At 64.3% G+C, this 57,671-nt stretch carries 54 protein-coding genes and 1 tRNA gene (1 of these 55 running past the window's edge); 24 read left to right on the forward strand and 31 right to left on the reverse strand.

The window, feature by feature from the left end:
* The first annotated feature begins 36 nt into the window (after positions 1-36).
* From AX681_RS05970 to AX681_RS06000, 8 genes are all read left to right on the forward strand, one after another.
* Positions 37-112, forward strand: a tRNA-Glu gene (locus tag AX681_RS05970).
* A gap of 94 nt (positions 113-206) precedes the next feature.
* Positions 207-2,039, forward strand: a complete 1,833-nt coding sequence (locus AX681_RS05975) for a site-specific integrase (RefSeq protein ID WP_066681945.1) — start codon at positions 207-209, stop codon at positions 2,037-2,039.
* A 178-nt stretch (positions 2,040-2,217) separates the two neighbouring features.
* Positions 2,218-2,499 carry a hypothetical protein gene (locus AX681_RS21845; protein WP_156442902.1) on the forward strand — a complete coding sequence of 94 codons (282 nt, stop codon included), beginning with the start codon at positions 2,218-2,220 and terminating at the stop codon, positions 2,497-2,499.
* Positions 2,500-2,558: 59 nt separating this feature from the next.
* Positions 2,559-3,014: a hypothetical protein gene (locus tag AX681_RS05980; RefSeq protein WP_066663771.1), complete on the forward strand. Its 456-nt coding sequence runs from the start codon at positions 2,559-2,561 to the stop codon at positions 3,012-3,014.
* Positions 3,015-3,067: 53 nt separating this feature from the next.
* Positions 3,068-3,757, forward strand: coding sequence for a hypothetical protein (locus AX681_RS05985; RefSeq protein WP_066663773.1), 690 nt, complete (start codon positions 3,068-3,070; stop codon positions 3,755-3,757).
* A gap of 77 nt (positions 3,758-3,834) precedes the next feature.
* Positions 3,835-4,323 (forward strand): hypothetical protein, encoded by a 489-nt coding sequence (locus tag AX681_RS05990; protein WP_156442903.1) that lies wholly within the window; start codon positions 3,835-3,837, stop codon positions 4,321-4,323.
* An 11-nt stretch (positions 4,324-4,334) separates the two neighbouring features.
* Positions 4,335-4,907 carry a hypothetical protein gene (locus AX681_RS05995; protein WP_066663788.1) on the forward strand — a complete coding sequence of 191 codons (573 nt, stop codon included), beginning with the start codon at positions 4,335-4,337 and terminating at the stop codon, positions 4,905-4,907.
* An 11-nt stretch (positions 4,908-4,918) separates the two neighbouring features.
* Positions 4,919-5,521: a hypothetical protein gene (locus AX681_RS06000; protein ID WP_066663791.1), complete on the forward strand. Its 603-nt coding sequence runs from the start codon at positions 4,919-4,921 to the stop codon at positions 5,519-5,521.
* 205 nt (positions 5,522-5,726) lie between these two features.
* Here AX681_RS06000 and AX681_RS06005 read toward each other — a convergent pair whose 3' ends face one another.
* From AX681_RS06005 to AX681_RS06035, 7 genes are all read right to left on the reverse strand, one after another.
* The gene (locus tag AX681_RS06005; protein ID WP_066663793.1) at positions 5,727-8,228 is read right to left on the reverse strand and encodes a S8 family peptidase; all 2,502 of its coding nucleotides are present in this window, start codon (positions 8,226-8,228) and stop codon (positions 5,727-5,729) included.
* A gap of 5 nt (positions 8,229-8,233) precedes the next feature.
* Positions 8,234-9,229: an AAA family ATPase gene (locus AX681_RS06010; RefSeq protein ID WP_066663800.1), complete on the reverse strand. Its 996-nt coding sequence runs from the start codon at positions 9,227-9,229 to the stop codon at positions 8,234-8,236.
* 485 nt (positions 9,230-9,714) lie between these two features.
* On the reverse strand, positions 9,715-10,275 hold the full coding sequence (locus AX681_RS21850; RefSeq protein ID WP_156442904.1) for a hypothetical protein: 561 nt from the start codon (positions 10,273-10,275) through the stop codon (positions 9,715-9,717).
* A 1-nt stretch (position 10,276) separates the two neighbouring features.
* Positions 10,277-10,903, reverse strand: a complete 627-nt coding sequence (locus tag AX681_RS06020) for a MobA/MobL family protein (RefSeq protein WP_066663811.1) — start codon at positions 10,901-10,903, stop codon at positions 10,277-10,279.
* Positions 10,904-10,995: 92 nt separating this feature from the next.
* Complete coding sequence (locus AX681_RS06025; protein ID WP_082738104.1) at positions 10,996-11,874, reverse strand: 3'-5' exonuclease; 879 nt, start codon at positions 11,872-11,874, stop codon at positions 10,996-10,998.
* A 70-nt stretch (positions 11,875-11,944) separates the two neighbouring features.
* Positions 11,945-12,706, reverse strand: a complete 762-nt coding sequence (locus tag AX681_RS06030; protein ID WP_156442905.1) for a hypothetical protein — start codon at positions 12,704-12,706, stop codon at positions 11,945-11,947.
* Positions 12,707-12,889: 183 nt separating this feature from the next.
* A complete protein-coding gene (locus tag AX681_RS06035) occupies positions 12,890-15,688 on the reverse strand; it encodes a MobA/MobL family protein (protein WP_197424241.1) in 2,799 nt (932 codons plus the stop codon).
* 27 nt (positions 15,689-15,715) lie between these two features.
* Between AX681_RS06035 and AX681_RS22370 the strand changes: the two genes are divergently transcribed.
* From AX681_RS22370 to AX681_RS06055, 5 genes are all read left to right on the forward strand, one after another.
* Positions 15,716-16,036 carry a hypothetical protein gene (locus AX681_RS22370; RefSeq protein WP_197424242.1) on the forward strand — a complete coding sequence of 107 codons (321 nt, stop codon included), beginning with the start codon at positions 15,716-15,718 and terminating at the stop codon, positions 16,034-16,036.
* Between the two features lie 108 nt (positions 16,037-16,144).
* Positions 16,145-17,086: a hypothetical protein gene (locus AX681_RS06040; protein ID WP_156442906.1), complete on the forward strand. Its 942-nt coding sequence runs from the start codon at positions 16,145-16,147 to the stop codon at positions 17,084-17,086.
* 2 nt (positions 17,087-17,088) lie between these two features.
* Complete coding sequence (locus tag AX681_RS06045) at positions 17,089-17,385, forward strand: hypothetical protein (RefSeq protein ID WP_066663834.1); 297 nt, start codon at positions 17,089-17,091, stop codon at positions 17,383-17,385.
* Positions 17,382-19,265 carry a hypothetical protein gene (locus AX681_RS06050; protein ID WP_066663837.1) on the forward strand — a complete coding sequence of 628 codons (1,884 nt, stop codon included), beginning with the start codon at positions 17,382-17,384 and terminating at the stop codon, positions 19,263-19,265. Before AX681_RS06045 ends, AX681_RS06050 begins: the two co-directional genes overlap by 4 nt.
* 69 nt (positions 19,266-19,334) lie before the next feature.
* Positions 19,335-20,420: a ParB/RepB/Spo0J family partition protein gene (locus AX681_RS06055; RefSeq protein ID WP_066663839.1), complete on the forward strand. Its 1,086-nt coding sequence runs from the start codon at positions 19,335-19,337 to the stop codon at positions 20,418-20,420.
* A gap of 591 nt (positions 20,421-21,011) precedes the next feature.
* Here AX681_RS06055 and AX681_RS06060 read toward each other — a convergent pair.
* Positions 21,012-21,650 (reverse strand): helix-turn-helix transcriptional regulator, encoded by a 639-nt coding sequence (locus AX681_RS06060; RefSeq protein ID WP_066663841.1) that lies wholly within the window; start codon positions 21,648-21,650, stop codon positions 21,012-21,014.
* On the opposite strand from AX681_RS06060, the gene AX681_RS06065 reads away from it, so the two are divergent.
* Genes AX681_RS06065 through AX681_RS06075 form a run of 3 tightly spaced genes read left to right on the forward strand, consistent with a single transcriptional unit; the run spans position 21,642 to position 23,730 of the window.
* The gene (locus AX681_RS06065; protein ID WP_197424243.1) at positions 21,642-22,223 is read left to right on the forward strand and encodes a hypothetical protein; all 582 of its coding nucleotides are present in this window, start codon (positions 21,642-21,644) and stop codon (positions 22,221-22,223) included. The genes AX681_RS06060 and AX681_RS06065 overlap by 9 nt on opposite strands.
* 20 nt (positions 22,224-22,243) lie before the next feature.
* The gene (locus tag AX681_RS06070) at positions 22,244-23,083 is read left to right on the forward strand and encodes a hypothetical protein (protein WP_066663862.1); all 840 of its coding nucleotides are present in this window, start codon (positions 22,244-22,246) and stop codon (positions 23,081-23,083) included.
* Positions 23,083-23,730 carry a hypothetical protein gene (locus AX681_RS06075; protein ID WP_066663865.1) on the forward strand — a complete coding sequence of 216 codons (648 nt, stop codon included), beginning with the start codon at positions 23,083-23,085 and terminating at the stop codon, positions 23,728-23,730. The genes AX681_RS06070 and AX681_RS06075 overlap by 1 nt, the downstream gene beginning before the upstream one ends.
* Before the next feature lie 182 nt (positions 23,731-23,912).
* Here the strand turns inward: AX681_RS06075 and acs are convergent, their stop codons facing one another.
* From acs to AX681_RS06130, 11 genes are all read right to left on the reverse strand, one after another.
* Positions 23,913-25,850, reverse strand: coding sequence for an acetate--CoA ligase (acs, locus tag AX681_RS06080; protein WP_066663868.1), 1,938 nt, complete (start codon positions 25,848-25,850; stop codon positions 23,913-23,915).
* Between the two features lie 192 nt (positions 25,851-26,042).
* The gene (locus AX681_RS06085) at positions 26,043-26,822 is read right to left on the reverse strand and encodes an enoyl-CoA hydratase/isomerase family protein (RefSeq protein WP_066663870.1); all 780 of its coding nucleotides are present in this window, start codon (positions 26,820-26,822) and stop codon (positions 26,043-26,045) included.
* Positions 26,819-28,006, reverse strand: coding sequence for a beta-ketothiolase BktB (gene bktB / locus AX681_RS06090; protein ID WP_066663873.1), 1,188 nt, complete (start codon positions 28,004-28,006; stop codon positions 26,819-26,821). The genes AX681_RS06085 and bktB overlap by 4 nt, the downstream gene beginning before the upstream one ends.
* A gap of 10 nt (positions 28,007-28,016) precedes the next feature.
* Positions 28,017-28,757, reverse strand: a complete 741-nt coding sequence (locus AX681_RS06095) for an SDR family NAD(P)-dependent oxidoreductase (protein WP_066663882.1) — start codon at positions 28,755-28,757, stop codon at positions 28,017-28,019.
* A complete protein-coding gene (locus AX681_RS06100) occupies positions 28,757-29,173 on the reverse strand; it encodes a nuclear transport factor 2 family protein (RefSeq protein ID WP_066663884.1) in 417 nt (138 codons plus the stop codon). The genes AX681_RS06095 and AX681_RS06100 overlap by 1 nt, the downstream gene beginning before the upstream one ends.
* Before the next feature lie 17 nt (positions 29,174-29,190).
* Positions 29,191-30,828, reverse strand: a complete 1,638-nt coding sequence (locus AX681_RS06105; RefSeq protein ID WP_197422040.1) for a flavin-containing monooxygenase — start codon at positions 30,826-30,828, stop codon at positions 29,191-29,193.
* 13 nt (positions 30,829-30,841) lie between these two features.
* The gene (locus AX681_RS06110) at positions 30,842-31,780 is read right to left on the reverse strand and encodes an alpha/beta hydrolase (protein ID WP_197422041.1); all 939 of its coding nucleotides are present in this window, start codon (positions 31,778-31,780) and stop codon (positions 30,842-30,844) included.
* A gap of 51 nt (positions 31,781-31,831) precedes the next feature.
* Positions 31,832-34,252, reverse strand: a complete 2,421-nt coding sequence (locus tag AX681_RS06115; RefSeq protein WP_156442908.1) for a TonB-dependent receptor — start codon at positions 34,250-34,252, stop codon at positions 31,832-31,834.
* Between the two features lie 154 nt (positions 34,253-34,406).
* Positions 34,407-35,066, reverse strand: coding sequence for a TetR/AcrR family transcriptional regulator (locus tag AX681_RS06120; protein ID WP_066663891.1), 660 nt, complete (start codon positions 35,064-35,066; stop codon positions 34,407-34,409).
* Between the two features lie 64 nt (positions 35,067-35,130).
* Entirely contained in the window at positions 35,131-35,904 is a 774-nt protein-coding gene (fabG, locus tag AX681_RS06125) for a 3-oxoacyl-ACP reductase FabG (protein ID WP_066663896.1), read from the reverse strand.
* Entirely contained in the window at positions 35,901-37,592 is a 1,692-nt protein-coding gene (locus AX681_RS06130) for an AMP-binding protein (RefSeq protein ID WP_066663926.1), read from the reverse strand. Before AX681_RS06130 ends, fabG begins: the two co-directional genes overlap by 4 nt.
* A gap of 360 nt (positions 37,593-37,952) precedes the next feature.
* Here AX681_RS06130 and AX681_RS06135 point away from each other — a divergent pair, with 360 nt between their 5' ends.
* The 8 genes from AX681_RS06135 (at position 37,953) to AX681_RS06170 (ending at position 44,408) form a co-directional block, all read left to right on the forward strand.
* The gene (locus AX681_RS06135) at positions 37,953-39,569 is read left to right on the forward strand and encodes a flavin-containing monooxygenase (protein WP_066663897.1); all 1,617 of its coding nucleotides are present in this window, start codon (positions 37,953-37,955) and stop codon (positions 39,567-39,569) included.
* Positions 39,556-40,536 carry an alpha/beta hydrolase gene (locus AX681_RS06140; protein ID WP_197422042.1) on the forward strand — a complete coding sequence of 327 codons (981 nt, stop codon included), beginning with the start codon at positions 39,556-39,558 and terminating at the stop codon, positions 40,534-40,536. Before AX681_RS06135 ends, AX681_RS06140 begins: the two co-directional genes overlap by 14 nt.
* Before the next feature lie 97 nt (positions 40,537-40,633).
* A complete protein-coding gene (locus AX681_RS06145) occupies positions 40,634-40,921 on the forward strand; it encodes a DUF1330 domain-containing protein (RefSeq protein ID WP_066663905.1) in 288 nt (95 codons plus the stop codon).
* A 41-nt stretch (positions 40,922-40,962) separates the two neighbouring features.
* Positions 40,963-41,403, forward strand: coding sequence for a MaoC family dehydratase (locus AX681_RS06150; RefSeq protein ID WP_066663908.1), 441 nt, complete (start codon positions 40,963-40,965; stop codon positions 41,401-41,403).
* Positions 41,404-41,444: 41 nt separating this feature from the next.
* On the forward strand, positions 41,445-41,981 hold the full coding sequence (locus AX681_RS06155) for a MaoC family dehydratase (protein ID WP_066663909.1): 537 nt from the start codon (positions 41,445-41,447) through the stop codon (positions 41,979-41,981).
* A gap of 11 nt (positions 41,982-41,992) precedes the next feature.
* Positions 41,993-42,430, forward strand: a complete 438-nt coding sequence (locus tag AX681_RS06160; protein ID WP_066663910.1) for a Zn-ribbon domain-containing OB-fold protein — start codon at positions 41,993-41,995, stop codon at positions 42,428-42,430.
* Positions 42,427-43,623, forward strand: coding sequence for a lipid-transfer protein (locus tag AX681_RS06165; protein ID WP_066663915.1), 1,197 nt, complete (start codon positions 42,427-42,429; stop codon positions 43,621-43,623). The genes AX681_RS06160 and AX681_RS06165 overlap by 4 nt, the downstream gene beginning before the upstream one ends.
* A 23-nt stretch (positions 43,624-43,646) precedes the next feature.
* Positions 43,647-44,408, forward strand: a complete 762-nt coding sequence (locus AX681_RS06170) for an SDR family NAD(P)-dependent oxidoreductase (RefSeq protein WP_066681948.1) — start codon at positions 43,647-43,649, stop codon at positions 44,406-44,408.
* 270 nt (positions 44,409-44,678) lie between these two features.
* Here AX681_RS06170 and mobA read toward each other — a convergent pair whose 3' ends face one another.
* The 12 genes from mobA to AX681_RS06225 form a co-directional block, all read right to left on the reverse strand.
* Positions 44,679-45,227: a molybdenum cofactor guanylyltransferase gene (gene mobA / locus AX681_RS06175; RefSeq protein ID WP_066665226.1), complete on the reverse strand. Its 549-nt coding sequence runs from the start codon at positions 45,225-45,227 to the stop codon at positions 44,679-44,681.
* 1 nt (position 45,228) lies between these two features.
* Positions 45,229-46,458: a molybdopterin molybdotransferase MoeA gene (locus tag AX681_RS06180; RefSeq protein WP_066665224.1), complete on the reverse strand. Its 1,230-nt coding sequence runs from the start codon at positions 46,456-46,458 to the stop codon at positions 45,229-45,231.
* Complete coding sequence (locus AX681_RS21855) at positions 46,451-46,627, reverse strand: hypothetical protein (RefSeq protein WP_156442956.1); 177 nt, start codon at positions 46,625-46,627, stop codon at positions 46,451-46,453. The genes AX681_RS06180 and AX681_RS21855 overlap by 8 nt, the downstream gene beginning before the upstream one ends.
* A gap of 22 nt (positions 46,628-46,649) precedes the next feature.
* Positions 46,650-47,579, reverse strand: coding sequence for an electron transfer flavoprotein subunit alpha/FixB family protein (locus AX681_RS06185; RefSeq protein ID WP_066665219.1), 930 nt, complete (start codon positions 47,577-47,579; stop codon positions 46,650-46,652).
* Entirely contained in the window at positions 47,576-48,325 is a 750-nt protein-coding gene (locus AX681_RS06190; RefSeq protein WP_066665217.1) for an electron transfer flavoprotein subunit beta/FixA family protein, read from the reverse strand. Before AX681_RS06190 ends, AX681_RS06185 begins: the two co-directional genes overlap by 4 nt.
* A 44-nt stretch (positions 48,326-48,369) precedes the next feature.
* Complete coding sequence (locus AX681_RS06195; protein ID WP_082738183.1) at positions 48,370-50,673, reverse strand: molybdopterin-containing oxidoreductase family protein; 2,304 nt, start codon at positions 50,671-50,673, stop codon at positions 48,370-48,372.
* Entirely contained in the window at positions 50,559-52,229 is a 1,671-nt protein-coding gene (locus AX681_RS06200) for a 4Fe-4S binding protein (protein WP_066665210.1), read from the reverse strand. Before AX681_RS06200 ends, AX681_RS06195 begins: the two co-directional genes overlap by 115 nt.
* A 161-nt stretch (positions 52,230-52,390) precedes the next feature.
* Positions 52,391-53,653, reverse strand: a complete 1,263-nt coding sequence (locus tag AX681_RS06205; protein WP_197422082.1) for an enoyl-CoA hydratase-related protein — start codon at positions 53,651-53,653, stop codon at positions 52,391-52,393.
* On the reverse strand, positions 53,650-55,035 hold the full coding sequence (locus AX681_RS06210) for an AMP-binding protein (RefSeq protein ID WP_082738181.1): 1,386 nt from the start codon (positions 55,033-55,035) through the stop codon (positions 53,650-53,652). The genes AX681_RS06205 and AX681_RS06210 overlap by 4 nt, the downstream gene beginning before the upstream one ends.
* Positions 55,035-55,967: a 3-keto-5-aminohexanoate cleavage protein gene (locus tag AX681_RS06215; RefSeq protein WP_066665196.1), complete on the reverse strand. Its 933-nt coding sequence runs from the start codon at positions 55,965-55,967 to the stop codon at positions 55,035-55,037. The genes AX681_RS06210 and AX681_RS06215 overlap by 1 nt, the downstream gene beginning before the upstream one ends.
* 13 nt (positions 55,968-55,980) lie before the next feature.
* Entirely contained in the window at positions 55,981-57,210 is a 1,230-nt protein-coding gene (locus AX681_RS06220; protein ID WP_066665194.1) for an acetyl-CoA hydrolase/transferase family protein, read from the reverse strand.
* 8 nt (positions 57,211-57,218) lie between these two features.
* Positions 57,219-57,671, reverse strand: the 3' portion of a protein-coding gene (locus AX681_RS06225; RefSeq protein ID WP_231733870.1) for an enoyl-CoA hydratase-related protein. The gene runs 342 nt beyond the window's last position; the window shows 453 of its 795 coding nt (coding positions 343-795); its start codon lies off the right edge, out of view; it ends in the stop codon at positions 57,219-57,221.

Genomic DNA, 57,671 nt, shown 5'->3' on the forward strand with positions numbered 1-57,671 from the left:
CCCGCCCCCCGATAAAGGCCCCGCTTCCGCTCGCGCGGCCCCTTCGTCTAGCGGTCTAGGACGTCGCCCTCTCACGGCGAAAACACGGGTTCGAGTCCCGTAGGGGTCACCACTCAGGCATAAGTGCCTGAAAGTGCGGATTTTACGTCTCTTTTACCCGTCGTGTGTACAGAAGATGGGTACAGAACGACGTGAAAAAGACCAGCATGGCGACGCCTTTCGCGGATCCAAGGACCGGACAGCTCTATTTCCGCCGGGCGGTACCAGAGGCGCTGCGGGCTGCATTCGACGGGAAGGCGCAGGTCAAGGTGACGCTGCGAACCAAGGACCCGGCCGAGGCGAAGATCGCATTCGCGCGTGAGAACGCGAGGTTCGAGGAGCAGCTGGCCGATGCACGGCGCCGGATGGCCGAGGGTACGCTGTTGCCCACCCCTGCCGCGCTAGTGCGACGCTGGTGCGAGGGACCGGCCGGCGATACGGCGCTTACTGGCGCTCAGCGCCTGATCATGACCTTCATGGAGCTCGATGCGGCGGCGGGTAGCCGCTGCTCGGCCGGTGCTGACGACATCTTCCCGCCGGCTGTGCTCGGGCCTGCCGCGAACACCGACTGGACCGCAGTGCTAGGCGACCGGGCTCGCTTCGAGACGATCCTATCGCAGGCCTATGACGGCGACGCCGAGCGTACGGGCTCGAACTGGATACGCACGCGCTGGCACGACTCGCCCGAGAGCTGGCGGCATTGCCTGGACGGACCAGTAGCGCGCTTGCGCGCCTTCGACGACAGCGCCGAACGGTTTTCGGACGAGGCGCTCGCGACCGCGCTGCTGGGGGTCATCGATGCGAAGCGGTCCGGCGATGACGAAGTCAACCGCGCGCGTCTCGCCAACAAGCGGCCACGCGCGCCGCAGTCGCGGCTGCGGCCGACCATGCGGCTCAAGCAACTGTATCGCGAGTGGAAGGATGGCCGGGAGCCGCGGCCTCAAACTGCCTTGGAGTTCGAAGCCGCGGTCGATGATTTCATCGACTTTGCCGGCGACATTCCCGTTTCCACGATCGATGCCGATCTGCTCTACGATTATCGCGACGCGGCAGCGGGGCTGCCGGCGTCGATGCCCCGCCCCGACCGCGAGCTTCCTTTCAACGCGCGTTTGGAGAAACACGCCGATACCTACCCGAAGTGCTCGCCGCCGACGCTCAAGAAGCGGATCGGTGCGCTTCAGGCGTTGCTGACTTACGCCGTCGATCAGCGTTGGCTGGCGACCAATCCCGGGATTCGCATCAAGATCGAGGGCTATTCGAAAGGCAAGCGCACGCGGCGGGCGTTCGAGGATCATGAACTGGCCGCTCTCTTCGCCGCGCCGCTGTTCGTCGATCCGGCCGGCTGGAACTCGCGCTCGCGGATCAGCGACGTGACGATCTTCTGGCTGTTCCTGCTGGCGGGGACCACCGGCGCCCGGCTGGAGGAAGTCGGCCAGGTCGCACTCGCCGATGTGAAGCGGGACGGCCAGATCGTCTATCTCGACATCGACTCCTATTCGCTCGAGGCGGACGACGATGTCGGCAAGACGGTAAAAAATGAGGAATCGGTTCGCCTGGTACCGATCCATCGCAAGCTGATCGAACTCGGGTTCAACGATTATCTCAAGGCACTGACCGTGCACGGCCATACCCAGCTCTTCCCTGACCTCAAGGAGAACAGTTTGGGCAAGCGGACCAAGGAAGCGAGCCAGCGCGTCAATCGCATCGTGGATCGTCACGTGGCGCGCGATCGCCGCCTGGTGTTCTATTCGCTCAGACATGCGTTCAAGGCCAAGGGCAATGATGCCGGCATCACCGACAAAACGCTGGATCAGATCTGCGGGCATGCGCCGCTGACGACCGGCGGGCGATATGGCCTGACACCGCGGATCAGAACGCTCGACCGTGCGCTGCACCGGATCGACTTCTCCTGCATCGACTGGGAGCCGATTGTCGCGGCTTTGAAGCTGGTGGATTGGGAAGCTCTGCTTCGCGCCAAGCAGCCATCCGATTCGCCTTGATCAGTTCGAGCTGATCTTTACTGTCTTCTGAGCAACGACAAGCTGCCGATCATTCGCGCAAGCGACTATCCATGCGGTGCAGGTCGATCCAACCTCTGGCCCATCCCAGCTTGATCAACCGGGTTACGACGGCAAACTGTCGCCAAATCGATGGTTCACCATAGCTGGAGTGACCATCATGTCTGATCCCGATGTTGTCGTAGTGCTTGCCGAGCCTGAGGAGCCGTTCGAATATTTCAGCCCGACGCTTGCTCGCCTTCCGGCGGAGAGCCGGCCGAACCCCCTTCCCGCCTGTGCAAGCTGTCCGGCGTCCGGCTGGTATACCACGACGAGCGGCCTCGCGTGCTATTGCACGAGCTACGGCCGCACCGTCTGGTCGAAGGTCGCGCCGCCGGTGACCGCGTGCGACGGTCGTGAGAAGGCCTTGGCGAGATTGCCGAGCGCAGCGCCCCCCGGCTAATCCCCGAACGCCACGCGCGAATGCAAGGGAAGCGCACGAAGGGCCCAAGTGGAGCCAGAATGCAGAAGCTGTACCTCTCAGACCCACTGGCCGATTTGTTGGAGCGCTCGGGGCTGTCGCCCAAGCAGGTCAACATGTCGTTGGAGCGGCAAGCGCGCCTCCGGTATCCGACCGTCCTGGCTCCCGGGCACGTCTATCTGAGACAGATCCGCGAGCATACTGGCGTGAACGTGGTGATGATCTCGCGCCGATACAGGCGCCTGCTGGTTCAGATCGAGCAGATGAAGAACGGCAAATGGCAATGGATATATAAAGAGCGAAGCCAAACCGACATCGAGTTTGCCTGTCCAGCCGATATCCCTCACACGCTCGAGGCGGCCCTGCCCGGCCGACCGCTCAACAGCCTCATCGATCCGACCACACCGGCCTTGGGGTGTTTGATCATCGACGCATGTTCACGCGATCGGCACGGCTGGTTGAACCCTTCGATCAAGCCAGGCTGGCGGGCAATCTGATCGCGACGGACATCCCACTTCTCGGGCGCATCGCGACGGACTAGCGTCCTCCCATGACAGACCAAGCGCAACCCCGCCTCGGTGCCGGGCATCTCGACGAGTTGGCGATCATTGCCCTCATCACCGTCGCGGGCTCGACCGCCAAGACGCCCTGGCCAGAACTCGACGAGAATGAGCGCGCCCGGCTGCGTACACGCATGAAGCTCATCAGCCGCCATGATTGGCCCTCGAACTTGCGCGAGGACCCGCAACTGCGCCGCGGTTACACGTTGCGTCAGTGTTTCCGGCTGCTGTCGGCCTTGATGCTGCTCGATGCTCATATGCCGCCCAGCATCGCCATTCCCGTGGCGCGCAGCAATGAGATCGCGCTTCTTCGTCTTATCGCCAAGCGCTTGGCCGACCCTGATGCTGAGGTGAGCCCGACCGATGCGGTGGCGGTCATTTTACTAGGCCATTTTTGGGAATGGCTGGATCCAGCCGGATGGAAAGAGGCCGAGCCCTATCGTGCTCGCCTGATACAGCGTTCGCAGCTGACGAAGCTATGGTCCGACGAGCTCGGCCTTGGAACAGCTGGACAGCGGCTGGTGCTCGACATGGGTGGCTCGGCCCAGACGATGTGGCGATGGATTCGTACGCGCCGCCTTCTGCCAGATGATGCCCTTTCCGCGTTTCTGGCCGAGGTGGAGGGCCTACACCGGGAGCCCGATTATCGCCCTTTCGATGAGCTTTCCAGACGACGATAGCTGTTTCGGGGTCCCACGACCCCGACAACTTGACATCTCGTCTTACGGGCGGTATTCCGGTGCCAAGGAGGTAACCGATGTCGCACGAACTCACTCTGGCTCAGGTGCGCCCCTGGGGCAGCACGCTCCAGCCGGTCACGCTCGGACGATCCCACGTCATGCTGCAGGCGCCCGATGGTCATCTGTGGGACTCCGTGCGCGACGCGTTCTGGGGTCATCACCTCGATATGTGCATGTGCGAAGACCAGGCCGATCAGCTCGAACTGATGCGCGCGACCCTGCGCTGCGTTGCCGAGGAAATGCACCGGATCGATCCCGCCGCCATGATCGAGCACCTGTTCGACGGAAGCGAGCTGTTCTTCCGCCACTACATGCTCGACCTCTCGAACCGGGAGATGCTCGAGCATGTCGGCACCGTATTCAAGCATGCTCAACTCTCCGCGTTCGGCTGGTCGGTGCTCGCCATGCTCGAAGCGACCAAGCCAGTCATCGTCGACCATGACGACCCGGCTCAGCAGCGCTCTGCCTGCATCCAGCGCGGCGAGCTGCGCATCCTCTCGAACTAAGGAGATTGATCATGCCCGACAGCAACACGTTCAGGTTCAACAATGGCCCCTCCCCGGTCGCAGGCGGCACGCTGTTCGAGCGCATGCGGCGTGCGAGGCAAATGCCGGTCCACGATCTGCAGGATGATATTCCGCGCTTCCTGAGCGCGCCTGCGACCGGCACCCGCGACCTCGTTGTCGTGGAGCCGACCGCCCCCGCTGAGGACCGTGCTGTGCGCTTCACGCGCGGGGAAGTCGATGGGCAGCCTGCGGTCGTGATGCAGGAGCGCGGCGACAACGGTGCATGGGCCGACAGCTGGTCGCTTCCGACCGACTCGCTCGATGCTCGCGAAGGGATGATCGGCTGGCTCAACACCCAGAGCCATCGGTGGGATCGGTTCGCGCGCATGCTGCACCGGCGTGGGCCCGACGAACTGACGCATTGGATCTTCGAGCTGATGGTGGTGCCGAGTACGGTTCATGCCACCCCGCCCCGCTTCCAGCCGCAGCGCTGGACGACGATCAATCAGTACGCCCGTCCCGCGCGCATCGTGGACGACTGCGCTTGCCGGCCCGGTAGCGTCCAGAGCACGCGCGACTTCTGATCGAGGCCACCATGTTCCACGACAGGAATTGGTTCTTCACCGACGAGTCCACCATGATGTGGGGTCAGCAGCTCGAATATGTCGATGGCGAGCGCGATCCCGACTATGTGGTTACGCCCGATCGGCGGCGCTTCAGCACATTGCGGCACGCATTCGCGCTGTACCGGGTCGGCAGTGGTGAACGCGGTCCGGGTGACGAGCAGTTGGAGGTGATGCGCCGGACCATGGCGTGGCTGCACTGCGGGCGTTATGAGCAGCCGATATTCAAGGCCGGCGCTAAATGCGCGGCGTCGTCGCGTCACCCGAAGGTCGATGACCGCCGCGCAGTCTGCGACATCTTCGGCGGCTCGACTGCGCTGTACGAACACTATCTTCTTCATCTCGAAATGCTCGGTCTGGCGACGGTAATCGCCAAGCACGGCTATGTACTCACGCGTGAGGGGCAGGCTGCGCTCATCATGCTCGAGCTGACCAGACCGCAGTCGAGCATCGCCACCAGCGTTGGATGGCTCGAATATCTGCACAGCACCAATCGCTGGGTGACCGTGGAGCCGAATCTGTGGGCAAGCGGCATCATTGTCGCGTCGGACGGTGATGAAGACGAGGACGAGTGAGCGCGCTTGGCAACCCCTTTCGACAACTATCAATGAAACACGGTCAGTCGGCAAAGCGCCCTAATTTCAGTCGTTGCGGCTTGCCTGCCGATCGCATGAAAGCAGACATGGTCACAGTTGGAAAAGGCACATCGATTGCCCGACATTGCGTAGAAGCGTTGAATGACGCGGATCGAAGAGCTTCGGCGTCGGAATTGCTCGCGAGTTAAATCTCGATCGGAACCTCGACAAGCACGGGGACCAATGCAGAAATTGGCGTGTGAAGGTCGACTTCAACGCCCGGCGTTTCAAGGCTGATCACCAGCGCGTAGCGAGCCTGTTGGTCATATCTTCCAAGCGATTTGCGCTCTCGCCACCACCCTGAGATCGGATGGACATATAGAGCATTGCGAGCGGCAAGTTCGACGGCTGGCCCCTCCCAAATATCGACATGCAGCGAACCCGACGAGATTTGCTTTCCACCAAATAACCAGCCGTCATTCGTTTCATTGACCGCGCGCGGAGCGTCTTTGTCGTATCCTTCGGCGTTGTTGCGGCGATTGAAGTTCCCAATCGTCTCACGTGAGCGCTTTAGATCGAAACGCAGGCCGAAGGACTGGTAGCGTGCCGGATCCAGATTGGTGGCAAAGCTGGGGTTGGGTTCCACGAAATACGAGAGGGCGACTTTTAATCTCACCCGAGTGTTGTCGAGCGCCTCAAGCACGTCCTGGGGCCAGGGAAGCTGATAGATATGCGACTCGTTGAATCGCACGCTGCCGCCTTCCATGCGGAACGGACGTATCGTGTTTTGTGCCACCAGGGCGAGATCATCGATGGCTGACGCCATCGCACGCCCCAGATCGGGGATACCGTAACCGAACCGCCTGAGGCAGTCAGCCTTGTCTCGCTTTGTCGCGCACTGCGCGACGAGTTCATACATGTGCCCGGTCCAACGAGCACTATGCACCATCAGCGCACGGATCGTTTCCGGCCAGTACTGCGGATAGGCCGCGGTCAGCTGCGCTGCCATCCGGGCCGCCTGCGCGGTTGCGGCGCTTGTCGCCCAGAATGCGTCCAGCGGCTTCTGGGCGACAAGGCGGGAGGCCGTAAGGAGGGAAAGGGAATCGAGTCCCGCTACCGCTTCTGCACCGCAGGGGCTGAGCGCCCTGTTCCCGGCCTCGAAGACGAGTTCGGGTTTGAACGGAGATTGGCTGGTGTCCCAGAGGAAGGATGTCCGGCTGTAAGGACTGGCGGCACCAACCGGTGCCATCGTGGTCCAGCCGTCGTAGCCTACCTCGCCTATCCCGGCCTTGTCCGTATATCCGCCGATCGTAAGGGCGTTCCACGCCTGGGACGGGTCTTCTGCCGGGAAGGCATCAGCGTCCGCGATTTCGGCAGCAATGGAATTGTCGGGAATATTGCCAGCAGAGAGCAGTATTAGCCGCCGGGGCGACGGATTTTCAGCGTCCTCCGATTCCGCTCCGGCCGCCGCCTGGTCGATGGCCGCACTCCATGCCGTCGCGTCTGATCCGCTGCGTCCCTCGTTGGTGACCGCCATGCAGAAAACACGGTCACGATCCGGATTGTTGATCTCCGCGAGCAGAATGGCGCTCTGGGTGATCGGTCCGTAGGAATGGGGATCGTTGTCCGGCACGCCGAGAGGGGGCAGAACCTTGACTGATTCCAGACGGTGGTTGAGCTCGATTGGCTGATTGCTCGCGAGCGGACCGACAAGATCCCCATGCAAGGCAAGACCCGCCATGCCGGTCCCATGGCCAGCGCCGTGTTCGTGATCGTCCCCGCCCCAGGCGGTGTCGATCGCCATCAGATCTTCTGGCGACAGAGCGGGTTCTATCAGGGGATGCGCCCGATTGACCCCTGTGTCGAGCAGGCAGACCGCCGGCGCGTCATTGCCGGGCCAAGTTACACGCTCTGCGAGATCATCGATAAATGCCGGAACGTCGTCCTTCAGGTCCCGGGTAAACACCAGCGGGCTGTCGCTCGCGCGACGCAGCTCCGAAATGCCTGCGGTTGCAAACAGCAACATCTCAATTGATGCGCGCCGTCCGTATGCCGGGATCACCGTCGTCTCCGGAAAACGCAGAAAGGTGTCGGGGGTGCCGAGATGCAGCCCCAACACCGCGGCGCTGCCCAGAACTCTGTCGATGCGATCGTTGAAGCACCAGAGCGCCCACCACATCTGCGCCTGGGGGTCTTCCGGCAGTGCCTCGAGAGCATCGCGCCAGAAACTTTGCAGGCGCGCCGCGCGAATGTGCTCGATCGGTTCGACCCGGGTCTTCTTGGGCGGCGATCCCTTTTCGCTCAGTTCCCCGTTTGTGTAATCTTCAAACACCTGGGAAAAGGCGTCGCGCATGTTATCCGGGACGAAAAGGGCAATGCGGCGCACGCCGTTCTCGTCGATGATTTCGGCCGCTTGCCGTGTGCCTTCCCTTTGCCGTTCAAGGTTGGTGGCGCCTGCTCCCCGATTGAGTTCGACCTCAATGAAAACGCCGCCAGCAGGCTCAAGGTCCGCTGGCTGATCGGCCAAGCCGCGCTGTTCGGCCTCAGCCTCCGCAAAGGCATTGCCAATTTCCGCTATGAGGCGGAGGCCATGATCCCCGCGAACCCTGTTCAGCGCGCGCTGGCGCGCATTACTGCCTGGCGACTTGAAGGCACGGCGCTGGGCAAGCGGGGTGATGTCGATGTGGGGTCGGTTGTGTTCGCTCACAGGGCTCAGCGCTTCACCGCAAACGCCGTTCGCATGGCCTGGCGCTCAGTGAGCCTGGCGATGACCTCCTGGGTGGTCGTCTGCTTCCTCTGCTCGAGGATCGCAGTCTTGACGACTTCATCCGCAGCGCGGGCGACTTCAGCCTGACTCAATCCGTGTGCCGCCTGCTCGATTGCAGCCCAACCAGCGCGCTGAAACTTGAGGGGTTTGAGGTTGGCCTTGATGACGGCGCGAATCTGCGCGGCGGTCGGCATCTCAAATTCCAGCACGTCATCGAACCGGCGTAGAAGCGCCCGGTCCAGAAGCTCCGGATGGTTGGTCGCTGCGATTATCGGGCTGTCTGTCGATGTCTTTTCCTCCATGAACTGGAGGAAGCTGTTGAGCACCCGGCGCATTTCGGCGACGTCGTTGGTCGCGGTGCGATGACCGCCCACAGCGTCGAATTCATCGAACAGATAGACCCCGCGCCGACGCCGGGTTTCATCGAAAACCAGACGCAGTTTTGCGGCGGTCTCACCCATATAGCGGGTGATCAGCGTTTCGAGCCGAATGATGAAGAGCGGAAGCTTCAGCTCTCCGGCGATCGCCTCGGCCGTCATGGTCTTGCCCGATCCCGGAGGGCCAACGAACAGCAGGCTTCGTGAAGGAACCTTGCCATGTTCGCGCAGCCAATCGCGTCTCCGCTGCTGCAAGAGCGTCCCATTGAGCCGCTCGGACACTGACGCGCTCAGAATAACGTCCTGAAGATCAACCACAGGATCGCGGTAGTCGAGAAGTCCTTCGAGATCACCACGCGGGGCAGCAAAGGATACGGGAATAGATGCTTTAACCCCGCCCGCACCTCGCGCAGCATCGACTGCGGAACGAAGTTCATTCGCGGTTTCTCGATGGCCTTGTCGTGCTTCGGAGGCGGCAACTTGCAAGGCAATAGAATAGAACTGCGCGTCGTCGCCTTCGGCTCGACTGCGTAGCATCGCCAGTATTTGCTTGGCGTTTGACATCTATCCTACTTTCCATCCCCCCGCGTTGCCAACCTCGGACGCTACCAGCGATACGTTATGCTCCTTGAAAATTGAAGTGAGATCGTCGCCTTGGGCCATTCGATCACCCGAACTGGCTCAGGCCGTGAGTGCCGCTTTGCGAACGTCCTCGCTTGCCGTCGCGCCAGAAACCTAGGGCGCGATCGGTTGTCATGCGATGAACTCTTCAGCACATGTTGAGCACGTGCGGACAAATGCGGACGACGGGCTGCCGTATAGACAGACGTTAGGCGCCGACTGCGGAATGGCGGAAATTCGTCGGAAATTGCCTGTTGCGATCTAGCCTAGGAATGGCGGCTTTGCCGGATTGGCTATTTGGAACCTGCCGTTCAGCAACCGGCCCAACTTTGGTCATCAACTTGAAAAGATCGGCGGGTAGAACTTGAGCAGGTGGCGTCAGTCCGCCTCATTGCTCGCTGTCCTGCGCGCCAGGAAAGCGCGATCGTTTACCAATCATCTTCCTCGTCATCTTGCACTTTGACCAGGTGCTGATCGTTGGGGAAGTACAGGAGGGCGGCGGACTCGCCGGACGCATGCTGTACGATAAGTGTGACACCCAGTTCCTCCTCGCCATCAGAAGCGGGTTCGCCAAGCCAGAAACTTCGGGTCGTGTTATGGCGATCCTGCCCTGTAGGTGGGCCCCGATAAATATCGCAAACACTGAGCGGCTTGGCAAAGAATGACTCGGTCCCATCGGGGTCCGCCAAGGGATCGCCCGTAAGGATTATGCAATGTCGTTGAAAAACAGCGCTGAGCGGCACCATCGATAAAGCCATTAAAATTCTCCTTGCAGGGGGGAAGTATGGGAAGACAGGTAAAAATTTGTCCTCAAGCTTGGCTGCAGCCAGCCCAGAACCTTCCGCTTTAGGTGCATCTGACTTCCATTTCGCATCGGATTGGCTGCCACGAAATATGCGCCATGACCCGTCGTCGCTTGCGGGAACGGCGCCCGGCTCGGGAAGGCCGGGCGACGTCCGCAAGTACCTTGGGCCGCTGCGTTCGACCACGCTACGCCGCGATGGCATAGCTCCTTGGATAGAGGCCGGTGCGCGCCCACCACTTCTCGGCAAGGGCCTTTCTGGCCTTCTCGGTACGCAGCCAGTTCTGTCGGACGCGACCCACATCGGGATGCGAGCGGTCATAGGCTCGCATGGTGATCAGCATGTGCACGTGCGGGAGAATGGCGGGCTGGTCGCCCTCCCCGTCACGGTAATGAACCGCCCAGTCGACCACCATGCCTTGACTTACGAGGAAATCCTCGGCGAAGCCTTCGATGATCGTACGCCAGCCCGCGACATCGCCGCCGAGCGGCAACGATCCGACCACATGGGCGCAGACGGGTTCATCGGGACGGATTTCGGCGGCGTGAGCATCGGCTCGCTCCCACAGGGCGATAACATCCAAGGCGGGGTCGTTCGCACGAGCCGGCGCACAGCGCCCGAACGCGGCCAGGTCGGTGCGCTTCGACCAGTCTGGAGTCGGCCCGAACGTATCGATCCCGTGCTGGCGGCGGATGTAGAGCCAACTCGCTTTGGCGGTGCGGTGCGTACGGAGCAGTTCGGGCGTGTAGCGTTCGCTGCGCTGGTAAACCACGTAGCGCAGGTTGAACGGACGGTGGTGGTAGAAAGCATCCATGACTTTTTCCTTTCTGGATTGGTGACCGCAAGCGGTCGGGTCCGGCGGCGGCATGCCGCGACGGATTTCAGTGATCTGGGCGTGCGTGCGCGTCAGGCGCGGTGACGTTCGCGCCAGGTTATCGAGCGAGTGGCCGGTGCATGACAGGCGGCGTGATCGGCAAGCCAAGCGCGCTCTTCCTCCGCTGCATCGCCAGCGATTTCCTTCCACCAGCAGCGGAGCTTCGGATCCCAGCGGTACCCGTGCGCCTTGAGCCGATCCTTTGCGTCGTACGGCGCGCCTTGAGCGGTGACCCGGACCGTCGGATGCTGCGCGGAGAGGATCATCTCGCTGCACACCGTACGGCCCGACCGCAGCGGTGCGGCAAGCAGCGCGACAAGCGCAGCGACATCGGCGTCAGCCCGGTGGCGGGCGTTGAAGAACCCGCCCACCTCGCCAAGTAACGCGCCGAGCTGGCGTCCTTCATAGCCGTTGGCACGCCAGTCGATGTCCTTCAGCGTGCAAGCCCAGGGCTTCCCTACGATTGCTGGGTAGCGCTGCTCGATCCAGGCGGCGTCGAAACTCGCGTTATGCGCAACGATGAGGTCGGCGGCGGACAACAGACCTAGCGCCGCGGCATCGTCGATGCGTTTCCCGGCAAGGTCGCTATCGTTCAGCCCGGTCAACGTCACGATTTCGGGCGGCAGCGGATAGCCGGGGTCCTCCAACCAGTCATGTACCGGTCCGATGCCGACAAGGCGGCCGCGCGCATCGAACGACACGGGACAAATCGCCAGTTCGATGATGTGCCCGGTTGCTGGGTCGAGCGAGGTGGTTTCGGTATCCAGGATTGCTGCGGTGCGTATCCGGCCTTCAGGTTCGGGCAGCGGCAGCAGGTCGAGCGGCGGCAGCGAGCGCAGGATACGATAGTCGGGATGCGCTTCGAGCAAAGCTGCGGCGCGTTCGGTATCAGGTGAGAGCCATGGTCGCATGATCTCGTGTCCTCAAGCGACAAGGCCCCGCGCGAGCGGGGCCTTGTCGGCGTTGTGCAGGGAATGGAATTCAGACGTAGAAGAGCCCGTCTTCGAAGCTCATCCACCGGGCTGCCTCGTCGCCCGCGTCGCGCTTGCCGCGATAGTCATGATAATAGCTGGTGAACGAGGCTGCCCGCCCGAACGGCCGCGAAGCCAGGATCGCCTTCATCTCCGGGCGATCCGCTTCGAGATCCATGAGCTTCTCACGCAGCGGCAGCAGCGTTTCGAAGAAGGCATCCGGCAGTCCGCCGAGAAATGACGCGCCATGCGCCCATAGCATCAGCCGCGCCACGGCGATGGTCAGTGCCACCCCCTCGGCTGCGGCAGGTGCGTCCCGGCGCCACCATCGCGCGACATCCTGGTCGGTAGTTGGGCTCATCGTGATGCCGAGCCGGCGGCACAGCGGCACCTCGTCATGTCCGGCGCCGAACATCGCCGTCGGGTCGACCAGCCCCTGCCCCTTTGCCAATGCGCCAAGCTTCGGTTCGACGAAGAACCGCCGCGCCGCTGCTTCGATTGCCAGGACGTTGCAATCCAACCCGGTGATGATCGTCGGCACGCTGGGGACCAGTGCGTCTTCCACCAGCACCGGCAGCGGGAACTCAAGATCGCGCGCGTCCGACAAGCAGGTGGCGATCACATCGCGATGGCCGTCAGCGCGCTCACTGAGCGTCAGCACGGCGGCGGCGACCGGCTTACGCGCCAGCGTGGTGCAAGGCGGCATGTCATCGACGGGCACGCAGGCGATGCCAACCGCCTGGATCAGCGGCGGCATATATGGGGATTTCATGAGCTGTTCTCCTGGATGGAGAACCAGGAAGCCAAGAGCCAAATGTCAGCTCTTTTCCTCTACTTCCCAGTTCTCACTCACAAGCGCAGCGTTCCTCAAATCGCAGGTCGGCCGGAGCCGGATGCCTGCGATCACCCTGCCACCCCGCGACGTGCCGACCAGCCGATGGCGGTAATGGTCGTGCTAGCGGGAGCGCTCGCCGATATCGCGGCCCGGCGGACGCGCGTGTCCGTCAGAGCCGGCGAGCGCCTGCACCGCCGCGATGACTTGCGCGCGCATGGCAGGCGTCATGTATTGGCTGGCGCCAGGCGGGCCTGCATTGTCGATCATCAACCGCTGTGCGAGTTTGGGATCGTTCCATTGCATCCACTGCTCGCCAAACATGCGGGAAGTGTCCTTGCTGACGCCGACGCCGAGCTGAGGATGATGGACGATCCAGTCGGCATGCAGCCGCGCTTGTGCGAGGTGCTCGACCATGGCGGGCGCGAGGCGCGCGCCGTCAGCCGTGGTGACTGGCAGCTTCCCTCGAGCGCGCCGCAACGCGAACCCCGCCCGCCGGTGGTCAAGCCGCCGCGCAAGGTTCGGCTCGAGCGCTCCGGTAACGCCCTGGCCGTGGCGTGCAGCCGACGCGAGCAACGCAAGGAGTGCGCGCTCATGGCCATAGCGGGCGACGATCGCCACCAGCGCCGGCGGCGCATCCGCCGGCAACTTCATGAGGTCGCCGGATGCCGGCGCCCAGCGCGGTGTATCCGCGACCAGCGCCATGGCAAGCTCGGCGGCAGGCGCCAATCGTCCTTTCGCATCCCACAGCGGCGGCGGGGCGGGCAGCCGGCCCGACAACCCTTCGGCCTTGCGGGCGATATCCTGGGCTAGGTCTGCCGGCAGACGATGTACGCCGTCGAGCACCGCTTGCCGAACCTCGGCAACGGTACGCAGGCGCTCATGATCGTTCTGCCAGGACGCGTAGAGCTCGGCGACATTGGGCGGCGCATGCGGTGCGATCACAAGGCCGCGCTCGCCATCTGCCAGCCAATCGGCATTTAGGGCGATAAGCGCCAGGAAGCGGAGGTAACGGTCATGTTCGCGCACGCGCTGCGCTTCGGTCGCCTGCGCCGCTGCGGTATCGGCTTGCGCCTTGGCGTCCCGCTCGATCTCAGCCACACGTGCTTCGACCCAGCTGATCCACTCAGGCGAGAGGTCGGGCGATCGCGCGGGATCGATAATAGCGGGCGCGATCGCGAGCGGTTTGGTCGGCTCTCTCGCCTTCGCAGGTGCGGGGGACTCGACATCGACGATGGTCGATATGCCGGCCGTCGAAGCGTGGTCGCGATGCTGGGCTGGCACGGCCGCTGATGCCGAACGACATGCCACATCATCCCGTCCGACCGGCATAACGACGGTCGGACAAACAGCCCGGGGCGCTTGGCGCTGTCCGACCGATCCCGGCTGCGAGGGCCAAGTCGCGGGCACGAGCGATGTGGCGACGGGCGCCACTTGCGAGAGCTTCTTCGCAGGGGCGGCGGCCGGCAGCTGAGTGCCGGGCGTCGATGGCGAGCGGACGTGGGAGCGTTGACGCCGAACAGGCGGGATCGCGCTCGGACGCCGCGCGGAGGTCGCGACCAGTTCGGCGATCGTGATCCGCTCTGATGGTCGAGCAGCTACAGTGCGGTCGCGATCGACGTCACGTGGGATCGTGGGCCAGCGCACAGCATGTTCGGCTCGCCCGGGCGCGATGATCGCACGCGACGGCGAACGCAGTCTGTCCACTGGCGGCTCGACCGGGGCCCCCAACGAGGGCACACGCATGGCGGTGTCATCGAGCATCGCCGCATCGTGCAGGTTCGGTGCATCGATCAGCAACGTATCGCCCTCGGTTGGGGCACCCACGGCATCAGTCCGGTGCCGCAACCCATCCGCAACACGACTCGCCGCCGCAAGCATCGCGGTGGAGAGTTCCGGAAGCGATCGACTACCCATTGGCGTGCTCGGCCCCGCAGGCGCGGCCAGCCCATGGACCGGCTGCTCAGTGAGGACAGAAAGCGGCCGCGCAACCGTAGCCGCCAGCGCGGCGAGGCGCTCAACGCGGCGACGAAGGCGAGCATTGCGTTGGTCGATGCGCTCGACCGCTGCCAGCGCTTCATTCGTCGCGATCGTACGAGCATTGCGCGCGTTGGCCGTAACATGCTCGCCTTCGCGGGCCAGCCTTGTCTTGTGCGGCCCGAGCTTCTCGGTGGGCTTATGCTTGAGGCCGCGCGCAGCGTGACTGAGATGGGTGTAGATGCGATCCTTGCCGGCGATCTGGACAATCGCGGTCATGATCGTGGCGAAGTCGCGCCGAAACTCCTCGAACATCGCCGGATTATCGAGATCGGTGCGCAAGCCTCGCGCGACCCGCCAGGCATAGCGACCAGTCCTGTACGCAGGTCGGAAGCTGGTCACGACGTGGCCGTGATAGTTGCACTGATTGCCTTCCTTGCTCGGCTTGTGGAGCGCCGCGACATACGGCAGATCGTGAACGCCGAGCTTCTCTTCGCACCAGATGCGCAGGATCCTCAGCCGCTCCTTCGGCGTCACGTCATGCGGCAGCTGGACGATGAACGTAACCGCAACCTTGGCATTCGCGCGCGCGGCCCGGCTGGCGTCCTCGACCAACGTCATGCCTTGCGCGATCTCGTGCCGGGTCTCGCCCATGTTGGAGAAGTACGCCCCCTCCCCTGGGACTTGCTCGAGGCTGTCAGCCTTGGTGACGTAATAGGACAGCCGCCTCATGCAGCCGTAAGCGCTGGTCCTGGCCGAGAGGTAGGTCGATGACATGAACACGCCGACCCGCCCGCGGCGATCGAGGATCGGCCCTGAATAGGTAGCGAGCGCGAAAGGCGGCTTGGGCGTGCGGATGCCGGGAGCTGTCGGATTGCGGCCGGCGCCGCGGTCAGGCGCGGACTGGTCGCGCTGACCCCTGTCGACCTTCACCTTGCCATTCATCGACCGCCAGAATTCATCGATACCGCGTTGGCGCTCGGCTTCCTCGCGCTCGAGCTCGCGGCGGATGCGCCTGTCCGCGACGGCCTCGACCCTGTCGCGATGCGCCTCCAGCTGCGCGCGCCGCATGCGCTCGGCATCGTCCTTGCGCTGCACGAAATATGGACGGATCTCGGCAAAGCGGGCATGATCGGGCCCGGGCACGTTCGCCAGCGGCTCGGGCCGTGGCGCATCCTTCGGCCGGTAAGGGAACCGGCCCCTCTTCCGTTCTGGCTCGCCAGAACATTTCTCTCGCTGATCTTCCATTGGGGCATGGTGGCCCCGCCGTCCAATGCTATCCCGGTTGAATAGGCGCCTGCGTCCTAATGGGCGGCTGCGGCCCGAACATTGCGCAGGAGCTTAATCAACCGGGTTTTCCACGCTGGTCTCATGCTGATGCGTTTCCGAAAGGAGATGCCCATGTCCACGTCTCGCGCGCCCGCGAGCCACACAAGCGATGAGCGGGTCACACGCGCTCGGCGGGCCGATGCGCTCATCGCCAAGCTCGAAAGCACGATCGCGCTGACCGCTGCCCAGCGCAGGCAGGCCCTCGGCGTCCTTGCCGCTCCCGGGCTGGTCGAGCCGCATAGGGATCATCACGCCTATGCGCTCGGCGCCGACCAGGCCGATTGCGAGCTCGCAACTGGCGATGCCCGCCTGATGCGCGGCTTGATGAGTCTTGGCCCAACGCGACTTGCAGACATGCTCGAGACTGCAGCAGCGCTAGCGCCGTCGATCCTCGTGACGCGACTCTGGCGCGATCTGCTTGATGCGGATCCTGCCGACTTCGACCGGCGTGGCGCCGCCGTCGATGCAAAGCGTCTGCAGGCCGCAAATGCAGTCAGTCAGGATCAGCGCAGCGTCTTCGAAGCAGCGGTGGCCCGCTGCGGGATCGTCGAGGTTCATCGCGACCAGCGCGCCTTCACGCTCGGCGCCGATCTCTATTATTGCGGCCTCATCGCTGACGACGCGAACGCCATGCTTGGTCTGATGAGCATCGGCCCCGTGCGGCTCGCCGAACAGCTGCGCCGCGCGGGCGCCCTCCGTGGTGAGCTGTACGTTGCGCGGCTGTGGCCCGAACTGCTGGCGATACATCGGGACGACTATGAGGCGCGTGGCCGCTATGTCAGCTGGCAGCGGCGCTGGGCGAGATACTCGGTTGAAGTCGAGGCCTGGCGTGTGAGCTCGCGCCGCGAGCACGACGACTGGCGCAAGCGGGCGATGACCTCGCGTCAGCGCCACTTCGTGCGCGACACCGCAATCACCCTCGGCCTCGCCATCCCCGAGGAGATGGATCGAGGCGCCGCGCACGACTGGCTGTCGCGAAGCGGCGCCAACATTATCTTCAGAAAGGAAGCCTAGACATGGCCTGGTTCACGACGGTCGATCACGGTGGCAATGAGATCGAGATATCGAGCATCGACGACATGAATGCGGTGGTCGCTGCCTATGAGGCGCGTCTCGACGAGCTTGCGCTGCTGCTCGAGGGCAAGGACCGCGAGGTCCGCCGTGGCGCTGCCGAAGAGTACCGCGCCATGATGGCACGGCGCGACCGGATCGAAACCGACGCACGCAAGGCTGATGCGCGCGCCGAGCTCGACAACGAGGACCGCTACCACCGCGATCTGGCTCAAGCGATCCGCACGAGGACGCGGCCATGACGGATCTCTACGATGCGCCGGCGCGACCGTGGGCCTTCGGTCCGTTCGTCGGGACCGACATTGTAACCCGTCAGACCGAGGCGCTGATCCAGCGCTATGATCTGCTCGATGCGCTTGCGGCAGGCGGCGAGGAACGGCGCGACCTCGATCCGGACTCGGCAGCCGATCATCGGCTCGCCGAGGTGATCGCCCGGCAGCTCGTGCCATGGGTCGACTATATTCCCGATCGCACGAGTATGGCGGCCGGCGGCGACTCATCCTGCATAACGCAGGAGGGCTGGCCGATCCCGCAAGGCGTGCGTCTGGAGGCGCTGTGCTATTCGCCATGGCTCGACCGGCTCCGCGCGCCGGATGGTACGGTCGAGGGCAAGCGCGTGTTCCGGCTCCCGCACACCGCGCAGGAATTTGCCGAGCAGTTCCAGCTGCGGGCCGGAATCGCCATTAATTTGGATGCCGAACTGCGCGATGGGTTCCATCTGACGCCAAGCGCGGTCGGTACGGTGGCCATGGACATCCGCGGGCATGCCGAGCATCCGCCCCGCGCGTTTCTGCTGCTCCTGTCGCGACACTTCGAGGCGGCGCTCGCGGCTGACAACCGGCTGGGTCGTGCGCACCCCGCACTGGAGGCCTGTGGGTTCACCCGACCGGCGATCGTTGCGTTCGAACGCCTTGCCGAGCTCGAGCGTGCCGGCGCCATCGTCCGTGAGGTCGAGCTTCATGCTCATGCCGGCGCGGTGCTGCGTCCGCTGCTGGAGGCAGCGAACGATCCGGCGTTCATCGCGGCGGCGAACGGCCCTATTCCCGGTGTTGCCTGGTCGCAGGACATCGCCGATGCCCTTGCAGCCGACCCTGCCCTGCATACGCTCTGTGAGTATCTTGCGGTCGGCACTGACGTCCTGGCGAGCTGGTACAATGCCGCCGCTGCCAGGCGCGGCACGTTCCATATCGGGTTCCGGCCCGCGGCGGCGCTCGGTCATGGACTGATCGACTCCGACATATGCGCTGCCATGGCCACGATGGTCGATGTGCGCACCGCGTTCTTGTCGGTGTTCCGCGACGCGCCGGTCACCGGTCCGGGCAGCCGCCAGTCGGCGCTCAGGAACGACATCCTGTTCAAATGGTATGGCCTGACCGGCGCCAACGACAATCTCGGTGCCGCGCTTATTGCCGATTTCGGTGCTGTTCGACCGGTCGGCAGGCGGAGCAGCGCCGCGCCAAGCAAGATTATTGATCACGATGACGATGTTCGGCGCACGCTTGCGACTATCGTCGCGCGGCTGGGCCGCGGCGGTGCCGCACAACGCACCGCCGGCCCGGGACGCAAGTCGAACACCGCCAAGGACTCGCTAAATGCGGTGAGGAACGGTGCCTGGCTTTCGCGGCTCTACCTGCCAGCACGCGGCAAGCCTGGCGCCGCTGCCCGGGCGGATGAGAGCTTGTGGCGCGACCGCTACAAGGACATCGCCTTGTGGCGGTTCATGCAGTATCCCGATCCGGCCGCTCTCAGCGAGCTAGGGCTGCGCCCCACGGACGCAAAGCGGCTGCAACATGCGATGATCGAGTTCAAACGATTGGTCATCGATCCCCATTTTCACGCGCCGTCGGAACTGACTGCGCGCCTGATGTGCGATCTTGCGACCGCCGTCAGCCCGCTCTCAGTCAACCCGGCGTTCGCACAGGCGATCCTGCAGCTCGCCCTTGCCAATGCGAACTTCACGCGTGCGCATGGCGGCAAATCGCGCAACATGAGCGAGCGCCGCAAGCGCGTCCGCGCCGAGCTGGAACATCGCGGCCTCGCCGGTGATCTCGGGTTGCGCTATATTCCCGGGCTAGATGGCTTCACCAAAGGTTTGTTGAAGCGCAAGCGCCGGCCGAAGTAACGCTCTTCTGAACAACCGGGTTGGTAAGGCGGCGCATGGGTAAGCCGGGCTCCGAAAGGAGTTCCGGCAATGCACAACGACTTCGACGATGATGAGCCGAGACTGCCATGGACGGTGGACTCAAAACACGATGCTCGGCTCAACGACAATGAGGCGACCTTGTTCAAGCGCTCGTCGAGAAAGCGGTCTGAGCCGATGCTTGGGGATAATCCATCGGTTGCGAACTCGCAACCGGCCGAGACGTTGCCCCTCCAGCTTGAGGCGTTCGAACCGCCTGCAGCCTCGACACCAGAGACGGTGGTGGCAGACTGTCCGGTCGTGTCATCCGACAAGCCCGGCATCGTTCTGGTCGATCCCTTCGGGATCGAGCCCGAGCCATTCAACGGGCGCGGGATCGCCGTGTTCGATCCTGACCAGAACCGGGAGCTGATCGACGACATTCGCGCTCGTGGGAACACCGTGCCGGTGCGTCTGCGGCCCCGTCCCGATGGCTCGGGCTGGACCTGCCCATCCGGCAGCCGGCGCGTGAACGCAGGCCGGGTGATCGCAGCCGAGCAACCGGGGTTTCGGGTGCGTGCAATCATCGACGACACCATGACCGACGCTGAAGCCTACGCGCTTTGCTTGGCTGACAACCACGGCCGCAGCGAGGTCACACCCCTTCAGCGGGGCCGTGAGATCAGGTGGGCCATCGAGCATCTCCATGGCGGTAGCCGCAAAGCCTATATCGAGCAACATGGCGCCGATCCCAGCGTCGTGTCGCGCGCGCTCGACCTCGTCGGTCTGCCCGAATCGATTCTCGCCTGCGCAGAGGATCGCGAAACCTTGCCGACGGTATTCGCCGAAAAGCTCTCGCCAAGAATGAAGGATAAGAACGAGCGCAAAGCTATTCTGGCGCGCGCTAAAGCGCTTGACGGAAAGCAGCTGCCCGCCGCGGGGCTGTTGCGCTATCTGTTGACAGGGCAGCGCGGCACGCCACGCCCGGACCGCCGCGAACTCACGTTTGGCAATGGTCGCACCAAGGTTCGTGCCACCATGACCATAGCGTCGGATCGCTCCATGACGCTGAAGGTCCCGCCGCTGGCAGAGCTCACCGCCGAGCAGAAAGGTGAGCTGGAGGCCTTTGTCAAAGAGCAATTGGGCGGGCTGTTCTGAAATTGCTAAGTTGGACGCGAGCAGCGGCAACGAATGCTAGTGCGAGAGGCGGGGTGAACCGCGTCGAGTTTGTCGAAGGCTCCAACTCCTGAGAAGGTGGAGCCTGTATGGAGCAAGACGACGAACAAGTTTGCGCCCGAAGTCCGTCAGCGTGCGGGTGCGGATGGTGGCCGATCACGGACTGGGGGTACTGCGCGACCGACCGCGCATAGCGGTGGGCCGCCTTGCCGCTGCCCTTCGCCTCCTTTTCCACGATGATCATATGCGAAGGCATACAGGTCGGGGTCAGCGGGAAACAAAGCGATTAGGTGCGACGCGCGCGGGACAATGCGAAACGCGACATAACAAGCTGCGACGCGAAGCGGCGCACCATCATGCATCCTGCGGCTGCGAGAAGCGAAGCGCCGAGCGGCCGGCCAACGGGTTCACGCCCCGTGAACCCCCATCCTGTGTCAAAAATCTGCCCCCAAGCAACTTTGCGGCACGCCATGTGCCGCAACCGATCCTGTCGAGACATTGTCGAGCCTAATGCGACGGCTCGTGATCGATCGTGATGCAACGCGACCGAACACAACAAAACCGATCCAAAACCTACAGCAGGTCGATTTCCGGGACAGGGTCTTCTGGCCGCACCGCTGGACGGAGCGCGTTGACCAAGCGCGGTCGCCCAAACTTCTTTGCGATCCGGTCAAGCCACCGCGAGGCATCACGGGCGTTCAGATACGCGACCATGTCGGGGGCATCATCGAAGCCGAGCGCCTGCGCGTATTCTCGGCCCACGCCATTGATCCGGATACCCAGAATCTTGGACGCATGCAGCAAGTTCCGCTCGAAATCTGACAGGGTGGAGATGCTGCATCCAACCTTGGCGGCTACCTCTCTGAGCTTCTGCCCCGACGCTAGGCGCGCCAGCCGCGCGAGAGTTCCAACGCTCAGGCTATCTGACGCTGGTAAGCCCCAATCGACACCGCTCAGCCTGCCCAACACCGTTGATTGAGTGAGAGCACGAACCAACTCGACGCCTGGCGTCGTATCGCCCTTCTCCAGACGCGCGATGGTGTGTCGCGTGACGCCCACGCGCCGGGCAAGCGCCGCTTTCGTCCAGCGCTTGGCCGAGCGCGCCTTCTCAACGGATTCGCCGAAGGCTGCGGCGTCCAATTCATGACGCGGGAAGCGGGTCGGCGGACACGGCATGATCCACGCATAACATCGAATGCCGAAGTGGAACATATTTCTACAGACGTGGTCGGCCCATCCCATAAGATCGGGATGAGCGAGCCCAGATCCCATCCGGCCATCCTGCCTGCGCCGCCAAAGCGCCGTCACATCGACGGCTTGGCGCTCGTGGATGCGCTCCAAAACCAGCAGCGGCGTGACATCGACGAAGAGCCCGCGTCGCTGCTGACCACCATGGGCGCGGTCAGACTTCTCAAGCCGCTCATCGCGGACCGCCGCACCCGCGGTTGGACCGATCCGATGATCGCCACACTACTTGGCGAGCTCGGCGTTCCGATCAGTGCCGAGACACTCCGCACCTACCGCAGCCGCTTGGCGCGGGAGGATATGTCCGACGGCTCCGCGCCAAGTGTCGCAGACCAGCTCGCGGCTGGCCGGTCTCCCGTCCCGCTCGCTGCGCAAACAGCGGACGCAGCACCCGGAACTATCGCGCCTGCCGCCGATGCGGCGCAGGCCATCACCCCCTCGCCATCCCCGCCGCCGGTCACCGTTCCGGCCAAGGGAACCGAGACCGGCGCCAAGCTGCCCCGGTTCAATACCGCAGTCGATCTCGATGACTGCGTCTGACGTCAACGAAGGAGAATGACATGGTAAAGTTGGAACAACGCAAGGCTATCATCGGCCTCAAGGACAAGGGCGGCGCGAATCTCTCGACGTCCCTGAACGCCATCGCGACGGTGCTTCGCGCCACGGGCGGCGACACGTTTAGCGTCCATGTGATCGATGCGGACGGCTTTAATTCGACTCTGACCCAGCGACTGGGTCAGCGCGACGAGAGTGGCAAGCTGCTGGCGGATCAGGATCCCGCAAAAGGCGTGCTGAAGGCTGACCTGTTTAAGGTGGAGGGCATTCCCCCGTTGTTCGCGGCGGTCGAGTCCGACGCCCGGTTCGTGATCATCGATACGCCGGCCGGTGGCCTAACGAAGATCGATGAGCTCAGCGAGAATCTCGGTGCCAGCCAGTTCATCCAGCATATCGTCGATTGTGGCCGCCAGCCGATCATCATGGTGCCCTTTGCGCCAGCGGTCGCGTCGATCAGAGGCGTGGCGAAGGCGGTCGAGCGGTTCGGCGCCAGCGTACCGATCGTTGCGCTTCGCAGCATGGTCGGGGTGAAGGACAGCGACTATCGTCTCTGGACCGCTGAGAAGTTCATGGATCAGTACGGCCGTCAGGTGGGCGGTCGCACCCGCGCGGCATTCGAAGCGGTCGGAGGGCGGATGATCGACATCCCGGCGTTGACCGCCGGTCCCAATGCGATGGCCGAGGCGCTGAGCCTCACCTACGCTCAGGCAGCGACGTCCACCGGTGGTAGCTGGCAGAACTACGACCGCCTCAACGTTGCCCAGTGGCTCCTGGCGTGGACTGGCGAGCTCCAGAAAATTGGAGACCTGCTCGGGCTCGAAAACGCTGACTGGAAGGCATTCTGATGGGCAGCTCGGATAAGGAAGCCCCGGGCAACAACGCCGCCTCGGCGCGCGCATTGCTCGAGCGCTATCTCTATGGCCACGCGCCCGAGGTCGAAGCGGTGCTCCGCTTCGCCCACGATCACCGCCTGGACGAGGACAACCTCGTCTTCCTTCTGGTTGCCATTCTCAAGGTCAACGAAACGACCGTCCGCCTGCTGCTGACCTCTGTCGCCGATGCCGACCGCGTCATCGAAAACGCCCGGAAAATGGGCAAGGACCTGCATGCGCTTTCGCAGAAGCTGATCGCTCAGCAGGAGGCGGCCGCCATACGCGCAGCCGGTCATCTAAACGTTGCTGCCGATCGCTTCAGCGGCTTGATGGTGCGGGCCAATGATCTTGGCGATCGCCTGTTGGTTGCGAGCGGTGAGCTTCAAGCGGCGCGCGGCGTGTTCGAACACGCTGCCGGCATCAGCGAGGGCCGGTTCGCGCTGAACAGCCTCATCGAGCGCATCCGCGCGCAGGCACAGGCCGATCTTCGGGTCTACCATTCTGAGCTCATTGAAGAATTAGACCTCAGCGTGCGCCGAAAGGTTTGGGCGGTGCACCTCTATGGATTGGCAGCACTTCTAGGCATTTCGTTGATAATCATGATCATGGTCCTTGAATAACAAGACCGCGTTGATGCGCGGCATTAACAGCTTAGCCATCCGCGGGCTAATGCCTAGAAGCTTCCGATACTCCGCCCCCAGCTACCGAACGGGTACAGAGTGGAGCAATTCACAAAACAACTGTTTGTTTTACGAGTTGGGCTGAGCTGGTGTCTCGGACCGGTCAGCTGATCGAGGACATGTTAGCCAAGCCGGCCTGCGACCAGATCATTGACCACGCTCGGATCGGCGAGCGTGCTGGTGTCGCCGAGCGAGGACACATCGCCCTCCGCGATCTTGCGCAGGATGCGGCGCATGATCTTGCCCGAGCGAGTCTTGGGCAGGCCCGGCGCGAACTGCACCGCGTCGGGCGTGGCGATCGGACCGATTTCGGTGCGGACCCATTTGACCAGCTCGGCGCGCAGCGCGTCGTCGGCGGCGACGCCGGCGTTGAGCGTTACATAGGCATAGATGCCCTGCCCCTTCACCTCGTGCGGCATCCCCACCACGGCGGCTTCGGCGACCTTGGGATGGAGCACCAGCGCGCTTTCGACTTCGGCCGTGCCCATGCGGTGGCCCGAGACGTTGATGACGTCATCGACGCGGCCGGTGATCCACCAATAGCCGTCCGCGTCACGGCGCGCCCCGTCGCCGGTGAAGTAGCTGCCCGGATAGGTGGTAAAGTAGGTCTGGAAGAAGCGCTCGTGGTCGCCCCACACCGTGCGCATCTGGCCGGGCCAGCTGCGCGTGATGATGAGGTTGCCCTCGGTCGCGCCGTGCAGGACCGTTCCCTTCTCATCGACCAACTGGGGATCGACGCCGGGCATCGGCTTGGTTGCGCTGCCGGGCTTGAGGTCCGTGGCGCCGGGCAGCGGGGCGATCATCGCGCCGCCGGTTTCGGTCTGCCACCAGGTGTCGATGATCGGGCAACGGCCTTCACCGACGATGTCATGATACCAGCGCCATGCCTCCGGGTTGATCGGCTCACCCACCGTGCCGAGCAGTTGCAATGACTTGCGCGAGGTTTTTGCGACGAACTCGTCGCCGTCCTTCATCAGCGCGCGAAGCGCGGTGGGCGCGGTGAACAGCGTATGGACCTTGTGGCGATCGACCACCTGCCAGATGCGGCTGGCGTCGGGCCAGTTGGGCAGCCCTTCATACATCAGCGTCGTCGCGCCGTTGGCGAGCGGACCATAGAGGATATAGCTGTGTCCGGTGACCCAGCCGATATCCGCCGCGCACCACCACACGTCGCCGGGGCGATAGTCGAAGCAGAGTTCGTGCGTCAGGCTTGCCCACAGCAGATAGCCGCCGCTGGAATGCAGCACACCCTTCGGCTTGCCGGTCGAGCCGCTGGTGTAGAGGATGAACAGCGGATCCTCGGCATTCATCGCCTCGGCCGGGCAGTCGGCGGGCACGTTCGCCGCCGCTTCGTGATACCAGATGTCGCGGCCCTCGGTCATGCCGACTTCGCCGCCGGTCGTCTTGACCACGATCACCTTCTGCAGCGCCGGCGCGCGCGCGGCCGCGGCATCGACATTGGCCTTGAGCGGCACGCGCTTGCCGCCACGCCGGCCTTCGTCGGCGGTCACCACCACCGCGCTGTCGCAATCGGTGATGCGGCCGGCCAGCGCCTCGGGCGAGAAGCCGCCGAACACCACCGAATGGATCGCCCCGATCCGCGCACACGCCAGGATCGCGAACGCCGCCTCGGGGATCATCGGCAGATAGATGGTCACGCGGTCGCCGCGGTGGACGCCCTGCGCCTTCAGCACATTGGCGAAGCGGCAGACTTCCTGATGCAGCTGCAGATAGGTGAAGGTCCGCGCGTCTTCGGTGAGATCGTCGGGTTCCCAGATGATCGCGACCTCTCCGCCCCGGCTGGCGAGATGGCGGTCGATGCAATTAGCGGCGACGTTCAGCTTCCCGTCGGCGAACCAGCGGATGTGGAAATTCGCCTCGTCAAACGACCAGTCGCCGGCGAGTTCGGGACGCTTGATCCAGTCCAGCCGCTTCGCCTGCTCCAGCCAGAAGCTGCCGGGATCGGCAAGCGAGCGGCCGTAGAGTGCCTCATAGGCTGACTTATCCACGCGCGCTGCCCGTCTCCATTCCATTGATACCGGGTAAAGGTCGCTGGACATCCATCCTCCTGATACGTCTTTTGCCGGTGGAGCTCCGCTTCACGATCCGTGCTGACAAAGCCAAGCACCGTGCAGCATACCGCCTCGCTCGATAATCCACTGGATCATAGACTTGGCGCCAGCCAGCACCCTCATCACGTCTGGACGTGAAACCTGCCGCCTGGCACTCGCATGGTCCGGCCCCTGATCCCGCTACAGCTGAAATCGGGGTCCGCGCTTCTGAGCAAAAGCTTCAATCCCTTCGCGTCCTTCGAAATGCCCGCCTTGCCGCGCAATGGACCGGCGTTCCGCCTCAAGGTGAGCCTCGAAGCTGTTGCCCCATCCCTCCAGCAGCAGATCCCTCGTCGCGCCGAGCGCTGAGATCGGGCCCGCAACCAATTCCGCCGCAATCCTCATGGCTTCGTCTTGCAGCGCGCCATCCTCAGCCACCCGGGTGATCAGGCCGATCTGCGCGGCGGCATGCGCCGTCAGCTTCGTGTTGCGCAGGAACAGCTCCTGCGCCCGCCGCAGGCCAATCAGGCGCGGCACCAACCACGTGGCCCCACCATCCGGCGAGAGCCCGACCTTGCCGTAGGCGGGGGTAAACGACGCTTCCGGCGCTGCGACAACGATGTCGCCAAGGATCGCCAGGCTCAGCCCCGCGCCCGCCACAGGACCGTTGATTGCCGTGACGAGCGGCTTGTTCATCTTGAACAGCGTCGCGATCGCCGCATGCAGCTGAGACGTGATCGCCTTCAGCAACTGGCCGATCCTGTCGCCTGCCTGGGTGAAGGCGTTGATGTCACCGCCGGCGCAGAACATACGTCCTTCGCCGGTCAGCAGGACGCAGCGTACCGCATCGTCTTCATCCACTTCGATGGCGGCTTCGAGCAGTGCCCGCGCCAAATCCAGATCAATCGCATTGCCGGCGGTCGGCCGATCAAGAATGATACTGCCGATCGGCCCGTTCCGCTCGATGCGGACGCCGGTCATGCCGACACGCGCTCGATGACCAGTGCGATACCCTGCCCGCCACCGATGCACATCGTGGCGAGGCCGTAGCGCCCGCCGCTGCGCTCAAGTTCGTGCAACAGCTTGGTGACCAGGATGGCGCCGGTTGCGCCGACCGGGTGCCCGAGCGAGATGCCGGAGCCGTTGACGTTGGTCTTGGCGGGATCGAAGCCGAGTTCGCGCGCGACCGCGCACGCCTGCGCCGCGAAGGCCTCGTTCGATTCGATGACGTCTATCTGGTCGAGGTCGAGGCCGGCTCGCTTCAGCGCGATCGGCACCGCGCCGACCGGACCCAGCCCCATGATGGCGGGATCGAGACCGGCATGGCCCCAACCCAGGATGCGCGCACGCGGGGTGAGCCCGCGCGCCGCCGCCGCCTCGGCGGTCGCCAGCACCAGCGCCGACGCGCCGTCGTTGATGGTGGAGGCGTTGCCCGCGGTGACCGTGCCGTCCTTGCGGAACACCGGCTTGAGCGCAGCCAGCTTGTCCTGGGTGGTTTCGCCGCGCACATTCTCGTCCGTGACGAAATCGAGCGTGCCGCCGCGCGACCGGACGGGCACGGCGACGATCTGGTCCTGGAACCGGCCGTCTGCAATTGCAGCGGCCGCGCGGCGCTGGCTTTCGGCGGCTACGGCGTCCTGATCTTCGCGACTCACCTGGTTGCGCTCGGCGACATTCTCGGCGGTGATGCCCATGTGATAGCCGTCGCGCGGATCCGACAGCGTCGTGGTGAGCGCGTCGACCATCTCGATCGCCCCCATCTTCTGGCCGAACCGCGCGTGGGTCACGTAATGCGGCGATCGCGACATGCTTTCAGCGCCGCCGGCGACGGCGACCTCCACTTCGCCCAAGGCCAGCATCTGCGCGGCGGAGACGATCGCCTGGACGCTCGATCCGCACAGGCGATTGACGGTCAGCGCCGGCGCGCGATCGGGCACCCCGGCCTCCAGCGCCGCGACACGGGCGAGATAGGCGTCCTGCGGCCGGGTCGGGATGACCTGTCCCATCACGACATGCTCGACGTCGCCTCCCTTCAGGCCGGCCCGCTCGACCGCCTCGCGGATCACGATCGCGCCGAGCTGCGAAGGCGGAATGTCCTTCAGCGCGCCACCAAACGACCCAATGGCGGTCCGCACGGCGGAGAGGATGACGACGTCATTGAGCATATTGGCGAACCTAAAGGGCGGTGTAGCCGCCGTCGACGACCAGCGAGGTGCCGGTCACGAATGACGAGTCATCGCTGGCGAGGAACAGGATCGCTGATGCGATCTCATCCGCACGACCGACCCGCCGCATCGGCGCCGCCGAACCGACCGCTTCGACGACCTCCGGCGGCAGAGCGTCGAGGATCGCAGTCTGGATCGCGCCCGGACACACGCAGTTCACGCGGATCCCGGCTGCGGCATATTCCGCGGCGGCAGTGCGCGTCATCGCAACGACGGCGCCTTTCGTACCACAATAGCCCATCATGTTGGGGAACGCGACAAATCCCGCCATCGAGGCAGTGTTCACGACTACGCCGCCCTTCTGCTCCAGCATCACGGGAATGGCATGCCGCATACCCAGATAGACGCCCTTGGCATTGACCGCCATCACACGATCGAAATCGGCTTCGCTATAGTCGGCGGTCGGCACGTTCGGACCCTCGATCCCGGCATTGTTGCACAGGATGTCGAGCCGGCCGAACTTGGTCACGGCAAGCGCAACCGCCGCAGCCACGTCATCGCTTTCGGAAACGTCCGCTCTGATCGGTTCGCACGCGTCGCCAAAGCGCTTGGCGATGTCCTGTTCGGCGCCCGAAATATCCGCGGCAACCACCTTCGCCCCCTCGGCGACGAAGCGTTCGACCGTAGCCGCGCCGATCCCGGAGCCCGCGCCGGTGATAAGCGCCACCTTGCCATGCAGCCGCCCGTTCATCACGCTGCCCGAGGCTCGGACAGCGTCTGGCCGAAGCAGTTCACGCTCAGCTGCGTCGGATCCATGAACTCGACTAATTCGGTCACCTTCTCGTCCTCCACCCGAAAGACGAAGGCATAGTGCCTCTGCCGGTAGGTCCCATACTTGCCCGGCCCCTCGCCAAAGCCGAGCGCGACGCCACGCGTCCCTTCGACGATCAGTTCAGTACAGTTCACCACCGGCAGGCCGGTGAACCCGTTGCTGAGCAGCGGCACCAGCTCCGCCTTGACGCCCTCAGGACCCGTAAAGGTCTTGGACGCCGGCGTGTCGCCGATGATGGTGTAGGTGCCGTGCTCGGCAAACATCTCGAACGCTCCGACGAAATCGCCGTCGCGCATCTTGTCCATATAGGTCTGGATCACCGTACGGGTCGACATCAGGTTACCTTTCGCAATCAGGCGAGCTCGAAGCCTTCGTAGCCCTTCTTCGCGCTGTCCCAGCTCAGTTCCAGGAAGCGCGGCAGGCCGCCCGCATAATAAAGCGGCTCGGACTGCTTGCCCGGGATGTCCGTCCCGAACCACCAGCTGCTGGTGCGCGGCAGCAACGTACCGGCGGCGGAGTCGATGACTTCCTTGAGCCAGAAGTCCTCGGCCGCTTTGGTCGCCTCGATCCGTTCATAGCCGTTGTCGCGCAGATACTTGATGCACGCGACCACCCAGTCACCCTGATATTCGGCGGTCGATGGCCCGTTGGTCCATGCGGCCGGCGACTGCGGGCCGTAGATGAAGAAGAGGTTAGGGAAGCCGTTGCTGGCCGAGCCGAGCGCAGTGCGGAAGCCGTCCTTCCAATATTCCGCGAGCGTCTGCCCGTTGGTGCCGTGGATGTCGATCGCCGCCGGGCCGCCGGTCACCGCGTCGAAGCCGGTGCCGAACAGGATCACGTCGAGGTCGATATGCCCCGCGGTCGTCTCCAGCCCATTCTCCGTCGCGCGAACGATCGGCGTCTCCTTGAGATCGACCAGATCGACATTGTCCTGGTTGAACGCTTCGTAGAACCATTGCTCCAGCGGCATGCGCTTGGTGCCGAACAGGATCGGCGGCTTTTCGGGTGCCAGCCGCTCGGCGGTTTTCGGATCCTTGACGCGAGCGTGGACTTGCTCGCGCCAATAGGCATAGGCCTCGTTGCTCGCCTGCTCCTCGAGGATCAGTTCGGGGAAGCTTCCCAGCCACGGCCGAAATGCGCCGACCTGATAGGCATTCTCGTAATGCGACCGGCGGCTTTCCGGCGAATGGTCATGCCACGAGCTGCCCGTAAATTCATAATCGAATCCCGCGAAGGTGTTCTTCCGGATATCGTACATTTCCTGATACTTCGCCTTGAGCGCAGCCTGCTCTTCCGGCGTGATCTTCTGCTGGCGCAGTGGCAGCGCGAGCGCCGGCGTACGCTGGAACAACGTGGTGTGAACCGCGCGACGGCTCGATTGCTCGGTCAGCTGGACGCCGCTCGCGCCCGTCCCGATGATGCCGACCCGCTTGCCCTCGAACGTCAGGTCTTCCTGCGGCCAGCGGCCGGCATGTGCGACTTCGCCCTTGAAGTTCTCCAACCCCTCGATCTTGGGATAGTGCGGTTTGGAAGCGAAGCCCGTGCAGATGACCAGGAACCGCGTGCGAACCGTGACGCCCTTGTCGTCGGTGACCAGCCACTGGTTGCGCTCGCCGTCGAACCGGGCGGTGTCGATGCGCGTATTGAGGCGCGTGTCCTTCGACAGATCGTACTTCTCGTCGACGTACTTGAAGTAGGCGCGGATCTCGTGCCACGCCGGAAACTTCTCCGTATAGGTCCAGTCGCGCCACAGCTCTTCGCGCGAGAACTGGTAAAGCGGCATTTCGGTGTCGACCCGCGCGCCGGGGTAGCGGTTCCAGTACCAGATACCGCCAAGCTGGCCGGCCATGTCATAGAGCTTCGCATTGAAGCCCTGTTCGCGAAGATTGATCAGCTGCCACACGCCGGCAAAGCCGCCGCCGATGATCAACGCATCCATTTCCTCGACGTCGCGGGCCAGTTCGCTCACGGTGGATTCGGAGGTCTGCACGGTCAATATCCTCTCAAGCCGCAGTAGCGGCGTTGTGTTTGTCATCGATCTTCAAATGCGTGCGGAGCCAGTCGGCAATGCGCGCGACGGCATCGTCCGCTTCCGGCGCAGCACCGGCCATGAGTTGGAAGCAATGCTGCATCTCGGGAAAGACATCGATTCTGACATCGACGCCTGCCTGGCGCGCCGAGTCGGCCGGACGCGTTGAATCGTTCAGCACCGCCTCATGCCCGCCAACCTGGATATAGGTCGGCGGATAGCCCGCATAATCGATGTAGAGCGGGTTCGCGAGCGGATCCGAAGGGTCGGCGTCACCCAGAAAAATGCCACCGATCGCCGCCGACATCTCGCGCGTCACCAGCACGTCGTTGTCCTTGTTGGTTTCGTAACTCGCGCCCGACGTATCGCCGCCGGCCCAGGGCGATAGCGAAACGGTGGTGGCCGGCAATGGTAGCCCGGCATCGCGAATGGCGCTGATCGTTGTCAGCGCGAGCGAGCCGCCGGCGGAGTCGCCGATCAGCGCGATGTCGCTCGGGCGGATGCCCTCGCGCTCGATCAGCCAGCGATAGGCGCGCGCCATATCGTTGACGGGGGCGGGATGTGCATTCTCCGGGCACAGCCCATATTCGACCAGCAGCGCGCGACAGCCGACCTGCTTGGCGACATGAGCATAGGCCTTGCGGTGCGTGTAGATCGATCCAGCAACGTAACCGCCACCATGGGCGCACAGGATGACCTTGTCCGTGCGCGCGCCCTTCGGCGTCGCCCACATGCCGAGCATGCCGTCGATGTCGACCTCGACATAATCGACGCCGCCGGGCTCGGCGGTGACGTCGCCCCAGTGCGAGAACATTTCACGCATCACGTCCATCGGCATGGGCGCCTCGGCGACCTGGCGACGCGCCCACTCGCGATAGAGATCCGAAAGCGCTTGCGATTGCGGGCTTGCCATCATCTCTCTCCATTGACGCGGGAGCGTGTCAGCCACGCTCCCGCAGCATCTTCAGAACTTCAGCGTTGCCTGGACGCCATAGGTACGCGGCGCGCCGGCGTTGTAGATCGTCGATCCGAACGCTCCGGTCACATCGTAACCGACCGGAAAATAACGCTTGTTGGTCAGGTTCTTGCCCCAGATCGACAGCACGAATAGGTCGGTCGAATAGGTCAGGCGCCCATTGACCAGCGCATAGCCCTTCTGCTCGAGATATCCGCGCGCACCAGGCTGCTGCAAGACGCCGCCCGCACCCGGCTGTTCGCCGTTGAACGGATCGTAAAAGTAACGGCCGACATAGTTGACCTCGCCCGTCGCGATGAGCTGGCCCGAGCCGATCCGACCGAAGTTCAGATCGGCGCCGGCCGTCGCGGTCCAGCGTGATGCGAACGGCAGATCGTTTCCGCCGATGTTGACGCCACTGAGGAACTGGTTGGCCGCATATTCGCTGTCCAGGAACCCGGCCGAGCCGCGGATCGTCAACGCCCGAACCGGACGCGCAAGCAACTCCAGTTCGGCACCCGTAACCTTGGCGTCGAGGCTGCGCAGGAAGCCGACGGCGCCGACGATCTCGGAAACCTGCTGGTTGTCGTACTTGTAGTGGAACACGGCGCCGTTGAGCTGCAACCGGTCGTCGAAAAAGCGCGTCTTGAAGCCGGCTTCATAGGCGTCCAGCTTCTCCGGCTCCAGATAATAAACCTGCGCTGCATCAAGATAGGCGAAGCCGTTATAGGCACCGGAGCGATAGCCGCGGCTGAAGCTCACATAGGTGCGGATGTCGTCGGTCCATTTGTAGTTCAGGATCGCACGACCCGACAGGTTGCTGTTCTTGTTGCGCAGCGTGAAGGGTGTGTAGAGCGGGAACAGCAGCGTTCCGGGAATATCGCTATAGGCGTTTGAGAAGGCGTTCTCGAACGCGAGCTTATCGTGCGTATAGCGCAAGCCGATCGTCAGATCGAGCCGGTCGGTAACGCCATAGGTGCCCTCACCATAGACCGCATAGGACTCGCGACGCTGGAAATAGCCATATCGTGTGTTGAGCGAAGTCGGCGGGGCGGCCGGATTGACGAGGCCGCCGGGATTGAAGGTCGCCGGGCTGGTGGCATCCGGCAGCACGTTGAAAGCGCGCACGTCATTGACCGAATCCGACGTGTCCTTGCCGTAATAGGCGCCAAGCAGGAGCTTGAACGCGCCGGTTTCCAAGTTCAGGCGAAAATCCTGGCTGAAGTCGGTCGAGTCCGAACGATAATTCGGGGTGAAAATATCGAGCGGCGTGCCGTCATTATCGGTCAGCAGATCGAATTTCGACTCGGTATAACCTGTCACCGAGGTCAGACCGACACTGCCCAAGTCTAGGTTGATCGAGACCGAACCACCAACGGTGCGCGTGTAGAATTTACCGCCATGATCGAGGCTGTACTCGTCATAGTCCAGCCCGGCAGCTTCACGGCCGTAACCAAAAGCGTTCGTACCGGGAAGCGTGCCGGTCAGGCCACGTGCAAAGATCGGAGAGCCAATCGGATCGTCTTCGGCGAAGTACGCCTTGAGCACGATATCCAGCGTTTCGGTCGGCTTGAAACGCAACGTGCCGCGCATCCCGAAATTATCCGATGTCGCATAACGATCGTTATCAAGGACGTTACCGCTCGGATTCACTTCCTTCCAGAAGCCATCGCCGGTTGCCCGCGTTGCGGCAATACGGATGCCCAGCTTGTCTTCGATCGGGGTAACTTCGACCGCCGCCTCGGCGGTGAAGCGGTCGTAATTGCCATAACCGACCGTCAGATAACCGTTGCCGCCGGCATTCAGCCTGGGCTGTCGGGTATACATGCTGACGGCGCCGCCCGTGGTGTTACGGCCGAACAGCGTCCCTTGCGGCCCGCGCAGCACCTCGACGCGCTCGAGATCATAGAGCTGCAGACCATGCGTGAAGCGGAACGCCTGGTAAACTTCATCGACATAGACGCCGATGGGCGAGGCAGTGTTGCTGTTGTACTCGTTCGCCACGCCCACGCCGCGCAAGCTGAAATTGGGCTGGGTATCGCCATATTGCGAGTTGACCTTGAGGTTCGGCACCACGACAGCCAAGTCCGTGGTCTGCGCCACGCCGCGCGAGGCCAGCTGCTCGCTGTTGATCGCCGAGACGCTGAGCGGAACATCCTGAAGATTTTCGGCGCGGCGCGTCGCGGTGACGATGATCTCGCCTATGCCGCCCGAATCTTGGCGCGGCTCGTCGGCCGGCCGCGAAGGATTGGTGACCTGTGGCGCGCTTTGCACGGGCTGATTGAGCGGCTGCTGCGGATCACCGACCTGAGTTGGCGGCGCCGCGCCTGATTGCGCCCAGGCCGAGGTGCTGATCACGCTGGCGGCAGTCGCCAGCAAGAGCCTTGCCACATGCCGCTGGGTCATCGCCCGAACACGCCGTTCGCTCACGTCACTCTCCCATCGATTTTTATCGCTGTGGGATGAAGCCTATCGCGCCCCGCGCCGCTGTCAACAGTCTCGTGGAATTATTTTTCTACGTAATCGTGGAAAATGCAGCCAACATGTCACAGCCGCCTGCTTGAGCGGCTGTTACTGCGTGCCATCATGGTGAGTAGGGCGACTCCAGGCCCGAGATGACAAGCTCGGCAAACGTTTTGCCGATCTCTTCGGCAGGTTCGGACCGGTCGGGCCGAAACCATCGGTGCGACCAGTTGAGCATGCCCAGGATACCGGCAGCGACCGTCCGAGGAGACCCGATCCTGCGGAACCCACCATCGGCATAGCCCTGCTCGACGATAGTGATGAAACAGCGCTCGATGCTGCGGTTGAGCTGCCGCATGTGATCCGACCATTCGGAGCGCTTGCCGCTCACACTGGTCAGATCCTCCTTCACATAGATGTAGAGCAGCGGATAATTCTCAGCATATGAGACCATCAGCGCCGAGACCAGGTCGCGCAGCTTTCGGGCGGGACTGATCGAACTCTCCGCGATCCGCCTGGCCAGTGCCTCATTCTCTTCCAGAACGGTTCGGACGATCTCGTCGAACACATCTTCCTTTGAGGAGAAATAGTAATAGATCGATGCGCGATCGATCCCGAGATCGGCAGCGATCGCGCTCAGACTCGCCTTGGCATAGCCCAGGCGATGGAACACATGGACCGCCGCCTCGGTAATCTCCTGACGCCGGTTCTGATAAGATGCAGTGGAGTCGTCCTTTGCCGCCTTGCGTCGCCGGGCAATAACCGACTTTCCCTTATCCAATAGGTCCTCCGATTGATCCAACCCGCCTCGCCTCCATGCGACTTAGCTGGCGGAAGCCGCCTTGTCAGCCGCGTGGTGCACCGGCAACGTAGAGCGTCTGGCCGGTGGTGAAGGACGAGCGCGGATCGGCGAAGTAGCTGACCGCGTTGGCGATATCGTCCGGCATGCCGGGCCGACCGACGCGGATGTCCTTCATCATCTCCGCGATCAACGCTTCCATCGTCATGTTCATGCGCTCCGCGACCGCGCGGGTCATGTCGGTCACGACGAAGCCGGGTGCGACCGCGTTGACCGTTACGCCAAACGCGCCGAGTTCGATGGCCAGCGTGCGAGTCAGCCCTAGGACACCGGCCTTGGCGGCCGAATAGTTGGTCTCGCCGAACACGCCCAACGCGGCGATGCTCGACAGGTTGACGATCCGACCCCACCGCGCGGCTTTCATCGCCGGCAGCACTTCGCGGCTCATCAGGAATGCCGCGGTCAGGTTGACGTCGATGACCGTGGTCCAGTCGTCGAGGGTCAGCTTGCCCAGCGTCTTGTCCCGCAGAATGCCGGCATTGTTGACCAGGATCAGCGGGGGTCCAAGATCGGCTGCGACTCGCGCGACAGCCTCGGCAACCGCCGTCTCGTCAGCGACGTTCGCCGCGACCGCGATCGCCCGCCGCCCCCGTGCCTGAACCTCGGCGACGGTGCCGCCGCAGGCTTCGGCGTTGAGATCGAGAACGGCGACATCGCAGCCATCCTCTGCCAGCCGCAGGGCGATGGCGGCACCAATGCCGCGCGCCGCGCCCGTGACGACAGCGACACGCCGTTCGGGGATTGCTGATAGTTCGCTCATGCCAAGTCCAACATTTGCATCGCGCGCTCGCTCAACATGAACTTGCGCGCCCGCCCGGAGGCGGTGGTGGGGATTTCGCTTTCGGGCACGACGAGGAAATGCTGCGGCACCTTGTAGCGCGCGACCTGTCCCGCGACTCGATCATGCAGGGTCGCAGCGTCGAGCCTGGCATTCTGGGCGGCGACGACGAACGCCACGCCCACCTCGCCCATGCGCTCGTCGGGGATCGGCACGACATGCGCTTGCAGGATGTCGGCGTGCTGCGTCAACAGGTCCTCGACCTCGGTCGGCATTACCAGCTCACCGCCGCAGCGATAGGATTCCTTGGTGCGGCCGACCAAGGTGAGATAGCCCGCTTCATCGATCTGGCCGAGATCGCCGGTGCGCAGCCAGCCATCGGGCGTAAACGCCGCCGCCGTTGCCTCCGGCTTTTTGTAATAGCCCGCCGTCACGCCCGGTCCGCGCGCAACAAGCTCACCCGTCTGCCCGGTATCGACGTCCTTCAAAGTTTCAGGATCGATCACTCTATAATCGATCAGCCTGCCAGCCAGCGCCGGGTCGCCGACCATGCCGACGTCGCGGAACCGGCCGTTCGAAGTCGATACGCGTTCCAGCGGGTCCTCCGGACGGGTCATCATCGCGGTCGCCGTCGTCTCGGTCATGCCATAGCCGGTGTTGATCTCGCTGACGCCCAGCTCGTCGATAATCGCCTGCCAGATACGCGGTGGCGCGCACCCGCCCGAGGCAAACGCGAAATACAATGTTGAAAGGTCGTACCGCCGCTGCTCTGCGGCATCCAGCACGGCCAGCGTCATGGTCGGGATCAGCAGGGCGTCGGTCGCACGATGCCGTTCGACGGCTGCCAGCGTATCGTGCGGATCGAAGCGCAACTGGGGGATGATCGCGCCACCCACCCACGGCACGGCCAGCAGCCCCTCCACATAGCCGAATACATGATACATCGGCAGCGAAAAGACGATGCTGTGCCCTTGTTCCAATGCGCGGGAATAGGCGGCGCCATAGGCGGTGCGCGTCACCATGTCGTGCGTGAGCATGACGCCCTTGGGCGAGCCCGTCGTGCCGGACGTGTAGATGATGTCGCAGAGGTCGCCGGGATCGACCGTCGGCGCGACGAACGGATCCGACGATGCCAGTTGCTCGAAGGGGCAGGCCCCAGCGCGAATTGCCGCCTCCCCGGTATCGAATACGATGACCTCGCGCAGCATGGGCAACGCCGCACCGCCACCATGCTGCGCCCAGCCCGGCGCAATCTCGTCCAGCGCCGCTTGATAGTCGTTGCCGCGAAAGCTGGTCATCGTCACGAGCAGCCTGGAATCGGACTGCTCGAGCAGGTAGCGCAACTCGTCCTTACGGTTGAGCATATTGATCGGCACCGCCACCGCTCCAACACGTGAAACGGCGAATTTAAGCGCCACGAATTCCGGATAGTTGGCCAGGATGATCGCCACCTTGTCGTCGCGTCCCACGCCCCGCGCGGCCAGGCCCGCCGCCAACTGCTGCGACCATGACTGGATATCGCCATAGGTCCAGCTGCGCTCGTCCGTCACGACGAAGGCCGCGTCGCGATAACGATCGGCGGCCCAATCGAGCATGTCGTGCAGCGTCATCGCACGCCACGCAGGCATGGCGCTTAAAAGGTCCGCGCGCCGCTCGACGATCGACTTCATCGCCTGCCCTCCCACCGGATCGCCGGTGCACTGCATTCGGGGGCGAGCCATGCGCCGCAAACCAAGCTCACTGATCCTCTCCTCGTCGATTGAAACGGCGATGGCGCTCGAAATACGATGCCTGTTGCCAAAGGCTATGCCTAAACGCGAGGGGTCGTCAATGGTATCGTGGAAAACGCCGACGGTTCTTGATCACGACCGCCATCAGCGAGACATTGATCGTCGCATTGTCAGATAGCCCAGGCTAGGTAAGATACTGATATTGCTTGCCAATACAAACGGAACCCACTTTTTTCCACGAATGTGTTGACGATCAAGCGACTCCTGTGACACATCTTGCTCACAGGAGAGGAATGACGAATGGACACGAGTGTCGATGTCGTGGTCATCGGCGCTGGCTTTGCCGGCCTGCGCGCGCTGCACACATTTCGGTCAATGGGCCTCAAGGTCGCGGTCCTTGAGGCAGCCGACGATGTCGGTGGCGTATGGTACGCCAATCAATATCCGGGTGCGCGGTGCGACGTGGAAAGCTTCGACTATTCCTACCGCTTCTCGCCCGAGCTGGAGCTGGAATGGCGCTGGTCCGAACGCTATGCGACACAGCCCGAAATCCTGCGCTATATCCAACATGTCGTCGAGCGGTTCGACCTGCGCCGCGACATCCACTTCAACACGCGCATGGCATCGGCGCACTATGACGAGGGCGCGGCGCGCTGGCTCGTGACGGCCGAGGACGGCCGGCGCTGGAGCGCCGCGCGGTTCGTCCTGGCGGTGGGACAGCTCTCGACGCCGAAGGACACCGTCTATCCCGGTCAGGTCACGTTCCAGGGCCGGGTGATCTACAGCGCGCAGTGGCCGAAGGAGCCGGTCGATCTGGCGGGCAAGCGCGTCGCGATCATCGGCACGGGTTCATCGGGCGTCCAGATGACGCCGGTCATCGCGCAGCAGGCAGCGCAACTCACCGTGTTCCAGCGGACGGCCAATTACTCGATTCCCGCTGCCAATGCACCGGTGTCCGATGCCGAGGATGCTGCGGTGAAGGCGAGCTATGGCGAGCGCCGCGAGGCCGCCCGCAATTCGCCCAGCGGTTTGGGTTTCGTGCCGGACACCCGGTCGGCGACCGAGGTGCCCGAGGCGGAGCGCGAGGCGGCGTTCGAGGCGGCTTGGAACCGACTCGGCTTCGGCTTCGCGCTCACGTTCAAGGACCTGCTGCTTGACGAGGCGTCCAACAAGACCGCGTCGGACTTCATCAAACGCAAGATCGCCGAACAGGTCACCGATCCCGTCCTGCGCGACAAGCTGACGCCCAAGGACTTTCCGTTCGGAACGCGGCGGCCATCGGTCGACAGCGGCTATTTCACGACCTTCAACCGCGACAATGTGCGGCTGGTCGACATCAGCGAAACCCCGATCGAGCGCTTCACGGCGTCAGGCATCCAGACCAGCGCCGAGGAAATCCCGTTCGACGTCATCATCTATGCAACGGGGTTCGACGCCTTCACCGGCTCGCTGCTCAAGCCCGAGATCGTCGGACGCGGCGGCCAGTCGCTGCGTGAGAAATGGTCGGCCGGGCCGGTCAGCCATCTGGGGATCGGCGTCCACGGCTTCCCCAACATGTTCGTGGTGGTGGGACCAGGCAGCCCCTCGCTGCTGAGCAACGTATTGCTGTCGAGCGAGGAGCAAATCGACTGGCTGGCCGATCTGTTCCGCCATGCCGCCGACCACGACATCGACGAGATCGAAGTCACGGCGACAGCCGAGCGCGACTGGGTCGCCCATCTGAACGAGCGCGCGCAGGAAACGCTCTACGTCAAGACCCCATCCTATTATCTGGGCGCGGAGATGCCCGGCAAGCCGCGCGTATTCATGCCCTATTCGGGCGGGGTGCGCGGCTACCGCCGGATTCTCGAACGCACCGCGGCCAACGGCTATGAAGGGTTCGTGCTTCGTCGGCGGCTTGACCGTGCCGTCGCCTGAAACCATCCCGCACGGCGATCATGCCGAGTCGGCGGTCGATCCCGCTTTCGCCGCGCTGCTGGCGGATTCCCGCACGGCGTTGCGGGCGCCGACCCCCGGTCTGCCGATCGAGGTGATGCGCGCCGCCGCGAACAAGTTTATGGCGCGGGCACAGGGCCCGCAGGATGTTGCCGTCGAAGATCGCACGGCGACTGGGCGCGCTGGAAGCATCGCGACGCGACTGTACCGCCCGGCCGGGGCGGATGCCGCCATCCTGCCGGTCACGCTGTTCGTGCATGGCGGCGGCTTCGTGCTGGGCAGTCTGGACAGCCATGACGCGACGTGCCGCGCGCTGTGCGTCGCGACGGGAATGGCGATCGTCGCGCTCGACTACCGGCTCGCGCCCGAACACCCATTTCCGGCGGCGCTCGACGATGTAGCGGACGTGCTCGCCTGGATCGGGATGCAGGCCGCCGCGTTGCGGGTCGATGCCGGCCGCATCGCGCTCGCCGGCGACAGCGCGGGCGCGCAACTCGTGCTCGCCACGCTGGTGCAGCGCTCCGACATCGCCGACACGGTTGGTCACGCGGCACTGCTCTACCCGCTGCTTGACCCGTCCGCCGCGGCACCGTCGCAGCGCGAGTATGGGGACGGTTATATGCTCACGCGACCGTTCATTGACTACGCCTGGTCATCCTACGGCGCCGCGCGGCTGGACGAGGCGAGCGACTATCTACGGCTGGGCGACGATGCGCTGGCCGGCCTGCCGCCGATGACCTTCGTCCTGGCGGGGTGCGATCCTTTGCGCGACGAAGGCGAAGCAATGGCGCGGCGCCTGCAACAGGCCGGCGTCGAGGTTCAAGTGCATCGGTTCGACGGCATGATCCATGGCTTTGCCGGCCTGCCGCAGTTCACGCCCCGCGCCGGCGAAGCGATCGAACTGATCGGCAGCCAGCTGGCGGGCGCCATGCGGCGTGCTGCGGCATGATCGCCGGCCGTCCCGGTGGGCTGCGCCGTGCCGCCGACGTATATCGATCGGCCGACGGTCCTTCCCTTCATTCAACCGCACAGCATTGGATCGCGACATGGCAGCCTATCTGATTTTCACCCGGATCAGGACCACCGACAGCGCGGCGATGGAGCAATATACCAGCCTCGCGCGTGCCTCGCTCGCGTCACAGCCGGTGACCCCGCTGGTCGCCTATGGCGAACAGCAGATACTGGAGGGCGATGCGCATGAGGGGATGGTGGTGATGTCGTTCCCCGATCGCGAGACGGCGCTCGGCTGGTACAACAGCCCGGCCTATGTCGAGGCGAGAAGCCACCGGCTGCGCGGCGCGCAATATCAGGTGACGCTGGTGCAGGGCGTCTGAGCGGCGTTCAGATCAGATATGGCAATGCGAGAGGAAGATTGATGACGCAAGTTGCAAGCGGCGAGCGCTGGCGGATCACGCGGGATACGCCGGTCGGCTATGAGCTTCAGCCGGTGATCAAGAAGGCGGCGATCCAGCTGATGGGATCGCGGCTGTGGGGGCGGTTCAATCCCAACCACTGGGATCCGGTCTATGCCGGGCAAACCGGCCTGAAGGCGCCGATCCAGACCGGCGAGATGTCGTCGGCCTATCTTGCCGAGATGTGCGTCAATCACTTCGGGCCGGACGTCTTCCGCGGCTCACGCATCGTGTGCAAATACGTCGCATCGACACTGGCGAACGAGGTCATCACGACCCACGGCGTCGTCCGCGAAAAGACGCCCAAGGGTGATGGCTTTCGCTTCACCGTCGATATCTGGTGCGACAACGAAGCCGGCGAAAAGAAGACCGTCGGCTGGATCGAGGTCGATGTCGGCGTCTGACGCCACCGCTACAATCACCCTCTAGCCCGAGGAATTGCCGAATGGCCGATACATCCGTCAGAACCGACGACCTCCGCCCGATGAGCGAGATCCAGGTCGCGCAGACCCGCGAATTCATCGAGAGCCTGGAACAGGGCTCGCAAACCTATTGGGACATGGTGGAGATCGGCGACGAGCTGTCGCGCGAGCTTCATCTCTCGCCCGAGCTGATCATCCTCTATGCCGACGCGGTCGAGGACTTCAATCCCTGGTACGAGGGGTGGAAGATGAACACCTGGCACATTCCGGGCGAATCGCCGTTCGGCGGCGCGATCGTGCCGCCGCTGTTGGTGTCGCACTTCGTGCTGTCGGTGCAGTTCGACCACACCAAGCCGTTCGCGATCGGGTCGATCCACACCTTCCACGATTCGGAAATCCTGGAGCCGATCCCGGTCGGCGCGACCGTTCGCATCACGACGCGCGCGAGCGACAAATACGAAAAGCGCGGGCGGCGCTATGTGCGCCACGAAGTCACCGTGAACGACGTCGCAACCGACACGCTCTACTTCCGCGAAACCCGCGACATCCTGTCGCTCTGAAGGATCGGTCCATGGCGCTCACTGGCAAGCCCGTCGCGGAAGGGCTGTTCACTACCGGCAGCGATGGCCCACGTCTGATCGGTTCGCATTGCGAAGGGTGCGGCACGGACTATTTTCCCACGGCGATCGGCTGCCGCAATCCGGCGTGCCACGACAAGCGCATCGTCGCCACCGAACTGGCGCCGCGTGGCACGCTGCTCAGCTATACCGTGCAGCGCTATCAGCCGCCGCCCCTGTTCCGCATGGACGACTGGGCGCCCTATGCGATTGGCCTGGTCGATCTGGGTGGCGGCGTGGAGGTGATGAGTATGCTCACCGGCTTCGATCTCGACGAGATCGTCATCGGTTCCGCCGTTCAGCTGACGCTCGAGCCGCTGTTCACCGATGCGCAGGGCGAGACGGTGCTGACCTACAAATTCGCTCCCGCAACAGCGCAGGTGCCCGCATGACCCGCTCCGTCTATGTCCTCGGCGCCGGCGCCCATCCCTGGGGCAAATGGCCCGACAAGCCGCAGCTTCAGCTGGCGATCGAGGCGGTTCAGGCCGCGCTGGACGACGCCGCGCTCGGCTGGCCCGACGTGCAGGGACTGGTCGCCGCCAGCTCCCGCTTCGAAGGCGGCATGGGCTGGGGCCTGCACGCCAACGAGCTGGCTCAGGCCGTCGCCGAACAGGGCATGGCGTGCGTGAACGTCGGCGGCGCTTGTGCCGCCGGTGCGATCGCGTTCGACACCGCCTATTCGATGATCGCCAGCGGGCAATATGACCTGGTCTGCGCGATGGGCGCTGAGCGCATGCCTAAGGGGTTCATCCCGCGCCCGCCCGGCAGCGTCGATGATATTACGGACAGCGATTATCTGCGCTGGGTCGCGATGGGTGCGACGAACCCGGCATATTGGGCCATCGAAGCAAACCGCCGCGCACATCAGCATGGCACGACCCGTGAAACGCTCGCCGCCGCGGCCGTGATGATGCGCAAGCACGCCAGCGGCAACCCGCTGGCGCGGTTTCGGAAGGAGACCAGCGTCGACGAAATCCTCGCGTCGCCAATGGTGGCCGACCCGCTACACCTCCTGGAAATCTGTCCAGTGAGCGACGGGGCGGCCGCGATCATCTTAGGCAGTGAGGCGTTCGCGCGCCGCGCTGGCAACAAGCTGGTCGAAGTCGCCGGATGCGCGATCGCGACCGGCACATTCGGCGATCCGGCACGGCGCATTCCGACGATCTCCAGCACCGTCCGATCCGGCGTCACGCACACCAGCGAAGTGGGCACCGCGGTCGCGCGTTCGCTGGCGATGGCCGGGATCGGTCCAAAGGACGTCGACATTCTGGAAATGGCCGACAACACCGCTTGGCACATTCTCGCCTGGCCCGAGGCGTTCGGCTTTCTTCAGCCGGGCGAAGCCGATGCGATGGTGGCCAGTGGCGCGCTGGGTATCGGCGGCAAGGGACTGACGATCAACCCCAGCGGCGGCTTCCTTTCCTTTGGCGAGGCAACGACGGCGCAGGCCGTGCTGCAAATCGCCGAGCTCACCTGGCAGTTGCGCGGACAGGCCGAAGGACGTCAGGTCGAAGGCGCCAGGATTGGCATGTCGGCGGTTCTCGGCCTCGGCGCCAATGGCGGCTCGGTCGTGCTGAAGGCCTGATTGTTTCAAGAAGGAGTAGGATCGTGAACCTCGACAACATCGGTGTCATCATCACCGGCGGCGCGTCCGGCCTGGGCGCGGCGACCGCCGCGTTGTTGGCAGAGGGCGGGGCGAAGGTTACGCTGTTCGATCTCAACGAGGCGGAAGGCGGAGCGACTGCCCGGCGCATCGGGGGCCGTTTTGCACGTGTCGATGTGACTGATGCCGACGCAGTTCAAGCCGGGATCGAAGCGGCGGAACACGAGCATGGCGTAGCTCGTGTCCTGGTGAATTGTGCTGGAATCGCACCGACCGTTAAGACGGTGGCACGGGACGGCTCGCCTCACCCGGCAGAAAGCTTTCGCAAGGCGGTGGAAATCAACCTGATCGGCACCTTCATCACCATGTCGCGCTTCGCCGCACGCCTGGCGGCGGCCGATCCGATCGGCGAGGAACGCGGCGTCATCGTCAACACCGCGTCGGTCGCTGCGTTCGATGGGCAGATCGGGCAACTCGCTTACGCCGCGTCGAAGGGCGGGGTCGTGGGCATGACACTCCCGGCCGCGCGCGACTTGGCACAGCACAAGATCAGGGTCATGACGGTCGCTCCCGGCATCTTCTTGACCCCGATGCTGATGGGCCTGCCGCAAGCAACGCAGGACTCGATCGGCACTCAGGTGCCCCACCCCTCCCGCCTCGGTCGGCCAGAGGAATATGCGCAACTCGTCGGCAGCATCATCGCCAATCCCATGCTGAACGGGGAGGTCATCCGCCTTGATGGAGCGATCCGTCTAGCGCCTCGTTGAGCCTGTCATGACGGGGGCCTAAAGCTGGGGCAGGCAGCGCCGACCACTTGCAGCATCTTGTGGAGAAATGCCGTTACTTCAACAAGCCGCAAGCGAGACCCCAGACGACATCCACGGTCGCGATGCCCAAAGTGGGCTAGGCCGACGTCCACGCCCGGCGCCTCTCGCCAAGGCGAACAAGTATATTCTGTCGACAAAGATCTGTCTGCACGAGCGGCCGACAACCTGAACCAGTGCCTCGGCAAATCACCGCCCGAGTCGTCGAACAGTTCAAGGCTGAGTAGGGTTGCCATGGACACGAACGGCGCGGCGAAGATCATCCGGTCTGTTGATGTTGCCAAGGTCAAGCGCGTGGTCGTCCACAAGCGTTGCGTTCGTCGCTGTGATCCACGACCGCAAGGAACGATGACCTTCAGCCAGGTGAGCGTCAAGCTGCGCCGCAAGCGCAGTGGGCCAGCAGCCGATGAGGTGCTGCCTTGCGAAGACGGTAACAGTCTGGAGGTTCATCCGGTCGACAAGATCGCGCGGAAGCGGAAATACGTCGACCGGCACCGTTATCACAGCGTCAAACCCGCGCGCACTCGCGTCTGCAAGCGCTGCGTTGATCCCACCAAGTGGCCCCATATCAGGGCGGGGTCGATCGGAAATCCAGCGGAGGCGTTCGGTTGGCCTCCCGCAGATCACAAGTTCATCGACCTGGGGCGCAAGTGCGCTGCACGCATGATCGAGCAAGCTGCGGCCAGCAATGCGTGCAGATGCCTTGTCGCTCCCGAAGCGGCGCGACGCGCCACCTGCGATGATCGCGCCCAACAGCCGCATATCAGGGGTACAGTCTCAGTACATCCACAAGCGATCCGACGCCAAGCGGCGCGGCACCGGGTTGTCGCCTGATGAGGCACTGCGTGCGGACGAGCTGCGCCTGGCTCGATGCGGATTGACGATCCAGCACCTGCACGCCGCTTCGCTCGATCGACCCGCAAAGGAACGCCTCTCGATCGCCATTAACGGGGGCCGGGGCTGACAGGATCATCTGATAGCAATCAACCGCACCGCTTATCGGCCTACCGCCGAGTCCCGCCAGCAGCGGAGCGAGAAAGAGGCGGGCGACCGTCAATGCAGCGGTCGGATTGCCTGGCAGGCCCAACACGTGTAACGCCCCGATACGGCCGAACCAGGCCGGTTTACCCGGTTTGATCGCCAAGTCGGCGAAAGCCATCTCGAGCCCCAGAGCGGCAAGCGCAGCACGACAATGATCCGCGTCGCCGCGCGAGGCACCGCCGGTGACGACGAGCACATCAGCATTCTCGGCAATCGACTGCGACGCCGATCGGATTGCAGCAGCATCGTCACCAACACGTGCCGTGACCACGCTCGCGGCGCCCCATCGCTCGGCGAACGCGCCGAGCGCGATCGATAGGCTGTCGGGCACCAGGTAAGGGCCGGCCGCCGCAGCGCCGGCGGGGACGAGCTCGTCGCCCGTGACCAGGATGGCCACACGCGGTCGCCGGAACACGACCACCTCGACCACGTCTGCGGCGGCGGCGGACGTGATCGCGAATGGATCGAGCACTTGCCCTTGCGGCAGCAATGCCGTCCCGGCGGCGAAGTCGCTGCCACGGCGGCGGACATGCGACCGATCGGCAACGTCGCCCGCAAGCCGCACCTGACTGCCGATCCGCTGGCTTCGCTCGGTAACAACCACGCGATCGGCGCCGATCGGGAGCGGCGCTCCGGTCATGATCCGCATCGTCTCACCCGGCCCGATCGTGCCGGCTTCGCGAGTGCCGGGAAAAGCCGATCCGATCAGGTTGAAAGAGGCCAACTGGCGCAAATCGACCGTCCGCACCGCATAACCGTCCATTGCCGCGCAATCACGGCGGGGGGAATCGATGCGGGCGACCACGGGCTCGGCGAGCACTCTCCCGGCACCATCCGCCAATCCGAGCCGCTCAATGCCCAGCGGCGATGCGTGCAATGCAAGGATCGCCTGCGCCGCATCATAACCGATCCTGGCGATGCAAGCGCCGCGTTCGATCGGCTGATCATGCATCGATCGGCGACCCTGCCTGTGTCAGCGTCTCGAACATCGTCGATGCGGGCCGCCCGATGCTACCGACCCCGGTCAGCCTCCCCTGCGCAACCTCCAGCGCTGGCGACGCGCGACCACCCGGCTGGTGACCGATCAGGCGTACGCTGCCAGTCAGGAGATCGTCAGCCATTCAGGATCTCCCTCACGTCGGTTTACAGCTTCTCGGTCAGTTCGGGGACGATCTTGAACAGGTCGCCGACCAGGCCAACGTCTGCGACCTGGAAGATCGGGGCGTCCTCGTCCTTGTTGATGGCGATGATGACCTTGGAGTCCTTCATGCCGGCAAGGTGCTGGATCGCGCCGGAGATGCCGACCGCGATATAGACTTCAGGGGCGACGATCTTGCCGGTCTGACCGACCTGATAATCGTTGGGGACATAGCCCGCGTCGACCGCCGCGCGCGATGCGCCGACGCCCGCACCGAGCTTGTCGGCGAGCGGTTCGATGATCGAGGTGAAGTTCTCGCCCGAAGCCAGCGCGCGGCCGCCCGAGACGATGATCTTCGCGCTGGTCAGTTCAGGGCGCTCGCTCTTGGCGATCTCCGCGCCGACGAAGCTGGACAGGCCCTTGTCGCCGCCGCCCGAGACGCTCTCGATCGAGGCGCTGCCGCCTTCGGCCGCCGCCTTGTCGAACGCCGTGCCGCGGATCGTCAGCACCTTCTTGGCGTCGCTCGACTTGACGGTCGCGATCGCATTGCCGGCATAGATCGGGCGGGTGAAGGTGTCGGCGCTTTCGATGCTCAGCACTTCGCTCACCTGCATCACGTCGAGCAACGCGGCGACGCGCGGCGCGATGTTCTTGCCGGTGGTGGTGGCAGGAGCCACGAACGCGTCGTAACCGCTCATCAGCTCGGCGATCAGCGGCGCGACATTCTCGGCGAGGGCATGGCCGTACGCCGCGTCGTCGGCGAGCAGCACCTTGCTGACGCCGGCGATCTTGGCGGCGGCATCGGCCGCGCCCTGCGCGCCCTGCCCGGCCACCAAAGCGACGACATCGCCCAGCTTCGTGCCGGCGGTGACCGCGGCCAGCGTCGCGTCCTTCACCGACGCATTGTCATGTTCGACCCAGACGAGAACGCTCATGCCACCACTCCCAGCGTCTTCAACTTGCCGATCAGTTCATCGACATCGGCGACCTTGACACCAGCCTGGCGCTTGGCCGGCTCCTCGACCTTCACCGTAGTGAGGCGCGGGGTGACGTCGATGCCGTAGTCGGCGGGAGTCTTCTGCTCCAACGGCTTGGACTTGGCCTTCATGATGTTGGGCAGCGAGGCATAGCGCGGCTCGTTCAAGCGCAGGTCGGTGGTGACGATCGCCGGCGTCTTGAGCTTGACCGTCTCGAGCCCGCCATCGACTTCGCGCGTCACGTCCACCGCATCACCGGCGACCTCGACCTTGCTCGCGAAGGTGCCCTGGCCCCAGCCGAGCAAAGCGGCCAGCATCTGCCCGGTCTGGTTGTTGTCGTCGTCGATCGCCTGCTTGCCCAGGATGACGAGGCCAGGCGCTTCCGCTTCGGCGACCTTCGCCAGCAGCTTGGCGACGCCCAGCGGCTCGACCTTGTCCTCGGCGACGATCAGGATCGCGCGGTCGGCACCCATGGCGAGTGCGGTGCGCAGCGTCTCCTGCGCCTTCTGCTCGCCGATCGAGACGACGACGATCTCCGAAGCCGCGCCCTTTTCCTTCAGGCGAATGGCTTCCTCAACCGCGATCTCGTCGAACGGGTTCATGCTCATCTTGACGTTCGCCAGATCGACGCCCGTCCCGTCCGCCTTCACGCGGGGCTTCACATTATAGTCAAGCACACGCTTGACCGGCACCAAGACTTTCATTGCGTCCTCCGCTGACAGCATTGCGCGGGCCGATGCTCCGACGACTACGCGTCGTGAAGCGACTGGTCCGCCGTCGCCTTCATGATTTGAACCCCGACATTGGTCATGCGCGGCTGGCCCGTATAAGGATCGTAGACTCGGTCGGTCGGGATCAGCCGGTTCGGGCTTGCGCCGTGAAGCACCGGATCAGCCTCCGGGTTTTGTGCGTCCCCATAGGCAAACGCCATCGATACCGTGCCCGGCAGAACGTGGTCGTCGCGAGACACCAGCGCGCGGATCTTGCCGAGTTCGGAAGATAGTTCCACTTCATCGCCATCGACGACACCGAGGTGGGCCATATCGTCGGCATGGAGGAATGCCGGGTTGTGGAACCGTCCCTTATTGGTCACGCGACGATTGCACGAGGAATTGTAGACGTGATTTTCGCGTCGGCACAGCAGCCGGAATTCGTTCGATGGGCTGCGAGCCGATTGCGCGCCCACCACTTCTGACAACCACGCAAGCATCTCAGGATGCCCGACTTCCAGCCGGGCCGTGTTGGCGGGATCGCCCGGCTGGACGACGATCAACCCGTCGTCGTAGATGTGCCCGTGACGATTTGACTTGATGACGTCGAGGGGAACGCGGCTCCCCTCGGTCAATTTCTCCAGCAACTCGGCGTTGCTCGGTCGCGCGTCGAACCGGACCTTCGCCCCCTCGGGCGGACGGCCGAATGGCAGGACCTCGACCGGATAACCCATCCGAACCATCAGTTCGTAGAAGATCTGCCACTCTTCCAGCAGATCGGAGCCCTGCGGACGGCGCGCAATCTGCTGCGTATATTGCGCGTGCGCCTGACCTTGGCCGTAGCCCGTCGCGCGACCCGAAAGCCAGTCCATGAAGATCGTCGCCGTTTCGACCTCCAGCCCCATAGGCGGGGGGAGGACATAATGTGCGAGCTTGCCCGATTCAGTAAACCACGGATCGATCGTCACGAACAGCTCTAGCGATTTCAGCGCCTCGATCGTCCGCTGCTGGTCTGGAAAGGCCATTGCCGGGTTGCCACCCCAGCACAGCAGGCTGCGCACCCGTCCCTCGCCCGGCAGCAGCATTTCCTCGGCGAGCGCGGCAGTCGGCATCCCCGCACGGCTCTGCTTGAGGCCGCGCACCCGCATTCGGCCGGCGAGCGCCCAATCCGGATCCGGGCCGCGTGCTTGCGCGCGAGCGGAGAAAGCCGGAAGCAGCGAGGGGCTGGCCTTCACCACGTCACCTGCGCGCAGCCACCGGCCGCAGATCGTCTCGAGCACGAGCACCAGATATTCGATCAGCGTGCCGAAGCCCGACATGTGCGGGCCGGTTCCCGCCATCGCATAGCCCCGCCGCGCGCGCGCATAGGTCCGAGCCGAGTCGGCAAGCAGGTTGGCGCTCACGCCGGCGGTATCGGCCACGGCGGCGACATCGATCGAGTGCAGCGCGGTTCGCAGCGTGTCCAACCCGGTCACATGCGCGTCGACGAAAGCGCGATCGTACAGTTTCTCCTCAATCACGACCTTTAGAATGGCGGCCATGATCAGCGCGTCGTTGCCCGGCCGCGCCTGCAGGAAATGCGTTGCCTGTGCCGCGACATGACTTTCGCGCGGGTCGATGACGATGAGCTGGCAACCCCGCGCGAGCGTCTCTGCCAGCCAGCGCTTCGGCGAGCCGGAGGGAAAACCCGTATACGTCAGCAGCGGATTGATGCCGATCAGCAGGATCGCATCGGGCCGGTCGAAACCCATCGCCGGCGCCCCCCAATAGCCGAGGAACGACTGCGCGGACTGCTTGCCGCCCTTGTCGATCGTGTTGGGATCGAAACGCATGTTCGTGCCGATCGCGTCGAGCAACGCGGTAAAGAACGGCATACCGGCACCGAAATTGCCGACGCTGGCCATGGTGCCCCAATAGGAGGCGATCGAGCGCGGCCCGTGGCGATCGCGCAGTCGAACCAGGCTCTCGGCGATCTCGTTGAGTGCGGCATCGCTGGTCACTTCCTCGTGCGTGCCGTCGGCCTTGCGGCGCAGCGGGCGCAGCACGCGATCGGGCGCCGACAGGTAGGCGCCCTGTGAGCGTCCCTTGATACAGCTGTAGCCCTGATATTGCGGGTTGTCCGGGTTGCCGTGAACGGCGAGGACATGGCCGTCGTCAACATCGACCAGGATCGAACATTGGTTGATGCAGCAGCGGCAGAAGGACGGCTTGAGCTCACGCATGACGGTCAAGCCTCCCCTTGCGCGGCGATCCGCCGCAATTCTGCGCGGTCCACCAGCTTGACGCGCGGGCGGCCCGTGCGCCGCCCCTGCGCGCGCTCGTGCGCGTCGATCGCGCGCCATTGTGTGATCGTCGCATGTTCCGGAAGGTGCAGGAGCGGGCGATCTCGCACAGTATCGGCGAGAAGGCCCGCTTCCAAATCGTCGAGCAGCGCCGCAACGGTTTCGCGCGCGCACGACTTGTTGGTGCCCATCGATCCGGACGGCCCGCGCTTGATCCAGCCGGTCACATAGTGACCCTGACGAACGGCGCCGGTGTCCGGGTCCATAAGCCGCCCGCCGACATTCGGCATGATGCCGCGCTGGTCGTCGAACGCCGTACCGGCGATTGCCACACCGCGGAAGCCCGCTGCACGGACGATCAGGCCGGCATCCTCGACGATACTGTGGTCCGAAGCCGTGATGCGCGTGCCGTTCTCGTCAAGCTCGAGGCGATTGACGCGCTGGCGCAATGCGCTCGCGCGTTCCTCGCCGATCACCGCCTCGGGCGTACGCAGGAAGGAGAGCCGGATCGACTTGCCCCCCGACGCCGGCTGGCGCGGAAGATCGTGTATTGCGGCCAACTTGCGGCGGGCGCTCCACGGCGCCGATCGCGTTGCCTGTGCGTCGAGTAGCATGGCGCCGAGTTCCGTCGGGAAATCGGTCCAGAGCGAGAAATCGTCGCGACCGTGAAGCCCGAGCAGCTCTGGCAATGTGAATGCCGCCTCCAGCGGCGAGCGGCGACCCAGCACGACGATCTCGGATATGCTGCTGTCGCGCAGCGCAGTCAGCGCATGTGCCGCAATGTCGGAACGGTGAAGCCGTTCGACTTCCTGTGCCAGGATACGCGCCACGTCCAAGGCGACGTTGCCGTTGCCGATGACGATCGCGCGCTTTGCCGAAAAGTCGAACCGGTGATCGGCGAAATCGGGGTGGCCGTTATACCAGCCGACGAATTCGGTTGCCGAAAGACTGCCCGGCAGCGATCCCCCGGCGAGTTCCATCGCGCGCTCGGCACCCGCGCCGACCGCATAGATCACAGCGTCATAGGCGGTCGCAAGGTCGGCAGCGGCGATATCCCGACCGATCTCGATGCCGAGTCGCAAGGTTACGCGTGGATCGTCGAACAACCGCTCGAAGCGATCGACGATCGTGCGAGTCGCGAGATGGTCGGGCGCGACGCCGAAGCGCGCCAGGCCCCCCGGGGTGAGCAGGCGGTCGAACATCTCGACCCGCACACCGTCTCCGCGGCGCTCGAGCAACTCTGTCGCGGCATAACACGCCGCAGGACCTGTTCCCACGATCGCCACGCGCAGTGTCTCACTGCTTGCGCGGCTCGCAGGAAAAGCGCCAGGCCGGCGCCGCGGCGTGTAGTCGCGCGCGCCGGGCTGTTCGAAATAGGCCGCGTTCAGCTCGATGAAGCGTTCGTCCGCTTCCTCCAGGTCATAATCGCTTGCGATCGCGCCGACCGGACAGATGTCTGCACATGCACCACAATCGATGCACGTCGCGGGATCGATATACAGCATCTCCGCCTGCTCCGCTTCCAGCTCTCCCGTAAGCGGGTGGATGCAGTTGACCGGACAGACATCGACACAGGCGCCATCGACGCAGCAATGCTGAAGAATGACATGGGTCATGCAAGGTCGCTCTTGCCGGCCTGCTCGAGCGACGCCTTCACATCGTGCTTCACTGGTCGATGCATGGTGCCTCTCCATCCGGCTTCAGCTTACGGCCTGACGGCTCTTTCGTTAATTAGTTTACTAGTCGCATTTTACAGCTGGATCAAGCACGGACCAATTCAAATGGCGGCACTCACATGGGTGCGCAGGAACGGCCCTCCCAGATAGGCGGGATATCCAGCATGAGTGACGATCGCGAAGTCTGCAAGCGGAGCCAATTCGCGAGGCAGCGAGATGGCTTGCGTAATCGCCCGGTCGATGCGCTCAATCGCTTCGCGGGCAGGCGCCACGGTGTCGATCCAGAAGCCGCGTTCCGCGCGCGTGCGTACGACCGGAGCTTCGCCGCCGAACCCAGCCTGCGCCAGTAATCGTGAATCCTCCGCCGCAATCGCGGCTTGAGCGGCAGCAACCGCCTGTTCGATCACTGGCGGCAGCGCGTCCTTGCGCCGCAGCCGCTCATATTCGGTCTTGGCGAGAAACAGCGTCGCGATCATGTTGCGCGCCTCCTCACGCTGAATGAGTTGGGCGAAGATCGCCATCTCGGTGCGGATCGCGCCATCGAACCCCTGCGGTACCCCCAGCGCCACGCAATCGAGGATCGCCAGCGGCGCGGGGTAATGGCCGAGCGTTTCTGCCAGGATTGCGGCACGCGCGGGGGCCGTCGCTGCCTGCGCCACTGCAGGATCAGCGGGCACCCAGTCGTCGGAATCCCATGGCTGTACAGCCGTGCCGCCGTCCAGGATCCATGCCTCGGCCGCCTCGATTTCCTGGCCGGCCGTGACCAGCGTACCGACCAAGCCCGCGTCGAGCGCCGCCGCGCCCGACAGGCGAGCGCCGTGAAGCAGGATCGGAAGCGCGCGTTCGATGCCGATCAGGCGCGGCAAGCGTTGCGTTCCGCCTGCGCCGGGAAGCAGTCCAACCAGCGACTCCGGCAACCCAAGCCCGATTCTCGGATCGTCCACCAACACGCGGTGATGCGCGGCCAACGCGAGTTCGCAGCCGCCGCCCAGCGCCAGTCCGGCGATTGCCGCGACAACTGGCTTTCCCGCCGTCTCCAGCGCTCGCAGAGCGCGACTAAGGGCAAAGAAGTGATCGAAAGCGATGTCGAAGCGACGCCGCTCGGGCGCGGCGACGATCATGTCATAGGCCAGCCCGAGTTCGGTCAGATCGGCCCCCGCACAGAAGGCGTTCGACTTGCCCGATCGAACGACGACGCCGCGCACATCGGCCTCTCCCAGCCACGTCGCGAAGGCACCCAGATCGGCGATGGCGGCCTCCGAAAAGACGTTCATCGTGCGGCCGGGGCAATCGAACACGAGGTGAGCTATGCCCTCCCGGCCCGGCTCGATCCGGAACTGCGTCATATGCGGTGGTTGAGTCATCGTGTCGCCTCTTCGGATTTGCGGAACTTGCCGGCATCGTCGCGCACCGCAGTCGTGCGGACGTCGATCGAGCGTGGCCATTTCGCCGGGACGAGATGGTCACGCAGGAATTCGGTCATGTCTGCGAGGGTCAGCGGTTCTGCGCTTTCGACGATCGCATGGACCGCCTGGCCCAGTTCGTCGTCGGGCCGGCCGATAACGGCGCACGAGCGGACCGCGCGATGGCGCAGCAGCGCAGCCTCGACTTCCGCCGGCCAGATATTGACGCCGCCCGAAATGATCAGGTCGTTGCGGCGATCGGTAAGGAACAGATAGCCCTCATCGTCGACCCAGCCGCAATCTCCGACTGACTCCCATCCGCCGGCGTCGGCGCGGCGTTCGGCGCCGATATAGCGGTAGGTCGAGCGCGGCCCGCTGGCCGGCAACGCAAAGATCTCGCCCACCGTTCCCGGCGGCACGTCCTGCATCGCGTCGTTGAGGACGCGGATGCGGGCGCCGCCGATCGGCCGCCCGACCGAGCCGGGCCGATCGAGCCATTCGCGCCCGCCGATCCAGCAGCGCACCAGCCCCTCGGTGGCGCCATAGACTTCCCAAATATGATCGGCGCCGCGCCACTCGATCCAGGCTCGCTTCAGCCACTGCGCCATCGGCGCGGCGGTGTGCACCACCATCTGCCAGGTGGAGAGATCGTGTCCAGCGCGCCGCTCGGGCGGAAGCGTGTAGATGCGGTGCATCATCGTCGGCACCATCAGCGCCCACTGCACGCGCTCACGCTCGATGATCGACAGCGCGGCGTCGGCATCGAAGCGCTCCATCGTCACTACCGCCGATCCACGCCAGAGCGCGAAGATCGCCGCGCTGAACGGCGCATTGTGATAGAGCGGGCCGGGCACCATCGCGACCGCGTCGGCGGGGATGCCGATGAAGTCGGTCCCTTCGTCGAATTGCGCCGACCGTCCGTCGACGATCACCTTCGGCGTGCCGGTGCTGCCGCCGCTGGTGCAGGCTTTCCACGCCGCGGCGACGTGATGTGTCGGTGCCGCAGGCAATCGGTCGGCGCCGGGGACTTCGCCAACACCCAGATAAAGTCTTGGCTGCATCGCCGCCAGGATCGCATCGCGTTCGATCGGCGGCAGCTTCGGCGAAAGCGGGGCCGGGGTTGCCCCGGCGCGGTAGATGCCGAACGTCAGCGCCAGGAACTCCGGCCCGTTCGGCAAGGCGTAGGCGACGAGGTCGTCCGGCCCTACGCCCCTGTGTCGCAACGCGCCTGCCCAGGCCGTAGAGCGAGCATCCAGTTCGCCGAACGTCCAGCGCTCGCCGCCATGCACCACCGCGACACGATCGGGCGGAAAGGCCGCGGGGACGTCGGCGAGCGTCCGCATCAGAAGCCGACCTTGTCCCCGCCCTTGAGAGCGAGGATCTCCCGGGCATCATCCGGGGTCGCGATCTCAAGGCCCAGGCCTTCCAGGATCTGTCGCACCTTGATTACCTGCGCGGCGTTGGACGGTGCCAGCTCGCCCTTGCCGATCCACAAATTGTCCTCAAGCCCGACGCGGACGTGGCCACCCATCGCCGCGGCCTGCGCCGCCACCTTCATCTGCGAAGCGCCCGCGCCCAGCACCGACCAGCGATACTGGTCGCCGAACAACCGGTCGGCGGTACGCTTCATGTGCAGCACCTCCTCCGGGTGCGGGCCGATGCCGCCGAGCAGACCGAAACAGGTCTGGATGAACAGCGGCGCCTGCACCAACCCTTCGCTCCAGAAATAATGGAGGTTGTGCAAATGGCTGGTATCGTAGCATTCGAACTCGTAGCGCGCGCCGGTCTCGTTCAGCGTCTCGAGCGCGTAGCGGATATCCTTGAAGCTATTGCGGAATACTAGGTCGTGGCTGCCCTCCAGCATCGTCGGTTCCCAGTCGTGCTTGAAGTCCTTGTAGCGTTTGAGCATGGGGAACAGCCCGAAATTCATGCTGCCCATGTTGAGGCTGGCGACTTCCGGCTTCCATACCGCGGCAGGCCGCACGCGCTCCTCAACCGACATGTAGGGTGAACCGCCGGTCGTCAGATTGATGACGACGTCGGATGATTGCTTGATCACTTTCAGGAACGGCTCGAATGCTTCCGGCGACTGGTCGGGCCGGCCATCCTGGGGATTGCGCGCATGAAGGTGGACGATCGCCGCACCCGCTTCCGCCGCTCCCAATGCGCTCTCCGCGATCTCGGCCGCCGTCACCGGCAGATGCGGCGACATCGATGGCGTATGGATCGATCCCGTGACCGCGCAGCTGATGATTACCTTGTTGCTCGATGCCATGGCGCGCTCTCCTTCACATGCGTCGGTTGAATTGCGCCCATGCTTCGCTGAGCGAGGCGCTATGATCGGGTGCGGCGATGGCGATGAGGGCAGCTGCCCGCGCATCGTGACCGAGCCTGCGCAAGTCGGCGGCGCCATGCTCGGTCGCGACGATGTCGATGTCCATGCGGCCGAGCGACACCGGGCCGGCGGCCGCGCCGGGTGGGACGATCCGGCTGATACCGCGCGCGGTGGCAGGCAGGACGACGATGCGCAGGCCATGGCCCCGCGCGCCGCGCGCAAAGTCCGACGCGCCGCCCGGCCCGGACATCCAGCCCTTCGGCGTCAACTCGGCATAGGCTTGGCCGAACAGATCGACTTCGATCCCCGAATTGATCGTGATGAGGTCGGGAATGGCTGCCAGCACAGCGGGATCGTGCGTGATCGAAACCGGCCTGAACTGCAGCGCCGGATGATCCAGCCCGCCGTACAGCGCATCGCTGCCGATCGCGACACCAACCGTCACCGAACGGCCTTTCGCCATTGCGCCCGAGGCAAGCAGCGACAACACCCCATCCCCAATCAGGCCGGTATGCACGCGAAGATCACGACGCGTCGTGAGTGCGCCGAGGATCGCGTCGGGCACCTTGCCCAGCCCGGTCTGCAACGTCGCCCCATCCGGCACGAACGGTGCGACATGCGCAGCGATCGCCTGAGCGACCGGGTCGGCAGGCCCAGCCGCCAGGCTTCGCAGAGGCTGCTCGCCTTCGATCACGGCGGTCAGCTCGATGACGGGGATGCCGCGATCGCCGGGCGTGCGCGGCATCAGCGGATTGATGTGCGCGATGCGGATCGGAATCTCGCGCCACAGTTCGGCGAGAAAATCGACCTGCGTGCCGAAGCTGCAGAACCCGTCGGCATCGGGCGGCGCGCACATGAACAGCGCAGCGGCCGGGCGGCGGCGGCGCAGCTCGGCGAGCACGTCCTGGTAGCAGAGCGGGAGAAACTCGACCCGCGCCGCCGCCGCCTTAAGCACCGGGGTCTGGAAGAAGGTCAGCACTCGGCTGTCGGGACCGGCATCCCAGGCCCGCGTGTTCAGCCCGCCGACGAAGATGCCGCTGAACGTCATCGCACCCAGTGCCGCGCCGGCATGCTCGACCGCATCCGCCAGCAGGTCGGATTCGGCCGAGCAGCCCGAGACGAGCGTCAACCCACCGGGTGGCAACACCTCGGCAAGCTGATCGACCTCGATCGTGCGCGGCATCGCACGTCTTACTTGACGAAACTGTGGAAGTCGGGGGCACGCTTCTCGTGAAAAGCGCGCATCCCTTCCTTCGACTCCTCGGTGTCGTAGAAGAGCTTCACCGAATTCAGCGCCAGCATGCTGATGCCGCGGATATTGTCGCTGTCGGCATTGAAGCTGCGCTTGGCCAGCGCGAGCGCCGTGGGCGAACGCTGCGCGAGGATGTCGGTCCACTCCGTTACCGCAGCGTCAAGCTCGGCCGCGGGCACGACCTTGTTGACCAGCCCCATCTCGAGCGCTTCCTGCGCCGAATATTGCAGGTTCAGGAACCAGATCTCACGCGCCTTCTTGTCGCCGACGTGCCGGGCGAGGAAGGCCGTGCCCCAGCCGGCGTCGACCGAACCGACCTTGGGGCCGACCTGGCCCAGCTTCGCGGTGTCGGCCATGATCGACAGGTCGCACAACGTCGCGAAGACATTGCC

The organism is Sphingomonas sp. CCH9-E2 (genome assembly GCF_001557215.1).
Classification (GTDB): Bacteria; Pseudomonadota; Alphaproteobacteria; order Sphingomonadales; family Sphingomonadaceae; genus Sphingomonas.

Coding starts and splice junctions, on each gene's coding strand:
- acs (WP_066663868.1), bottom strand. CDS start 25,850: ATGTCCAGCGACCTTTACCCGGTATCAATGGAATGGAGACGGGCAGCG.
- AX681_RS06100 (WP_066663884.1), bottom strand. CDS start 29,173: ATGTCGACCCGTACGGTGATCCAGACCTATATGGACAAGATGCGCGAC.
- AX681_RS06075 (WP_066663865.1), top strand. CDS start 23,083: ATGGGCAGCTCGGATAAGGAAGCCCCGGGCAACAACGCCGCCTCGGCG.
- AX681_RS06200 (WP_066665210.1), bottom strand. CDS start 52,229: ATGACCCATGTCATTCTTCAGCATTGCTGCGTCGATGGCGCCTGTGTC.
- mobA (WP_066665226.1), bottom strand. CDS start 45,227: ATGCGGCTGTTGGGCGCGATCATCGCAGGTGGCGCGTCGCGCCGCTTC.
- AX681_RS06185 (WP_066665219.1), bottom strand. CDS start 47,579: ATGAGCGTTCTCGTCTGGGTCGAACATGACAATGCGTCGGTGAAGGAC.
- AX681_RS06220 (WP_066665194.1), bottom strand. CDS start 57,210: ATGCCGCGCACGATCGAGGTCGATCAGCTTGCCGAGGTGTTGCCACCC.
- AX681_RS06045 (WP_066663834.1), top strand. CDS start 17,089: ATGGCCTGGTTCACGACGGTCGATCACGGTGGCAATGAGATCGAGATA.
- AX681_RS06020 (WP_066663811.1), bottom strand. CDS start 10,903: ATGGATGCTTTCTACCACCACCGTCCGTTCAACCTGCGCTACGTGGTT.
- AX681_RS06040 (WP_156442906.1), top strand. CDS start 16,145: ATGTCCACGTCTCGCGCGCCCGCGAGCCACACAAGCGATGAGCGGGTC.
- AX681_RS06095 (WP_066663882.1), bottom strand. CDS start 28,757: ATGAACGGGCGGCTGCATGGCAAGGTGGCGCTTATCACCGGCGCGGGC.
- AX681_RS06010 (WP_066663800.1), bottom strand. CDS start 9,229: ATGTCAAACGCCAAGCAAATACTGGCGATGCTACGCAGTCGAGCCGAA.
- AX681_RS05990 (WP_156442903.1), top strand. CDS start 3,835: ATGTCGCACGAACTCACTCTGGCTCAGGTGCGCCCCTGGGGCAGCACG.
- AX681_RS06070 (WP_066663862.1), top strand. CDS start 22,244: ATGGTAAAGTTGGAACAACGCAAGGCTATCATCGGCCTCAAGGACAAG.
- AX681_RS05975 (WP_066681945.1), top strand. CDS start 207: ATGGCGACGCCTTTCGCGGATCCAAGGACCGGACAGCTCTATTTCCGC.
- AX681_RS06130 (WP_066663926.1), bottom strand. CDS start 37,592: ATGAAGTCGATCGTCGAGCGGCGCGCGGACCTTTTAAGCGCCATGCCT.
- AX681_RS05980 (WP_066663771.1), top strand. CDS start 2,559: ATGCAGAAGCTGTACCTCTCAGACCCACTGGCCGATTTGTTGGAGCGC.
- AX681_RS06195 (WP_082738183.1), bottom strand. CDS start 50,673: ATGGCGCGCGATCGACGCGCACGAGCGCGCGCAGGGGCGGCGCACGGG.
- AX681_RS06210 (WP_082738181.1), bottom strand. CDS start 55,035: ATGCGGACGCTCGCCGACGTCCCCGCGGCCTTTCCGCCCGATCGTGTC.
- AX681_RS06000 (WP_066663791.1), top strand. CDS start 4,919: ATGTTCCACGACAGGAATTGGTTCTTCACCGACGAGTCCACCATGATG.
- AX681_RS06205 (WP_197422082.1), bottom strand. CDS start 53,653: ATGACTCAACCACCGCATATGACGCAGTTCCGGATCGAGCCGGGCCGG.
- AX681_RS06190 (WP_066665217.1), bottom strand. CDS start 48,325: ATGAAAGTCTTGGTGCCGGTCAAGCGTGTGCTTGACTATAATGTGAAG.
- AX681_RS06145 (WP_066663905.1), top strand. CDS start 40,634: ATGGCAGCCTATCTGATTTTCACCCGGATCAGGACCACCGACAGCGCG.
- AX681_RS06160 (WP_066663910.1), top strand. CDS start 41,993: ATGGCGCTCACTGGCAAGCCCGTCGCGGAAGGGCTGTTCACTACCGGC.
- AX681_RS21855 (WP_156442956.1), bottom strand. CDS start 46,627: ATGGCTGACGATCTCCTGACTGGCAGCGTACGCCTGATCGGTCACCAG.
- AX681_RS06155 (WP_066663909.1), top strand. CDS start 41,445: ATGGCCGATACATCCGTCAGAACCGACGACCTCCGCCCGATGAGCGAG.
- AX681_RS06165 (WP_066663915.1), top strand. CDS start 42,427: ATGACCCGCTCCGTCTATGTCCTCGGCGCCGGCGCCCATCCCTGGGGC.
- AX681_RS06085 (WP_066663870.1), bottom strand. CDS start 26,822: ATGACCGGCGTCCGCATCGAGCGGAACGGGCCGATCGGCAGTATCATT.
- AX681_RS05985 (WP_066663773.1), top strand. CDS start 3,068: ATGACAGACCAAGCGCAACCCCGCCTCGGTGCCGGGCATCTCGACGAG.
- AX681_RS06060 (WP_066663841.1), bottom strand. CDS start 21,650: ATGTTCCACTTCGGCATTCGATGTTATGCGTGGATCATGCCGTGTCCG.
- AX681_RS06215 (WP_066665196.1), bottom strand. CDS start 55,967: ATGGCATCGAGCAACAAGGTAATCATCAGCTGCGCGGTCACGGGATCG.
- AX681_RS06180 (WP_066665224.1), bottom strand. CDS start 46,458: ATGCATGATCAGCCGATCGAACGCGGCGCTTGCATCGCCAGGATCGGT.
- fabG (WP_066663896.1), bottom strand. CDS start 35,904: ATGAGCGAACTATCAGCAATCCCCGAACGGCGTGTCGCTGTCGTCACG.
- AX681_RS06035 (WP_197424241.1), bottom strand. CDS start 15,688: ATGAATGGCAAGGTGAAGGTCGACAGGGGTCAGCGCGACCAGTCCGCG.
- AX681_RS21845 (WP_156442902.1), top strand. CDS start 2,218: ATGTCTGATCCCGATGTTGTCGTAGTGCTTGCCGAGCCTGAGGAGCCG.
- AX681_RS06055 (WP_066663839.1), top strand. CDS start 19,335: ATGCACAACGACTTCGACGATGATGAGCCGAGACTGCCATGGACGGTG.
- AX681_RS06025 (WP_082738104.1), bottom strand. CDS start 11,874: ATGCGACCATGGCTCTCACCTGATACCGAACGCGCCGCAGCTTTGCTC.
- AX681_RS05995 (WP_066663788.1), top strand. CDS start 4,335: ATGCCCGACAGCAACACGTTCAGGTTCAACAATGGCCCCTCCCCGGTC.
- AX681_RS06150 (WP_066663908.1), top strand. CDS start 40,963: ATGACGCAAGTTGCAAGCGGCGAGCGCTGGCGGATCACGCGGGATACG.
- AX681_RS06050 (WP_066663837.1), top strand. CDS start 17,382: ATGACGGATCTCTACGATGCGCCGGCGCGACCGTGGGCCTTCGGTCCG.
- AX681_RS06110 (WP_197422041.1), bottom strand. CDS start 31,780: ATGGCAAGCCCGCAATCGCAAGCGCTTTCGGATCTCTATCGCGAGTGG.
- bktB (WP_066663873.1), bottom strand. CDS start 28,006: ATGCTCAATGACGTCGTCATCCTCTCCGCCGTGCGGACCGCCATTGGG.
- AX681_RS06030 (WP_156442905.1), bottom strand. CDS start 12,706: ATGAAATCCCCATATATGCCGCCGCTGATCCAGGCGGTTGGCATCGCC.
- AX681_RS06135 (WP_066663897.1), top strand. CDS start 37,953: ATGGACACGAGTGTCGATGTCGTGGTCATCGGCGCTGGCTTTGCCGGC.